The 57,671-nt window shown below is 43.8% G+C and carries 50 protein-coding genes and 2 pseudogenes (1 of these 52 running past the window's edge); 46 read left to right on the top strand and 6 right to left on the bottom strand.

Annotated elements, in window-relative coordinates; translation table 11 throughout:
• Together AC0YNZ_RS28070 and AC0YNZ_RS28065 are read right to left on the bottom strand one after the other, a co-directional pair.
• On the bottom strand, positions 1–546 hold the start of the coding sequence (locus tag AC0YNZ_RS28070) for an FtsZ/tubulin family protein (RefSeq protein WP_475829736.1). 780 nt of this gene lie to the left of the window's left edge; only the first 546 of its 1,326 coding nucleotides appear in the window; the start codon lies at positions 544–546; its stop codon lies beyond the left edge, outside the window.
• A 7-nt stretch (positions 547–553) separates the two neighbouring features.
• A complete protein-coding gene (locus AC0YNZ_RS28065) occupies positions 554–925 on the bottom strand; it encodes a hypothetical protein (protein WP_475829735.1) in 372 nt (123 codons plus the stop codon).
• A gap of 408 nt (positions 926–1,333) precedes the next feature.
• Between AC0YNZ_RS28065 and AC0YNZ_RS28060 the strand changes: the two genes are divergently transcribed.
• A complete protein-coding gene (locus AC0YNZ_RS28060; protein ID WP_475829734.1) occupies positions 1,334–2,002 on the top strand; it encodes a hypothetical protein in 669 nt (222 codons plus the stop codon).
• A 745-nt stretch (positions 2,003–2,747) separates the two neighbouring features.
• On the opposite strand, the gene AC0YNZ_RS28055 is transcribed toward AC0YNZ_RS28060, so the two are convergent.
• Positions 2,748–3,530 (bottom strand): abortive infection system antitoxin AbiGi family protein, encoded by a 783-nt coding sequence (locus AC0YNZ_RS28055; protein WP_475829733.1) that lies wholly within the window; start codon positions 3,528–3,530, stop codon positions 2,748–2,750.
• Positions 3,531–4,132: 602 nt separating this feature from the next.
• On the opposite strand from AC0YNZ_RS28055, the gene AC0YNZ_RS28050 reads away from it, so the two are divergent.
• From AC0YNZ_RS28050 to AC0YNZ_RS28000, 11 genes are all read left to right on the top strand, one after another.
• Positions 4,133–5,674, top strand: a complete 1,542-nt coding sequence (locus AC0YNZ_RS28050; protein ID WP_475829732.1) for an RCC1 domain-containing protein — start codon at positions 4,133–4,135, stop codon at positions 5,672–5,674.
• A 347-nt stretch (positions 5,675–6,021) separates the two neighbouring features.
• Positions 6,022–9,285: a fibronectin type III domain-containing protein gene (locus AC0YNZ_RS28045; RefSeq protein WP_475829731.1), complete on the top strand. Its 3,264-nt coding sequence runs from the start codon at positions 6,022–6,024 to the stop codon at positions 9,283–9,285.
• Positions 9,286–10,172: 887 nt separating this feature from the next.
• A complete protein-coding gene (locus AC0YNZ_RS28040; RefSeq protein ID WP_181426385.1) occupies positions 10,173–10,346 on the top strand; it encodes a hypothetical protein in 174 nt (57 codons plus the stop codon).
• Positions 10,321–10,479, top strand: a complete 159-nt coding sequence (locus tag AC0YNZ_RS28035) for a Spo0E family sporulation regulatory protein-aspartic acid phosphatase (protein WP_475829730.1) — start codon at positions 10,321–10,323, stop codon at positions 10,477–10,479. Before AC0YNZ_RS28040 ends, AC0YNZ_RS28035 begins: the two co-directional genes overlap by 26 nt.
• Positions 10,476–10,757 (top strand): hypothetical protein, encoded by a 282-nt coding sequence (locus AC0YNZ_RS28030; protein ID WP_475829729.1) that lies wholly within the window; start codon positions 10,476–10,478, stop codon positions 10,755–10,757. The genes AC0YNZ_RS28035 and AC0YNZ_RS28030 overlap by 4 nt, the downstream gene beginning before the upstream one ends.
• 95 nt (positions 10,758–10,852) lie before the next feature.
• The gene (locus AC0YNZ_RS28025) at positions 10,853–11,686 is read left to right on the top strand and encodes an ArdC family protein (protein WP_475829728.1); all 834 of its coding nucleotides are present in this window, start codon (positions 10,853–10,855) and stop codon (positions 11,684–11,686) included.
• 122 nt (positions 11,687–11,808) lie between these two features.
• Complete coding sequence (locus tag AC0YNZ_RS28020; protein WP_475829727.1) at positions 11,809–12,204, top strand: hypothetical protein; 396 nt, start codon at positions 11,809–11,811, stop codon at positions 12,202–12,204.
• Positions 12,205–12,419: 215 nt separating this feature from the next.
• Complete coding sequence (locus AC0YNZ_RS28015; RefSeq protein WP_475829726.1) at positions 12,420–13,007, top strand: hypothetical protein; 588 nt, start codon at positions 12,420–12,422, stop codon at positions 13,005–13,007.
• Positions 13,008–13,064: 57 nt separating this feature from the next.
• Entirely contained in the window at positions 13,065–13,265 is a 201-nt protein-coding gene (locus AC0YNZ_RS28010) for a hypothetical protein (protein WP_110774020.1), read from the top strand.
• 6 nt (positions 13,266–13,271) lie between these two features.
• Positions 13,272–13,769 carry a hypothetical protein gene (locus tag AC0YNZ_RS28005; RefSeq protein ID WP_475829725.1) on the top strand — a complete coding sequence of 166 codons (498 nt, stop codon included), beginning with the start codon at positions 13,272–13,274 and terminating at the stop codon, positions 13,767–13,769.
• 63 nt (positions 13,770–13,832) lie between these two features.
• A complete protein-coding gene (locus AC0YNZ_RS28000) occupies positions 13,833–14,372 on the top strand; it encodes a hypothetical protein (protein ID WP_475829724.1) in 540 nt (179 codons plus the stop codon).
• Between the two features lie 391 nt (positions 14,373–14,763).
• Here AC0YNZ_RS28000 and AC0YNZ_RS27995 read toward each other — a convergent pair whose 3' ends face one another.
• Positions 14,764–15,615 (bottom strand): ATP-dependent DNA ligase, encoded by an 852-nt coding sequence (locus AC0YNZ_RS27995; protein WP_475829723.1) that lies wholly within the window; start codon positions 15,613–15,615, stop codon positions 14,764–14,766.
• A gap of 483 nt (positions 15,616–16,098) precedes the next feature.
• On the opposite strand from AC0YNZ_RS27995, the gene AC0YNZ_RS27990 reads away from it, so the two are divergent.
• The 6 genes from AC0YNZ_RS27990 (at position 16,099) to AC0YNZ_RS27965 (ending at position 20,597) form a co-directional block, all read left to right on the top strand.
• Complete coding sequence (locus AC0YNZ_RS27990; RefSeq protein WP_475829722.1) at positions 16,099–16,638, top strand: hypothetical protein; 540 nt, start codon at positions 16,099–16,101, stop codon at positions 16,636–16,638.
• Between the two features lie 17 nt (positions 16,639–16,655).
• Positions 16,656–16,919, top strand: coding sequence for a hypothetical protein (locus tag AC0YNZ_RS27985; protein WP_110774025.1), 264 nt, complete (start codon positions 16,656–16,658; stop codon positions 16,917–16,919).
• 684 nt (positions 16,920–17,603) lie between these two features.
• Entirely contained in the window at positions 17,604–18,239 is a 636-nt protein-coding gene (locus AC0YNZ_RS27980) for an HAD-IA family hydrolase (RefSeq protein WP_475829721.1), read from the top strand.
• A gap of 89 nt (positions 18,240–18,328) precedes the next feature.
• Positions 18,329–19,618: a sensor histidine kinase gene (locus tag AC0YNZ_RS27975; RefSeq protein WP_475829720.1), complete on the top strand. Its 1,290-nt coding sequence runs from the start codon at positions 18,329–18,331 to the stop codon at positions 19,616–19,618.
• 4 nt (positions 19,619–19,622) lie between these two features.
• On the top strand, positions 19,623–20,243 hold the full coding sequence (locus AC0YNZ_RS27970; protein ID WP_475829719.1) for a response regulator: 621 nt from the start codon (positions 19,623–19,625) through the stop codon (positions 20,241–20,243).
• Positions 20,244–20,396: 153 nt separating this feature from the next.
• Entirely contained in the window at positions 20,397–20,597 is a 201-nt protein-coding gene (locus AC0YNZ_RS27965; protein WP_475829754.1) for a helix-turn-helix domain-containing protein, read from the top strand.
• A 5-nt stretch (positions 20,598–20,602) separates the two neighbouring features.
• On the opposite strand, the gene AC0YNZ_RS27960 is transcribed toward AC0YNZ_RS27965, so the two are convergent.
• Complete coding sequence (locus tag AC0YNZ_RS27960; RefSeq protein WP_475829718.1) at positions 20,603–20,926, bottom strand: helix-turn-helix domain-containing protein; 324 nt, start codon at positions 20,924–20,926, stop codon at positions 20,603–20,605.
• Positions 20,927–21,157: 231 nt separating this feature from the next.
• Here AC0YNZ_RS27960 and AC0YNZ_RS27955 point away from each other — a divergent pair, with 231 nt between their 5' ends.
• From AC0YNZ_RS27955 to AC0YNZ_RS27820, 28 genes and pseudogenes are all read left to right on the top strand, one after another.
• Positions 21,158–21,382 carry a hypothetical protein gene (locus tag AC0YNZ_RS27955; protein ID WP_475829717.1) on the top strand — a complete coding sequence of 75 codons (225 nt, stop codon included), beginning with the start codon at positions 21,158–21,160 and terminating at the stop codon, positions 21,380–21,382.
• Positions 21,383–21,420: 38 nt separating this feature from the next.
• A complete protein-coding gene (locus AC0YNZ_RS27950) occupies positions 21,421–22,023 on the top strand; it encodes a hypothetical protein (protein WP_475829716.1) in 603 nt (200 codons plus the stop codon).
• Positions 22,024–22,743: 720 nt separating this feature from the next.
• On the top strand, positions 22,744–24,576 hold the full coding sequence (ltrA, locus tag AC0YNZ_RS27945) for a group II intron reverse transcriptase/maturase (RefSeq protein WP_475829715.1): 1,833 nt from the start codon (positions 22,744–22,746) through the stop codon (positions 24,574–24,576).
• Between the two features lie 128 nt (positions 24,577–24,704).
• Positions 24,705–25,925 (top strand): annotated as a pseudogene (locus AC0YNZ_RS27940) (VirD4-like conjugal transfer protein, CD1115 family); the annotation flags it as partial.
• 156 nt (positions 25,926–26,081) lie between these two features.
• Positions 26,082–26,426, top strand: a complete 345-nt coding sequence (locus AC0YNZ_RS27935) for a hypothetical protein (RefSeq protein WP_220039073.1) — start codon at positions 26,082–26,084, stop codon at positions 26,424–26,426.
• A 76-nt stretch (positions 26,427–26,502) separates the two neighbouring features.
• Positions 26,503–27,384: a conjugal transfer protein TrbL family protein gene (locus AC0YNZ_RS27930; RefSeq protein WP_475829714.1), complete on the top strand. Its 882-nt coding sequence runs from the start codon at positions 26,503–26,505 to the stop codon at positions 27,382–27,384.
• Positions 27,385–27,391: 7 nt separating this feature from the next.
• The gene (locus AC0YNZ_RS27925; RefSeq protein ID WP_475829713.1) at positions 27,392–27,700 is read left to right on the top strand and encodes a PrgI family protein; all 309 of its coding nucleotides are present in this window, start codon (positions 27,392–27,394) and stop codon (positions 27,698–27,700) included.
• On the top strand, positions 27,701–28,360 hold the full coding sequence (locus AC0YNZ_RS27920) for a TraC-like domain-containing protein (RefSeq protein ID WP_475829712.1): 660 nt from the start codon (positions 27,701–27,703) through the stop codon (positions 28,358–28,360).
• Positions 28,361–28,362: 2 nt separating this feature from the next.
• Positions 28,363–30,240, top strand: a complete 1,878-nt coding sequence (locus AC0YNZ_RS27915; protein WP_475829711.1) for a VirB4 family type IV secretion system protein — start codon at positions 28,363–28,365, stop codon at positions 30,238–30,240.
• Between the two features lie 2 nt (positions 30,241–30,242).
• Complete coding sequence (locus AC0YNZ_RS27910) at positions 30,243–31,214, top strand: M23 family metallopeptidase (RefSeq protein WP_475829710.1); 972 nt, start codon at positions 30,243–30,245, stop codon at positions 31,212–31,214.
• Positions 31,215–31,617: 403 nt separating this feature from the next.
• The gene (locus AC0YNZ_RS27905; RefSeq protein ID WP_475829709.1) at positions 31,618–32,679 is read left to right on the top strand and encodes a hypothetical protein; all 1,062 of its coding nucleotides are present in this window, start codon (positions 31,618–31,620) and stop codon (positions 32,677–32,679) included.
• Between the two features lie 2 nt (positions 32,680–32,681).
• Complete coding sequence (locus AC0YNZ_RS27900; RefSeq protein ID WP_475829708.1) at positions 32,682–33,134, top strand: hypothetical protein; 453 nt, start codon at positions 32,682–32,684, stop codon at positions 33,132–33,134.
• A gap of 229 nt (positions 33,135–33,363) precedes the next feature.
• Positions 33,364–34,248: a helix-turn-helix domain-containing protein gene (locus tag AC0YNZ_RS27895; protein WP_475829707.1), complete on the top strand. Its 885-nt coding sequence runs from the start codon at positions 33,364–33,366 to the stop codon at positions 34,246–34,248.
• A gap of 38 nt (positions 34,249–34,286) precedes the next feature.
• Positions 34,287–35,120, top strand: a pseudogene (locus tag AC0YNZ_RS27890) (aminoglycoside 3'-phosphotransferase).
• A gap of 145 nt (positions 35,121–35,265) precedes the next feature.
• On the top strand, positions 35,266–37,164 hold the full coding sequence (locus AC0YNZ_RS27885; protein ID WP_475829706.1) for a stalk domain-containing protein: 1,899 nt from the start codon (positions 35,266–35,268) through the stop codon (positions 37,162–37,164).
• A gap of 770 nt (positions 37,165–37,934) precedes the next feature.
• Positions 37,935–38,660 carry a uracil-DNA glycosylase gene (locus tag AC0YNZ_RS27880; RefSeq protein ID WP_475829705.1) on the top strand — a complete coding sequence of 242 codons (726 nt, stop codon included), beginning with the start codon at positions 37,935–37,937 and terminating at the stop codon, positions 38,658–38,660.
• A 613-nt stretch (positions 38,661–39,273) separates the two neighbouring features.
• On the top strand, positions 39,274–40,515 hold the full coding sequence (locus AC0YNZ_RS27875; RefSeq protein WP_475829704.1) for a DUF6946 family protein: 1,242 nt from the start codon (positions 39,274–39,276) through the stop codon (positions 40,513–40,515).
• 344 nt (positions 40,516–40,859) lie between these two features.
• Positions 40,860–41,168 carry a hypothetical protein gene (locus AC0YNZ_RS27870; protein ID WP_475829703.1) on the top strand — a complete coding sequence of 103 codons (309 nt, stop codon included), beginning with the start codon at positions 40,860–40,862 and terminating at the stop codon, positions 41,166–41,168.
• Between the two features lie 275 nt (positions 41,169–41,443).
• Positions 41,444–42,007: a site-specific integrase gene (locus tag AC0YNZ_RS27865; protein WP_475829753.1), complete on the top strand. Its 564-nt coding sequence runs from the start codon at positions 41,444–41,446 to the stop codon at positions 42,005–42,007.
• A gap of 168 nt (positions 42,008–42,175) precedes the next feature.
• The gene (locus AC0YNZ_RS27860; RefSeq protein ID WP_475829702.1) at positions 42,176–44,296 is read left to right on the top strand and encodes a class I SAM-dependent DNA methyltransferase; all 2,121 of its coding nucleotides are present in this window, start codon (positions 42,176–42,178) and stop codon (positions 44,294–44,296) included.
• Positions 44,293–45,573 carry a restriction endonuclease subunit S gene (locus tag AC0YNZ_RS27855; protein WP_475829701.1) on the top strand — a complete coding sequence of 427 codons (1,281 nt, stop codon included), beginning with the start codon at positions 44,293–44,295 and terminating at the stop codon, positions 45,571–45,573. Before AC0YNZ_RS27860 ends, AC0YNZ_RS27855 begins: the two co-directional genes overlap by 4 nt.
• Entirely contained in the window at positions 45,570–48,782 is a 3,213-nt protein-coding gene (locus tag AC0YNZ_RS27850) for a type I restriction endonuclease subunit R (protein WP_475829700.1), read from the top strand. Before AC0YNZ_RS27855 ends, AC0YNZ_RS27850 begins: the two co-directional genes overlap by 4 nt.
• Positions 48,783–49,172: 390 nt before the next feature.
• Positions 49,173–50,090 (top strand): DUF4365 domain-containing protein, encoded by a 918-nt coding sequence (locus tag AC0YNZ_RS27845; protein WP_475829699.1) that lies wholly within the window; start codon positions 49,173–49,175, stop codon positions 50,088–50,090.
• A gap of 423 nt (positions 50,091–50,513) precedes the next feature.
• Positions 50,514–51,065, top strand: coding sequence for a recombinase family protein (locus tag AC0YNZ_RS27840; RefSeq protein ID WP_475829698.1), 552 nt, complete (start codon positions 50,514–50,516; stop codon positions 51,063–51,065).
• 448 nt (positions 51,066–51,513) lie between these two features.
• Positions 51,514–53,220, top strand: a complete 1,707-nt coding sequence (locus tag AC0YNZ_RS27835) for a zinc metalloprotease (RefSeq protein ID WP_475829697.1) — start codon at positions 51,514–51,516, stop codon at positions 53,218–53,220.
• Between the two features lie 179 nt (positions 53,221–53,399).
• Entirely contained in the window at positions 53,400–53,693 is a 294-nt protein-coding gene (locus AC0YNZ_RS27830) for a hypothetical protein (RefSeq protein ID WP_475829696.1), read from the top strand.
• A gap of 345 nt (positions 53,694–54,038) precedes the next feature.
• Positions 54,039–54,371, top strand: coding sequence for a hypothetical protein (locus tag AC0YNZ_RS27825; protein WP_475829695.1), 333 nt, complete (start codon positions 54,039–54,041; stop codon positions 54,369–54,371).
• Between the two features lie 2 nt (positions 54,372–54,373).
• Entirely contained in the window at positions 54,374–55,543 is a 1,170-nt protein-coding gene (locus tag AC0YNZ_RS27820; RefSeq protein ID WP_475829694.1) for a replication initiator protein A, read from the top strand.
• 1,915 nt (positions 55,544–57,458) lie between these two features.
• On the opposite strand, the gene AC0YNZ_RS27815 is transcribed toward AC0YNZ_RS27820, so the two are convergent.
• On the bottom strand, positions 57,459–57,671 hold a 213-nt coding region (locus AC0YNZ_RS27815; protein ID WP_475829693.1), incomplete at its 5' end, for a hypothetical protein.

Below are 57,671 nucleotides of genomic sequence, written 5' to 3'. Positions count from 1 at the left end.
GAGCTTAGGCACGAGTTCCGCCATTGCATTGTATGCATTTAGGCTTTCTACTTCGTCTGGCCGCGGCAATGCCGTAATGGCGGCAACCGGCTTGCCCAAATAATCCGCTACCGCATCGCACAATACATTGATACTGCCGGCGCCAGTGCCGCCCCCCATTGCACTGACCACATAGATCATTTTGCAGCTGGCCATCACATTTGAGATGGCATCGAAGATGGCAGCGCCGTTTTTCGTAAAGGCTTCCTTGCCAACCTCCGGATTTTTGCCTACGCCATTTTCATATCCCTTAAGGGCAAATTGCAGATGGCCGGGGATGTTCCGCAGGCTCCGCATATCACCGAGGTTGCTGTTGACGATCATGCATGGATAAATCGGTTCTCCGTCTTTTGGCGATCGAATGCCTGCAAAAGCATCGACAATCTTGGATCCGCCTTGACCAATACCGATAAAGCCAAATGGAATGCTTGCAGTAGCGTTTTTTTGCGTGACAAAACCTTCTAACGGCCAAATACCGTCAATCGATTTTACGGATTTTTCATTCATGTTCTTCTTACACCTCTTCTTCCATGAATTTAGAAACAATTTTCGTGCCTTTTAAAATCAGAGGATCTGCCTCAAACATTTGGGCCAAAATCCCTTTCGCGACTTCCCCATGCTGGGTGAGAAAGTACCGATTTGCTGTGCCATCTACCCAACTGTCAATAAACATGGCCCCTTCAAGCTTCGCGAGTGCTTCATTGATTTTGTGCCTGTATTTCTGTGTTTTGGTTTCATTTCCTTCAATCGCATGGAATCGCTGAGCGATTTCCGTTTTGGAGATATCCTTCTCCGTCATGATCAGATAAAAGATATCAAGCACGCTTTCACGAAAGATCTTTTTACATATCGCTTCAATTTCGATAACGGGTGTATGGGACGACATCGATATGGCAAACCCCCTCTCTCTATGACAAAATCGCACATAATATCACATTGAATGATGTAATGTTAACTACTGTTACACTAAGTAACACATATGTAGTGTAACATAGGCGGATTCCGTCCGGCAAGAAATTTTATCCATCTATAGATTGAGGATATATACTATAAAACCATTGATTTCATATCGAGAATATATTGAGTTTAGAGTATATATTGACGATAAATACTTGAAAACAAAGGCTTTTTGAATACTTTTATATTTAATAGTGAATACTTTTGCTATAATAGTTTTATTGATAGGGAGTCGATAATTCGTCGACTTTAGAGAATATATCGCCAATAGAAGATAAATGGATATCCTCAATATATTGACCAGAGCGAATATCTTCGCATGAAAGGGGCATTCACGTTGGAATTCGAGGGACATAAGCAATTAAACGATTTTTCGGAGGCTGCCGGCCGGCATCATACCACGATCAATAACTGGTTTAACTTTTTGGAACAACGGCGAATTCATTATGTGAATCGAACCATTGGACCGAAGAAAGAACGAATCTTTGATGTGCTCGATTATCGGATCGCAAAGTACATAGCCGCTAAACGTGAGGATAAATGGAGTATGGATGCGATATATGATCAACTGCCGAAAGAAGAGACGATCGAACTTCGCCCGTTTCCGCCCGATTTTGAAGGGGAAACCAATAACCAATTGGCTTTACTGGAACAGCTGCGTTATAAATTCAGCGAGGAGATCCGCCAGGAACTAAGCCTCGCCTTGGACCAAATCAAATCTGATTTGACTACTTTGCTTCCGCCCCCTGAAGATCCTGCCGTCGAACGCGATCGGTACGTGACTCGATGGCTCACCGAACAGAGAATAGAAGGACGACTAGAAGAGGAAGCGATTGAGGCATGGAACAATTTGCCTGTATCTGAACGAACAAGAAAGAGAGGATTATTGGGACGTGAAGAAGATCCTATAAAACGGCAAGATTTTATTCGGCAGTATGTTAGAAAACATAAACCAGTGAGGTTTATGGCTGAGTATGGTTTAGAAGGAAATGAAGATAAACAATAGACGCCACGCGAATAGACGAGCATCTAAACGGCGAAAGATTGAACGGGAGCTGTAGAACAAATAACGGGGGGGCGATTATGATGTACCTCTGGTGTTCTCAATGTGAACGCGTACATTTAAAGAGCAGATGGACGCATAACGGAATCTTAAAAAACGGACAATGCCCGAAAGGTAATGATTAGCGATAAGGCATCGACTGCCAATAGATCGGCTTGTCGCATTTGATGCACATGTATACGGTAAAGTGGTGACTGGCATGTAGTGCCTTATTGAATGTGAGGTGCTTTCCCTTCATCGCGGCCCTACATTGGCATATGCCGTCGTTGTATAGGTCGTTTTTTTTGATTGGTTCGGTCATTTCGTCCCTCGATTGTTTTCTGCCATTATAAAATAAAGAAGAACTCCTATGTAAGAGCTCTTCTACAATCATCTTTGCCGGCACTCCGCCGTTATTTCTTTGCTGGAGGCTGCTGGATCTCTCGGATCTGCTGTTCATGCACGGCTCGCTGACGCTCGATCTGATGGTTTACTAGGTTAGCCTATAACAAAACGAAAAAGCCGCCCGGATGCTTTCCGAGGCGGCTCTCTTGTACGCGTGCTTCGCGATTTCCTATATAATACCATATGAAGGCCCGAGCTGTCTATTCCCCATTAAGCTTCGCTTGAGGATGGACTGCTTTATTTTTTTGTGATAATCTTTTCTCCAGTTTTCAATTTTGAGGTCTCATTTATACAAAAGCAAGGCTTAGTCCGTATATGCAATCTGTCCGCTATAACTCGGTATATGTTCTCTTAACTGTTTTGCATAACTTTTAGGGATCAGTATTCGACTAATATCACTGATATCAAACTGCAAATTTCCTACTAAACGCCATTCTCTTTCCATGTAATAGTTATCCAGATCATCATCTGTTTTGGAAGCGTCGAAGGGCTTGATAAAGGCAAATATATGCTTTATTAAGAATTGGTTCACTTCTTTTAATGTAGCTAATTTTTTTGATATCTCTTCTCGCTGCACACCTTCTCTATATTCCTCTTCTCTTAAAAAATTCCTGATATCAATCCAACAATTAAAATATTTCTTTATATTTTCTTTGTATAATTCATCTCTGGAAATAGTCTTATACGGAGAAGGCCTTGTTGTCCAATTACCGTTTGGTACGATCTTGGAAATATCCAGTATTGTATCATTTGCATTTTGAACAACATAAAGTACTGGATTTGCTCCTTTCTCAACAAGGAATTGTTTATTAAAGGACAAGCCAAAGTTGCTGTATTTTCCCATATGGAGATGTAAGTCATGTATCGGAATATCTGCGTAACAGGTTATGCTAGGGGTGACAATATCCTCTAAATTTGATGCTTGAAAATTGATATTTATATTACCAGAGATAGTAGGACTAAAAGGGTCATGAAGAATCCATCCATCATTAATAATCTTTATCAGAAGGTCAAATCTTTGCCCATCGTGTAGATGGCGTCCTACAAAATGTGTAAGTTCATTTGAAACATAATTTTGAATTGGCATCTTAATACTACACCCCCATATATAATCACCAGATACAAATTTATTCTATTAAAGAAGGCCAGTTTCCTCCATTTCACCATTTTTTGTTAAGTTTCCAGTTAAGCCTAAAGATATCCTTGCAGATTAACACGGAATAGAATGCCTCATAGCGCTCTTTCGTTGGGGGTTATCGATCTTAGCAGATAGCGTTATTGATTCGCTATGCTCTTGAATTCCTGTGCCATACTTGATTTTGACGCGCTATTCAAATGGTTTTCCTTAATCAAAGGCTTTCTTGAATTGACGTAGCGCAGTAGAATGAAGCGGCACAGATCGAGATGAAAAGATTGTTGTTCAAGGAATGAAGTATTAGACAGGAGTTGTTGATCACATGCGGCTTTTCGAATTACAATCTCGTCAGAATTCGTAAAATAAGTATTAGATGATCTGACTTTACTTTATGTAACATTTAGTAAATTCAAGTAAAACAATGAAAAAGTCATGAATCTCAACAATGGAGTTATGATATTTTTGGTAGTTTTGGTTTAATAGTGCATTGGGCAGATCCATAGATTCCGGTGATATGGTAGATTTAAGGTAAAAAATGGTTGGAGTGAAGATGGATGAAACGACGGTTTATGCTTTTAGTTTGTGCCTTTCTGATGCTGACGCTTCTTGTACCCATTCAGACAACTGCCGCGGACTCCAGTTCCGCGGTGGCAGCAGCGAGTTCGACATCAGGTGTAACGATGGTTGCAGGAGAAATCATCCATACTCTCGCTCTCCAAAATGACGGGACGGTCTGGGCATGGGGATCAAATACCGAAGGCCAGCTGGGCGACGGGACCAGAAATAAGCAATTGACTCCCGTTCAGGTGCAGGGTCTCAATTCGGTAGTCGACATTGATGCAGGGTCGTACCATAGTTTAGCAGCTAAAAACGACGGGACGGTCTGGACGTGGGGATCGAATGACAACAGTCAACTGGGTGACGGGACCAAAATCGATCGATTGACGCCCATTCAGGTACAGGGTCTCAGTTCGGTAGTCGCCGTAGATGCGGGAACACACCATAATTTGGCATTAAAGAGCGACGGGACGGTCTGGGCGTGGGGTTTGAATTATCACGGCCAACTGGGCGACGGGACCAACAATGAGCGATTGACTCCCGTTCAGGTGCAAGGTCTCGATTCGGTGACCGCCATAGATGCGAGCCGTGGGCGTAGTTTGGCAATTAAAAACGACGGGACGGTCTGGACGTGGGGATGGGATGAGAGCATGGGCGATGGATACCCCGAAATTGATCGGTCGACTCCTGTTCAGGTACAAAATCTCAGTTCGGTAGTCGCTGTAGATATGGGCTCTTATCATAATTTGGCATTAAAGAGCGACGGAACCGTATGGGCGTGGGGAAACAATGAATATGGCCAACTGGGCGAAGGAACGGTAAAGATTCGTAATACTCCCGTTCAAGTGCAGGGTCTCGATTCGGTAGTTGCTATTTCAGCAGGCCTTTGGCATAGTTTGGCGGTCAAAAGCGATGGGACTGCTTGGGCATGGGGATCGAATGATTACGGCCAACTGGGCGATGGAACGCATACGGACCGATCCACTCCTGTTCAAGTACAGGGTCTCAGTTCGGTGGCCGCCGTCTCATCGGGCCATTGGCATAGTCTCGCCGTCGAAAACGACGGAACCGTATGGGCGTGGGGAAGTAATTGGACGGGCCAACTCGGCGATGGAACTACAAAAGATCGTTTGACTCCCATTCAAATTCAAACGAAATCTGACTTCCAGCTTTCCGATTCCAAAACTTTTTCAGACGGTCGGTACAATTATGAGTATTCGTTATATTACGGGTACATTTCGTCTCCAGGCCAAGTATTGAGTGGATTTTGGAGCCCCCCTAAAGGCTATCATGGGGTCGTTAATGTCTCCATGGGTTCTCCGTATGGAGAAAATTATGACCTTAGTCTGGAGACCGTGGGCGAGGGTAACCGATTGCTGGAAGATACGACGTTACTTACAAATGGTACCGAGTACAGTGCTACCGAGGTGCCCGGAGGTTACAGAGCGGAGTGGAGAGTTAAGGGACATACGGGCAATGATTATAGTCGGGATAAAAAGGTTTTCGTCTATGTGAGCATCAAATATGATAATCACTGAAGATATTGCTATGTTTTCGGAAACTTAATGGTCGGCCGCGGGGTCTCCCCGTGGCCTTCTTTGCACCCGCGATTTGTTGATAAGGCCGGACGCAGATCCTAGGCCTCCAGAAGCCTTTCCTTCATGAGGTCCCTCCCCCTCTCATTAAATGCCTCTTCACATCTCTAAATGACCGATTGTTGACTGAACAACCAGATTTCCGTCCATATTGAGTTCATTCAATGCGAAATATACCAATGTTTGTGTTGATATTTTTGGTAGATTTGTTTTGTAATAGTGCAATGAGCACGTTCATAGATTTTGGTAATATGGTAGATTTAAGGTAAAAAATAATGGAGTGAAGATGGATGAGACGATGGTTTATGCTTTTAGTTTGTGCCTTTCTGTTGCTGACGATGCTTGTACCCTTTCAGGCAACTGCCGCGGACTCCGGTTCCGCGGTGGTAGCAGAGAATTCGATGGTTGATCCCTCTGCAACACTAATTCCGGTAGATAGTGTGGAAGGAACGATCGTGGATTTCGATGATACCCGAACCCTCTACAATGGCACCGACAATAAGTTGCGGATCAAGAACCGCACGGACGGGACGGAAACCATCATCGATAATCCTCCCAATTATGGTTTGGGCATGCCGCTGCTGACACCTACAGGTGCAATGATGAGAGCTTTTTGTGGCAAAGACTGTGCTCGGTATTTCCTGTGGAATTCCGGTCAATTGAAGGATACGGGCATTTGGGCATCGACGGATTTTTTTACACAAACCAACGGAAAATATGCTTTCTCTGGCTATACAGGAGATCTGATCGATACCGAAACCGGGGAGATTCGCAATTTCGGAAGAGTGGGCAATGTCGCGCTGGCTGCGGACGGCAGCTTTGTCGCAGCTAATAACGAGGGACTCACCCTGTTTCAGCCCGATGGTACAAGCAGGCAGCTAATCAAAACCAGCCTCGAATATCCATCGCTCGTGTCTGATGGAAAGACCGTGCTGCTGAACACTAATAGCCGCGATATATTGAAATATGCTGACGGTTCTCTCACGGAGATCAGTAAATCTATTTCCGATCATGATATTATAAGTCCGCATTCTGATTTCGAGATCAATCAGGGGTGGATCGCCTACACGAAGCCCACACCGAGCGGACGCAGACAAATTTTCTTGGAATCTCCGCAGGGAACCGTGACTCAAGTGACATATTTCAATGGAAATCCGAAAATCCGCGCTTTGAACGAACACGGGACTTTGGCAATCACGTATAATAGCGACCTGTATATGTACCATCCTGGAGATCAGGAACCGAAAAAACTCATATCCGATAGTACCAGTACCAACATCTCTTATCACAACGGTGCATGGTACCAAGCGGTCGAGGGTACTCTGTTCCGTCTAAACGATGCACCCGGGGATACTACCGCGCCTCAGTGGCCTGCTGCAGGAGAAATTAAAGTGGACATCTACGTTGATGATTTCAACAAACCGCAGCATACGAAGCTTGCTTTATCTGTAAATGTCCAGTCCAAATATGAGATTCAGAAAGTTACGGCGAAGGTGGACGATCGGGAGGTTGATCTCGAGCTTGAAGACTGTGGTGCGGGCTGTACATGGTGGAATGCGGATTTCCCCTTGGACGGGCTGCAGCAGGGTGTAAAGAGTGTGACCGTTACTGCTTTTGATTATGCGGGCCGGACCGGTAAAATGACGAAGAACTTCCTCTACGATGCTCCTCCGGAAGTACAAATCACCGGCGTATCGAAACTTCATGTCGTGCAGAACGGCAAATTCCGGGCCCTCGTAAGCACAAAGGACGAGCTATCCATTCCGATTATCCGTGTATCGCTCTCAACTGCCGATCGAGTAATCGAGACGTTTGAAGCTAAAGGTTCCCTGGACCATGAATTCGGCCTCACTGCCTATAAGGATCAGATTGTTACCTACCGGGTACAAGTATATGATTGGGCTAACGGATATTATCGCAATTTGCGCTTTTCCTCGGAATATCATTTGTACGTTGATCCCTCTTCAACACTAATTCCGGTAGATAGCGTGGAAGGAACGATCGTGGATTTCGACGACACCCGAACCCTCTACTATGACACCGACTACAAGATCAAGAACCGCACGGATGGGACGGAAACCATCATCTATAATCCTCCCAATTATGGTCTGGGCAAGTCGCTGCTGACACCTACAGGTGCACTGATGAGAGCTTTTTGTGGCAAAGACTGTGCTCGGTATTTCCTGTGGAATTCCGGTCAGCTGAAGGATACGGGCATTTGGGCATCGACGGATTTTTTTGCACAAACCAACGGAAAATATGCTTTCTCTTACTATACAGGAGATCTGATCGATACCGAAACCGGGAAGACCCGTAATTTCGGAAGAGTGGGCAATGTCGCACTGGCTGCAAACGGCAGCTTTGTCGCAGCTAATAACGAGGGAATCACCCTGTTTCAGCCCGATGGCACAAGCAGGCAGTTAATCAAAACCAGCCTCGAATATCCATCGCTCGTGTCTGATGGAAAGACCGTGCTGCTGAGCATTAATAGCCGCGATATATTTAAATATGCGGACGGTTCTCTCACGGAGATCAGTAAATCTATTTCCGATGATGATATTACGAGTCCGCATTCTGATTTCGAGATCAATCAGGGGTGGATTGCCTACACGAAGCCCACACCGAGCGGACGCAGACAAATTTTCTTGGAATCTCCACAGGGAACTGTGACCCAAGTGACATATTTCAATGGAAATCCGAAAATCCGCGCTTTGAACGAACTCGGGACTTTGGCAATCACGTATAATAGCGCCCTGTATATGTACCATCCTGGAGATCAGGAACCGAAAAAACTCATATCCAATAGTACCAACATCTCTTATCACAACGGCGCATGGTACCAAGCGGTCGAGGGCACTCTGTTCCGTCTAAACGATGCACCCGGGGACACTACCGCACCTAAGTGGCCTGCTGGTGATGTGCTGACGGTTACCGATGTGACCTATAACAGCGTACGGCTGAATTGGCAGCCGGCCACGGATGATACGGGAGTAGACAAATACTTGGTGTACCAAGACAATACGCTGCAGGCTACCCTGAACGGGGATGTGAACAGCTATGAAGTGAAGGGGCTGTCTCCAAAGTCATCGTACCTCTTCTCACTGGTCGCCGTCGATGCCGCCGGCAACCAAAGTGTGAAACAAGAAGTGACGTTCACTACTGCTGCATATGCGACTCCTTTTCAGCTTTCGGATTCCAAAACTTATTCATACGGTGGATCCAATTATGAGTTTTTGTTATATTACGGGTACATTTCGTCCTCAGGACAAGAGTTGAGTGGATCATGGAGCCCCCCTGAAGGTTTTCATGGAGTCGTTAAGGTCTCCATGGCCTCGCCGTATGGGGAAGATTATGACCTTAGTCTGGAGACCGTGGGCGAGGGTAACCGATTGCCGGAAGATACGACGTTACTTACAAATGGTACCGAGTACAGTGCTACCGAGGTGCCCGGAGGTTACAGAGCGGAGTGGAGAGTTAAGGGACATACAGGCAATGATTATAGTCGGGATAAGAAAGTTTTCGTCTATGTGAGCATCAAATATGACAATCACTGAAAGATATTACTGTGTTTACGGAAACTTAATGGCCGGGCCGCGGGGTCTCCCCGACTCTTGACTTAAAGGGAAATTGACGGAGCGACAACGCGATGAAGCTATGTGCAGAATAGAATCAATGACTGAACAGCCCTTTTAAAGGGCTGTTTTTTATGCTTAAGCATGGATCTGGCTTGAGCCAGCCTAGTCTTAAAAGGGATTTTGGATTCTAATCCCCCGGTTAACCGTCCCTAAATCCCAAGCGACCCCGGAAATAGCATCCGGGTTCCATTGGGATTCTTAACGGGACTCGCTGGAAGCAATACCTTTGGGGTAGTGCTCAAACATCATGGTTTTCTCCGTTTCCGCTGACGCTCCATCTCCGCAAACGATCATGTTCTACGAAGCAGATCGGAACCATGATTCCACTGCGCTTCACTCCATTCCATCATCGTTCCTAAAAGCATTCGAGGGTAGACCCTGGAAGCAAGACTTTGTAAGTAGCTCGAAGAAGAATAGGCCCGTTTCGCAGACTCTCTCGCATGCAGCCTTACCATATTCCGCTTTCCAAAGAAGACATTCGTGTACCGCAGCCATCTCGTCGCATGGGAGCATAGAGAACCTCACAGCGCAAGGCGAAAAAAGGTTTTTGAGTAAAACGCTCAAAAACCTTTTTGTCGTCCCTTCGGGCAGCCTTGCCCTGCGAGAACCTATATGCTCTTAAATCTGCGACGGCTACGGTACACGAATGTTCTGTTCTTTGAAAACTACATACGGCAAGGCAAGGCAGCAAGCAAGAAAACTGCTCACAAACCTAAAGATTTTCGCTCCGCGGGGACCGGCAAACAGGTTCCGAATATTAGGGGTTCAAGGTCAAAAAGCAAGCATGAAAGGGGGTGAAAAGGAACATGATTCATCGAGAGTTTGACACGCTTTATCCGCGCCGGGAAACGGGGTTTGAATCTTCTTATGATTTCGTTGATCTTGATTTTCCGGACGATGATTGGGACGTTTTCGAAATGGAGAACGACGAGCAGGGAAAGGAGGTGGAAACGGATGGACGAGCTTCTAAATCGGGTTGAGGAAGCACGAAACCAAATGTACCAACTTGCCGAGCGGTACGGCTTAACTGCTCCCCAAGTGGTGGAACAGTCGCAAAAGTTGGACGGTTTGCTAAATACCTATTATCTGATGAAGGCGAGGAAAAGCGCATGACGCATTTATTTATCGGTAAATTTCCATTGGGACAAGTGGTAGCGACAACCGGAGTCATGAGAGCGATAAGCGAGAAAGACCGCATTTCAGCCCTTACACGGCACGTAGGCGGCGATTGGGGCGAGGTTTGTACCGAGGATTGGGCACACAACAACGAAGCGTTAGAAAAGGGTTTTCGGCTTCTTTCTACTTACACAAGCGCGGACGGCGTGAAGTTTTGGATTATCACAGAAGCCGACCGCAGCGTTTCGACTTTTCTTTTACCAGAAGAATATTAAAAGGCCCATTTGCTTTACGAGAGCAAACGGACCGGGGCGAAGAAATTGCTGTACCCCTTCGCCCCTCCATTATATCACATAAGGGAGCGGAAAAAATGAGCGAAAAAATTTATGACATGATAACGAATCGAATGATTCAGCTACTAGAAAGCGGCGTTGTGCCTTGGCGCAGACCTTGGCGAGTAGGAGCGGCGGTGAACTGGAAGACCCAGAAGCCATACAGGGGCATTAATACGCTTCTGCTGGAGCCCGGAGAATACGCGAGCTTTAAACAGGTGACCGAAGCCGGGGGCAAGGTAAAGAAAGGCGAGAAAGGGCAATTCGTGGTTTTCTGGACATGGTTAGAGAAAGAAGACGAGAAGACCAAAAAAATGACTAAAATTCCGTTTCTTCGTTTCTACACGGTTTTTGATATTAAGAAACAATGCGAGGGCTTACAGAGCAAGCGGAATGATCAAACCTTTGAGCATGACCCCATTGACGAAGCGGAGCAGATTTGTAAGGGATACAGGGAAGCACCACCCGTACGGTTTACATCAGGGCAGGCGTTTTATGTCCCCTCACAGGATTACATCAGCGTCCCGCCGCTGTGCGACTACGAGAAACCCGAGGAATATTACAGTGTCTTATTTCACGAAATGATGCACAGCACAGGCCATACAAGGCGGTTAAATCGCTCGGGCATAACAGAGATTGCCGCATTTGGTGATGAAAGCTACAGCAAAGAAGAATTAGTCGCGGAGATCGGCGCGGCCATGCTGTGCGGCGTAGCTGGAATAGACAATAGCACGATGGAGAACAGCGCCGCCTATATCGGCAGTTGGTTGCGGAAGTTGAAGGACGATAAAAAATTGATTGTGCAAGCCGCAGGTCAAGCACAAAAGGCCGCTGATTATATACTGGGCATTACTTTCGAGGAAACCGAGTAACCGCGAGGAAGCGCAGCCCCCATCCGGGGCCCCTTCCCCGTTGGGGGCGGTTCCCCCTCAAAACCATATCTTAAAAACGTCCTAGAAAGCTTGCAAGCCGGCTAGAAAAGGAGTGTAAACAAATGGAAGGAAAGCAACTCCAAAAACAAGCGGCAAAGGCACTTGGAAAACGGCTCGATCAAATGATGACCGAAGCGGAGCAGGGAAAGCTTGAATGGTATGTAGATCGAGAAAACGAGCGTGAATACGCATGGAAGTTTCGGAATCCGGCGGATGGAGCGGTAACGGAAATGGTGTACGGTTTTCAGTCTAAAACGGTAACGGTTTGCGGCTGTCCTACAGTTGAACAGTGGGAAGCTGCTTGGAATAACTATATTTTTCGCTTGAAGCGATTGGAAGAACTGAAGGGAATCGGGCGGTATGGGTACCAGCTCCGCATGCCGGAAATAGCGCTCGTTCATGCCATTAAACGGCTGCGGGAGATTGACTCGGATTTTTGCGAAAGGAACCGCATCTAAAAAGGATACGCCGGCCGCCCCAAATCGGGGGCGGGGCAATTAGAAGAACCCAAGGATAAAACCGAAAAAGATGGAGGAACGATCATGCAAACGTTGAAAACATGTGCGGTTTTGTTTGGTGGCGCTGGCAGAAGTAGGGTTCTCGCTCAGCTGGGATCCGGTTTGGGTGGCACCAAATGAGAAACGAGAGCCAGATGTACAAGGAGGGGAGACCGATGAAAAGTGAGCAGCTTACGCTGTTTCCTGAACTTGATTCGTTGCCAAAAAGGCGGGGAAAGCAAAAGAATGAGCCAGCTTCGCTGAAGCACATCGGTCGTCGTATGAGGGTCAAGATTGTTAAGGCGCGCCGGAGGCGAAATCCGGCGCCCCTTACATCCATACAAAAACCGACCGCTGTGGGTTCTCCGGAGGAAATTACGCTTCAAGTGATCCTATTTCAGCAATTCAGCTTATTTGATGAAAAGATAGCCGAGCGGATCCAAAATGGTTTCGACATTCCTTTGATCGCCTATAAACCAGACAAATTCACAATGAAAGAAGATGCCGCATATCCTTGTTTTCGGCTGATTTTACAGACCGACGAAGGGTACCGGATGGGTGCCGTACATCACAAATACCGCGAAACCAGTATGATCGATCACGTTTTGAACCGGAAATCGATGTGGAGCATGGCTCAGGATCGATGGACGTGGCGGTCGTTTGAGGATGCGGATCGGGTTGTGCGCTGGCTGAATCTGAACTGCCGGGACGATGATCATGAATGCATTTGGGCGAATGGTCCATATGCATGCAGGGCGTCCTGAAAATGTATGGTGCTGGATCTATGATCGTGGCATTTTCAAATGAAAGGTGAGAGAGCGATGGAGAAATATGATCAACAACGGAAAAACGCTTTGATCAAGACACTTCGAAAAGCAAAGGAACAAGCGGAGACGGTACTTTTATACTTGACCGTCAACAACCGCGATCCGGAAGACATCGCGGCAGCCGGCCTTGTACTCGAACATCTCGAAATTGCGCTCGGCATCTACAGTGAAGCGCATGTTCACCAGGGAGGGTGATATGGAATGGAACAACTCGATTTGATCACGATCATCGAGGCAGAAGAACGGGAAAAGAGAATGAACGAACGGAGAGAAAAGCTTCAGCAGGAAGTAAAACGGATAAACGCAGCAATCGGCATGGATGAATTTGAACAAATCAAAGCGAATCTGGCGCAAGTGATCCATCCCGATTCTCTTCCTTGGAAAGCTTGGAGTGCGTTTTCGGAGTATGAGACTTGTAACGTTCGTGCTGTCATACCTCCAAATGCCATTACGCAAGGCGAGTATGTCCGGCGGTTTCCCAAGGCTTCTTACGATGATCCGGTGGGAAAAACGTATATGGATTTATGGGCGGCATACAACTGGTGCATCTGGCATTACGAACCTCACGGAGTTGACTGGTGCGGCGCTTTTCGGATTTTAGAGAACAGGCGTGATCGCGGGGAGCCGGTTTGGATGAGAATTATGCGGGTACACGGAATAGTCAGGTTCCTGCCAGAATGTATTGTTGAGATAGCGTAGTAAAATAACACACCCGCCGGTCTTTCCGGCGGGTGGAAAATCAAAACAGAGAGGGAGACGCACATGCAAACATGCCCTTATTGCGGTTTAGCGCTTGTTTTTGATGCAAAACACTATTACTGCACATTTTGTCAGATGACGGTAGCTTCGGCTGACGTTCAAAGCAACGGAAGACGTAAGCCTTTGCTGGCCGATCCGTTTGTTTGCGCTGATTATGCGGAGCTCTCCACACCCGAACTGATGGAAAAATCCACGTATTTTTTGGTGGTTCTGCTGCGACAAGTTCGCCAGGAAAGGAAGGACAATTACAACTATGTACGGCTTTTTAATAAGGTGATAGCCGACGGTGCAAAAGATTATCTGGAAGCAGCACAAGAATCGGGGAAATCGTATGAATGGTGGACACGAAAAGCTTGGGTGATTGAAAACATTTTGCGGGATCGGATGGCGACGTTTCCGGTACGTGTGACGGACTATTATTTGAGCGGTTTGATCGATCATATCCAGACATATAATCAAAAGCCCATGTTTCTGATCTCAGGAAGGGGGACCGCCAACAAAACGCGAGTTCCGAAATATCTAATCAAAGCAAGTAAGGAATGAATTAAAACAATTGTCTAGGAAATTCCAAGGAGGGCGAGGGCTTATGGCGCGATTGACGCGGTGCAGTATATGTGGATGTCCGGTTTCAAGTGATGCAAGGGTTTGCTTGAACTGCGGATTCAGAAGGAAGAAGAAACGTCATCTTGTTATGTGGCTGATCCTTTTCTTCATCGTTCTTGATGTGGTGATTGGTATGATTTTCATTGGCAGCATGGGACTTCTTCATTTGCTGAGATTGTAATCAAGCAGGGAGAGTGGGGAGATCTTTAGATAAAAGGTATGTATACACAAAAATGACCTGCCGGTATTTTCATCCCGTAGGCCAGTTATCCGTGGATGCTATCGATTTTTGATGCCATTATACTATGGCACCATTTCCGTTACCGTCTCGTTACACCACAAAATCAATAAATTCCGGCGAGCGCATCAAGCCACTCTTATACCAATTACGGAAGCGAACCTTCGCGCGGATCTGAGGCTGGATGTAGACAAAATTCTTATCCTCGCTCGTAACGATCGTCTTCACGACGGCATAGAACGCCTTCCGATGTTCTGGCGGCACGGCCAGCTCGATGATGCCTGCTGGGCGGCCATTATAGTTCGCTAACCAGCCAAATTCAGATTTCCGGTAACCGGTCAGCTTGACCTCGGCATAGGTGTAATTTATCATCTTCAGCCAGGCGTCGCTGCGTCGGCCGACATATTTACTGTCCTTCAGCTTGGCGACTATCCCCTCAAGTCCGCGCTGCTCAATAATATTAAACAACGCGGTTCCTCGGCCTCCAACATGCAGGACTCGTTTATAGTAATCGTTCTCGACGAAAATATGATCAAGAATTGCCTTCCGTTCTATAAGCGGCAACCCGCGGACGTCTTTTCCATCAACGCTCAGCACATCAAAGACGAAAAAGCGGATGGGGAGCTGCAGCACGCCTTGCTGGATTTTCGGGCCCTTCATATGAAACCTCTTCATCGTTGTCTCGAAGCAAATATCGCCCGTTTCCGGAACCATGTAAGCAAGCTCGCCGTCAAGGACTACGTCTCCACAGCTGACTGGTACGTTATGCAATTCCGGGTATTGCCGTGTCACGTCGTTCTCGTGTCGGGTAAACAACCGGACATTACCGCCCGAACGCACAAGCAGCAACCGGTGGCCATCGATCTTTGGCTCAAATATATAACGCTCATCGTCGAACGGTTTTTCTCTTTTCTGAAGCAGCATGGCTGCCGGTACGGTAATCATATCGTTTTCCCTCCCATGCATAAACCGATTGTACCACCGGCACAATCGTCGGAACACAGGGAATTGAAGGGGTATTATTCCGTTAATGTAATAAAGGTCAGATCAATAGTGGCTGCCTTATTGTGTTGTTGTTAAGCTAACGTTAGCTTAATCATCCTACCTGTATTGCGTATTTTCATCTCGGCAATAAAATAAAGAACCGTCGTAAACTCTTTATTTTTGCTTACTCTTTTTTCTCTTTTTTAACGGTAGTCCAACCTCTTTCGCATAAGAAATGGCATCCTTAGCGAAATTCTTTTTTTCTTGAGTAGTCCACTTTTCATACGATTTAGCAAATATCATAATGATGCACCCTTTCTAAGAACAGAGATTATGTCCCTAGTATGGACAAACATTCAGCATAATATACCCCTTCCATCACATAAATTAATATAGGAACGAAGGAACTGCGTTCCTGAGCTAATGCTGGGGGAGGTTGCGGTTTTGGAGAAGAACAGAGGAGGGGCCGAGCGTAAGCGGAAGACCAGATCGGACAAGAAAGTAGCTGTTGCTCCAAACATAAGAGATGAGTATCGAGTATGGATACATCGAATTGCACGACGATTAGAGTTACCTGAAGGTGAAGTAGGAACTCAGCTGGTTATTGCAGCTCTGGAAGATGAGAAATGTATTTTATTTTTTAGAACGTACTTTCGCCGCGCTTATCACATTCGGGAAAATCACGTTATGTACCCCTTATTTAAGCCGGCTAACATATATGATTTTCTGGATATGGATACTGATCGACAAGGGCGGTTTAAGCTGAAATTTTCTCAGTCCATGGCCGAACAATTAACCGAATTTCAAATTGCATTAGGTATTTCATTTTTTGCACATGCAGTAAAAGCTTTGCTGGAATATGCACTTAAAGAGGAGGTCATTTTACAGAAGGTTGCACCGGGTATTAAAGTTTCAGACTATCGAAAAACTTTGCCATCAGGGCAAGTTAATTCAAATCCAAACGTATGGAGTATTTTCAAGTAAAGGGAAGGGGTATGGAGATGAGCTTAATTCGAGATTTCTTAGATCCTTATTTGAAATACCGATCGTTGGTAATTGGATTAAAGCGAAACGATTTTCAGAAATTGCAAATGATAGCTGATGATTTGAATGATCAGGTACAAGGTGAATATGAATTCACGCCCGAAATCATTGCTTCAAGAGTCATGAAGACTTTTATCGATCAGGCGTATGCAGATAGCACGAGGCGGATCGTGAAAGCGATACTTCCCGAAGCAAGCGCTGCAGCTTTACGACGCAAATAAATCCATAATGAGGGGTAGTACCAGCGAAGCTGATACCACCCCTTTTAGGCTCGCTCGCGGTTGACTCGTCCACCTCGCGTATTTAATGGATTCATTTTATATCATTCTTTGGAGCTGTTTGGATCCCCCAGTTCGTTCAGTCGGGCTGGCCAAGCGAACGACCGTCTCTAAGCCGGGCAAGATCGTCCCGTCTAAGACCCGGTAGGTTCCATTGGCCAGCTTTTCCTCCTTTGCGTTCCGAAGCCTTCAGAAAAAAATAGCCTCAGTACCAAACCACCTAGGGGTAGAGACAGCAAAACGCGAAAAACGTACGTTAACAATTGTGTTGCATCCTGATTCGATCATAACGTGCTATTTTGTGTTGCATTACAGCATCAAAACGTATGCAAATAGGCTCTGTTACACTACACAATTGATCTTGTGCTGCATTCTTAGCGTGCGGCAAAATGCTTATTTTACGGGCATTCCTGGCTTAACGTACGAAATCCGTGTTTTGTTGGCGGGACCCCCGTTGGAGAATTAGTTCATCTCGCAGATTAAACGGATTACTTTTTTTGATACTAGTTGTCATAATAAGACAAAAATAGGGGTCTAAGTACCGTTGACTCCGTATTCTTTGTAGAATATTTTGTTTATAAGGAGACGTCTATCTAAAAAAGAGATACATCAAGGGGAGGTGTGAAGATGAACAGAGTAGTTATTTTTGATTTTGACGGAACCATTGTTGATTCGGGTAGGCTGGTGTTCGATCTTTTTAATGAGTTTTCTGAAAAATATAACTATAAGAAGGTTCCAGAACATGAAGCGGATCTTATTCGTTCACTTTCTGTTAAGGAACGTTTCAAGAGGCTCAAGGTTCCTGTCTTAAAGGTCCCTTTGCTCACGATGGATGTCGTGAAGAAGTATGAAGAAGCCATTCCTGGACTAAAAGCGATTGACGAGATCAAGTGTATCTTACAAGAACTAAAAAAGTCGGGATTGAGCTTGGTAATCATCTCCGCAAACTCCAAAGAAAATATAAAGCAATTTTTACGATTGAACCAGATGGAGTATTTTGACGATATCATAACGGCAAACCGTTTTTTTGGGAGGCATTTGTCCATCAATAGCTATTTGAAAGGGGCGAAAATAGCGAAAGAGAACGTTATCTTTGTAGGTGATGAGCACCGGGATATTGTGGCTAGTAAAAAAAGTCAGATCAAAATCATCTCGGTAACCTGGGGATACGATTTAGAAACACTTCTTCAGCAGTCTGATCCTGATTTTATTGCACGGAAACCAACCGATATCGTGAACATGATTCTTGGACCTCGTACATGATTGCGCTATTCTTGGTTAGTATTATATTTGCAATTATTTGTTATCGGTACGATCCTAAATCTCATTCCATTCGGTGGGGCGTATTCCTATTGAGTTGCGCTGCACTTACTGGTTTGTCTCGATCTATCATCGAATCGATAATTCCAACTTTGAATCAACAGAATATGAACTTCCCATGGCTCAACACATTTCTTTTGTATGTCAGGGTTATTACTGGATTTATAGCGGTTTACTTTTTCCCTTGGGGCGTTATCATGCACGCGATTACTTACAGTGGAAAGTTTAGTCTAAGAACAGTCAAGATTCTAACTTATGTTTTATTATTCCCTATCCCTTTTATGCTAAAGACAACCGTGTATTTTCCCGATATAAAACCGGATTTTAAATCGATGTTATTTTGGGCGGTTCCTTATATTATTTTTGCTTGCTTATTGCACATGTACTCTTACGTTACTGAGAAGGACCCGGATAAAAAGCTTCATCGTTTCACGACCTTATCAATTATGTTACCTGTGGTGCTGTCGGCTCTGATTCTTAACTATATCGTAAGAGCATTCGATCATACTCATCAATACTGGAGATACATGATTGTATTTTTTATGATCGCGTTTTTCGCTTTTTTATGGCAGGCATTTAAAAAGGGAACAGGCTCCCTTAACGGAATTAAGCTTCGGTATGAGAGGGAAGCTCGTCAAAATGCAATGAAGGCTATTACTTCCGGAACAACGTTATTAAACCACACGATAAAGAACCAAATTTATAAAATCAATTCCAGTCTGCAAATCATGAAACCGTATAGTACCGAATTGGATCCAACTTGTACAGAAGCTATCGACATCATTGAACGCAGTTCCGGTCATCTGATGGAAATGGTTGACCGTATTCAAAGTCAGACACAAGAAATTATTATTGTAAACAGCAGGCAGAATTTAAATCAACTACTTGATGAAAGTATGGAGCTTATCCTTCCAGTACTGGATGAAAGAAACATTGTCGTAGAGAAAGTATACTTGGCCGGCGACGGCAATGTTCAGCTATTTTGTGATGGTCCACAAACGAAAGAAGTTTTTTTGAACGTGTTAAAAAATGCAATCGAAGCGATGGAGTCTGGAGGGATAATTCGTGTAGCTACGTCCTATGGACGATGTGATGAAGTAATTGTTTCAATTGCTGATAATGGATGTGGTATATCCTCAGATAACTTAAAACATATTACTGACCCGTTCTTTACTACAAAGCGGAATAAGGGCACGAATTTTGGGTTGGGTTTATTTTATTGTTATGACGTTATGATTAAGAGCGGCGGTAATATGGAAATCGAGAGCGAGCTTAATAAGGGAACAACCGTTAAATTAACGTTTCCTATTAAAGGAGGATGATTTCATGGATAAAATCAGGGTGTTGCTGGTTGAAGATGATCCTGATTGGAAAAAAATCATCGCGACTTTACTTGCAAGAGAAGAAGACATGATCCTCGTAGGATTAGCAACTACGAAAGAAGAAACGCTTACCCTTGCAAAAGCAATCGATGTTGACGTATTTCTTGTAGACATTAACTTGACGTTTAACAATTTGGATGGCATAAATACTGCTTTAGATTTAAAACAAAATTATAACTCCAAAATTATAATGCTTACCTCGATGTCAGATGAAGCAGTCATACAAAAGTCATTCGCAGCCGGTGCAGTGAATTACATACTTAAGAAAAATGTTACTGACATACCCGAAATTATTCGTGCAACTTGTGATGAAACCAATCCGATTGAGACATTAACGAAAGATTACCGCCGATTAAAAAAAGAGGAGCAACTTAAAGTATTGACTCCTGCCGAAAGAGAGATATATGACCTTGTTGAACAAGGGTATACAAGGAATGAAATCGAAAAAACATTAGTCAAAACAGATAATACATTAAGTACACAGATCAAGAGTATACTCAAAAAATTAGGTGCTTCGAATTTAAAAGCAGCTATCGATAAAGTGAAGTCAAAGGGCATAATCTGATTTTTGTCAAGGGTGATCTTTTATACCCCCCTTAAACACTAAGGGGTGATAAAAGATCACCCTTATCTGATTTAGTGTTAGCTCGTACAATATGACTACATCAGGTAATTACTATTCCCTAAAGAATAGGTTCGGGAAGGAGGGTGCAGATATATATCAGATAAAATCAAGGACCTGAGGCTTTCAAAAGGATGGTCCCAGAATATGTTATCTCAAAAATCGGGCGTGTCCCAATCGACCATTTGTAAACTTGAGACAGGTAAACAGAAATGGGGAGGTTGTTACAAAAGTTTAAAAAAAATTGCAACGGCCTTCAATGTTTCGATGGAGTATTTAGATGAGGACAAACAGTGAATCTTTTATCCCTTGCTCACAAATTTCCTTAGAAACGTCATCAAAATTTTTTGTTCAGATTCCGTTAGTTGATTGTAGATATGAATAAATTCATACGCGTCAGGAGGATGATCCTTCTCCTTCTGGATATCCGAGAAAAAGGATGGGAGATCTGTATCCAACTCTTCGAGTATTGACCCAAGCATGTTTACATCAGGGATAGAGTGACCGTTTTCAAATTGGCTCAGATAAGACTGAGAAAGGTTAACTCGATTGGCAAGCTCTTGGCCTGATAGTTTTCTTGACTTGCGTAGGGCTTTTAGTTTTTCACCATCAAAGTACTTTTTCATTAAAGAGCCTCCACACATTAATGTATTTATATCAATAATCGCACAAAACCTAAAACGATTCATCATTTACCGCAATATATAATAAAATCGATGTTGACTTTTACCGTTAATAGAGATAATATCAAATTGTAAGGCAAATGATGGTTAGATTGGATTCTTAGCCCTTACTTTCTTTGTTTATCTGTGATGTGACAAATGTCTAGTTGTAAGATCGTGTAAGGGAGGGGTGAGATGCCAAAAGCAGTCAAAAGTTATGTAAAACCGCACGGAGAATTCACAGTCGTGGACATTTCTGTCCGGGGACGGCTTTCTCCAACAGCCATTGCACTCTGGAATACCTACGATAACAAATCACGGCTCGTCCATGAAGCGCTGGAGCAATACGCTGTTTTCGGGAAGAAAGTTATCGAAGACTTGGCGGAAATCAAGAAATCGCTAAGGAGATGGGAAAAGTGAGCAGGAGTCATAATCTTGACGGCGGTGGGTGATAACCGATGAAATGGATTACAATCGTCATCTTACTTCTCTTCGACGCTCTTGTTGTACCGTCAATCGTCAGGCTGCCGGAGATTTTCTTGACGATAAAGCCCGCCTCCAAGGTGCCTAGGCTTTGGCTGGAGAAATTTTCACTGACCGACTCATGGACGCTACTGTTAGCTGATCCGCAATCGCAAAAGCTGTTTCTGGTGCTTCAAGGGTTTCTGCTGCTCCTGATCTTCATGATCGTCTTGCAAGGTGGTAAGAAAAGTAGCATCGTTGGCGTCGGTGGACCGCCCGCAGCTGGTAACGGCCATTATGGCTCTAGTCGGTTTCAGACGATGAAGGAGCTGGGCAAGACAACCAATCATTGGCCATTCGGAACGATGGAACAGAAGGTGAAAGGAACCATGGTTCCCATTAAAGGCGGGATTGTCTTGGGCGCAAGTTTAGCCAAGAAGTTCGCTTGGACAATCACCGAAGACCTGCACACGCTGATTATCGGGATTACTCGATCCGGAAAAACGCGAAGGACGGTACTGCCTACCATTTGGCAGCTGGCCCATGCCGGAGAAAGCATGATCCTGTCGGACCCGAAATCGGGCGCGACACGTTCCTAAGTGAAAAGCTTAGGTGCTGTCGAACATTTAGTTCAACAGTAAACTGTTATTCCAAGAAGTCAAATGATAGGGTAACGCCTTGAAGGGCTTCCTCTAATCTCCGACATGCGGTGAGATTAGCAAGAATCAAACCGTATGAAGCTCGGTGAAGTCGGCTGAGAGCTACCGTAAGTCGAAAGACACGAAAGCTGTCCAGCGGTGGATGGTGTAGCCTATAAGCCGGGAGTCTATAAAACACTTATGGTTAGGATGCGCAATGAATCGGTAGCGAGCTCTGATAGCGCAGACGAATCTCTGATTGTACGGGTCTATATCGGGAGTAAGTCGAAAGGCTTTCTGACACAAATAGTGTCGCTACTGTGGGTGAGTAAAACTCTGATTTATGAAAACCCATATATTGTTATAGGCAATATCAAAGTAGCAGGCTCATAGGGGAAACCTAAAAGTGTATGCAAAGATAGGAATAACGGAACGTGGTAAGCTGTCAACACGGAAGGCTTGCTTCTTATGAAGTGGTCCTAGGGAAAGCACTAATGAGATTAGTTAGATGTATAACCTAGGTTTATGACAGTGAAAGTGGTGGCACAGTACCGTTGAAGCGTGTAATGAACGTGGAGGGATAGCCACTAGTCGATTGAAGACTGACAGTTACCAACGGTTAGCATGGTTTCGAGTAAGACTAAAAGATGTAGCTCCTCCCTGAAATGGAGGCTACAACCCATGTTAAAGAAAACCAAGTTGAGACATAGCGAATACTACGACATGCAGTTAAAGTATGACGAGCTTTATTCCAGAAGTCTTAACGGTAACAATTTCTATAAGTTAATGGACATTATCGGTTCAGAAGAGAATATTAGATTGGCGTATCGCAACATCAAAACCAATAAGGGTAGTAAAACTGCTGGAACTGACAAATTAACCATTAAAGACATTTGGCATCTAAACGATTCGAAAATTATACATGAAGTCAGAAAAAGGCTCAAAAGATATCGACCACAAGCCGTCAGAAGAGTGTACATCCCGAAAGAAGGAAGTACAAAGATGCGACCATTAGGAATCCCTACCATCTGGGACAGACTTGTTCAACAATGCATCCTACAAATACTCGAACCCATTTGTGAAGCCAAATTCCATAACCATAGTTATGGATTCAGGCCAAATAGAAGCACGCACCATGCACTAAGTCGGATGGTTAGCCTTATGAATGTCGCGCGCCACTACTATTGCGTTGATATCGATATCAAAGGCTTCTTTGACAACGTGAACCATGGAAAGCTTCTCAAGCAAATGTGGGCATTGGGGATCAGGGATAAATCTCTGTTATGTGTCGTATCTAAAATCCTGAAATCAGAAATTGAAGGTGAAGGTATCCCATCGAAGGGCACACCGCAAGGTGGAATCATCTCCCCGTTACTATCTAACATTGTATTGAACGAGTTAGACTGGTGGGTCAGCAATCAATGGGAAACCTATATACCACACAATTTCTCCGTTAAACATAAGGGGTTCCTGGAATATGCCAGGAAATACACGAATATGAAAGATGGTTATATTGTTCGATATGCCGATGACTTTAAAATCATGTGTAGAAACTACCAGGATGCCAAACGGTTTTATCACGCAACAATTGACTTTCTTAAATCCAGACTAGGATTAGAAATCAATGAAGAAAAGTCTAACGTGGTTAATCTCAAAAAGAATTCATCCACCTTTCTTGGATTCAAGGTCAAGCTTGTACAACAGGGAAAATCGAGATATGGATATGTTGCCAAAACCAGTATGACGGAAAAGGCTATCCATAAATCAAAAAGGCTCTTGAAAGAAAGGGTTAAGGAAATTCAAAAAGAGCTCACTCCAGAAAGTGTACTACGATTCAACACGACTCTTATTGGAATTCAAAATTATTATAAATACGCCGCTACAATCTACATGGATCTTACAGAGGTAAGCTACACTCTTCTCAAAACTATGAAAGCCAGACTTAAAAATCACATTAGGGTTGTAAGGTTCGGTGAAACATCACTTGATTTTAAGAAAAGAGCAAAAGGGATTAAGAACCATACCAAGATATTAACCATACAAAATACACCTATTCTCCCGATCACAGGCATACATCATAAGAATCCATGGAATTTCTCTCAAGATACCTGTAACTACACTGTAATAGGGCGAGCCAAAATACATAGCAACCTTAGAGCGATACCAAAAGATGTTCTGACTCAAGTCATGGCAACGTACTCCAAGAATAAAAGCATCGAGTACAATGACAATAGAATATCTAAGTATGTCGCTCAATATGGGAAATGCTTTGTAACTGGTGAAATAATTGGTGTGGATCGTGTGCATTGTCATCACTTAACCCCTTTGAAACTCGGAGGCACTGATAAATACAGTAATCTTGTCATCGTTGATTGGTTCATACATAAGCTCATTCATATGACCAATTTGAAAAAGATTACTCAGATCATTCGGTCTTTCAATCTTAAAAGCAAACAAATTGCCAAACTGAACTTTCTCCGAACAAAAGCTGGCAACGAACCGATAGCAATATAGGTTAACTTATATGTCAGTTGAAAACGATGGAACGCCGTATGCTGGGAAACCAGCACGTACGGTGTGAGATGGGGGAAAAGATGGAGATAACATCTAAATCTTACCTATCATCATAGCTCTTTGACCTAACGAGCGATTACTTGAAGAAAATGGGCTACAAGATCGTTTACTTAGACTTTCGTAAGCCGGGCCGCGGTAACCGCTGGAATCCGATGGCGCAAGTGGTATCTGCCATCGAAAAAGAGGATATGGCTGAGGCAATCCAGCAGGCATGGAGTATTGCGAATATGTTCGTGTATTCGAAACCCGGGGCCGAAAAAGGAGAGCCGATCTGGCGCAATGGCGCGGAGTCTGTTATTGCGGCACTAATCCTAGCGGTTACGATGGAAGCTCCCGATTCAAAGCAAAAACACATGACTAGCGTTTACAAGATGCTTGCCGAGTTAGGTGAGCCAGTTAAGACTCCAGACGGCGAGGAATATGTACCCATCAACGAATATTTCAAATCCCTACCACGGGACCATCCGGCCCGTGACGCATTAGCCACAGCACGACTTGCACCCGAGAAAATGCGGGGAAGCTTCTTCTCAGATGTTTCAGCACTCCTTAGACTCTTCTCCGATCCATCTATCGCCTATTTAACCGGACAACAAGACCATGATCTCCATCAATCAGGCGTTGAAAAGACAGCAACGTTTCTCATCATACCAGACGAAGACAAAACCAGGCATTCCCTTGCGGCACTCTATGCGGATCAATCCTACCGCGCCCTTGTCGAACTGGCCAATCAAAACAAAGGCAGGCTGCCCGTCCGTGTAAATTATCTTTTGGATGAATTCGGAAACATGCCGGCCATTAAAGATTTTGATGCAAAGCTCACCGTTTCCGGTGGCCGAGGCATCCGCTGGCATTTGATTGTGCAGGCTTTCCAGCAGCTTAAAAGCATCTATCCCACAACATCGGATACGATCCGGGGGAACTGTCATACGCTCATTTACTTACTTACTCAAGACACCGAAACGGCCAAGGACATTAGTCTGAAATGTGGTAAATACACGATCCAAACGCAAAATACCTCTACAACGGTTCGAAGCAACGATACATCCAGCGGTACTTCAACGGGCCTTACAGGCAGAGAGCTTCTGACGATAGATGAAATACTGCGCTGGCCGGAAGACTTCTCACTCGTCCTTCGAGCAAGACAGTTTCCAGCTAAAGTACCTTTGCCGGATTTATCCTACTGGCCAGCTAATCAAGAGTTTATTCCAACTGGAGGTGAAGAACCACGATCAATTGAGCGCGTACCGATCCATGTTCCTGCTGTTGCTGCTCCCAAAGCTGCTGGATGAAAGGAGGCTTGATACAGCAAAATACCAAGTTTGCGCATGTTAATACTTAGATAATGTAAAAAAAAACTCCCCCCAAAGATGAGAGGGAGAAACAAAAAATCATTCGACATGTTCAGTGTATCAAAACCAAATCCAAATGTTAAGGAGTGTTTATAGATGAAATTATTCAAAAAAATCGTATCGAAGATCAATAAAGGTGTCGTAGCCAAGATTTCTGTATTGTCGTTCGCCATGATGATGGTGGCTGCTCCGGCCTTCGCCGCCCCTAATATCGTTACTGGTGCATCGAACCTGATGAAAGATGCGCTGACGTGGGTGCTGATTCTAGTACCGGTAGCAGCAGCGCTGATGATCGGATTCCACGGCTGGATGAAATCAATGGCTGACGATCCAAACGCCATTAGTGACCGGAACAAGAAGATGAAGAACGTCGCGATTGGTGCAGCCATCGCCGAGTGCACAAGTGGACTTGTAACGGTCTTTCTGGGCTACTTTGCCTAATCAAACAAAAGGGCAGTGCTCTGGCACTGCCCTTTTGTTACCCCGATAGAACTTCAATTGTTGGCGGTGATAAAGAGTGAACATAGATGAAAAAATGGGAGAACTTTTACTAAATGCGCTCACCTATGCTATCAGAATAGTTACAAAGGAGGCTATCGATTGGTTCATTTCGCTCCTTGCTACTATTCAAGCATATACGAATGTTTTTTTCGATTTGGCTGTTGTCGATTCAGGAATAGCCTACGCCCAACTATTAGCAGGTACCATTTTGATTGTGAAAGTCGCGTATGAAGCATTTATGACGTATATCATGCGGCTTGACGGGGACCCGAACGCCGATCCGGGCGGTCTACTGCTTCGTACAGCTAGAGCTGCTGCTGTCATTGGCTCTGTGCCGTGGATCATCACATGGATTATGGAGTTTGGAACCGCCTTATCCCATGACGTGGCGAGTTTGTCTGGTTTTAACGTGAAAGACGGTGCACAAGAAATTAAATCGATCTTTGAGTCACTTGTAGAAATCGGCAAATATGAATTGTTCTACTGTCTATTAATTATAGTTGCTCTTGTTTTTTTAATCATCGTCGTCCTCCAGACCGTTGTTCGTGCGGCGCAACTGGCGATGACTGCGGTGAGCGGTTCCTTCATGGCCCTTGGCCTTACAAACCCAGATAGTCAAATGTTTCAGTCGTGGTGGAGAGAACTGGTGAGCATATCCTTATCGCACGGTATCCAGTTATTTATGCTAAAAGTTAGCTTCTACGCGTTGATGTTTAAAACAGATGGGTTTGTCATGGGCAACTTGCTTATGTTTTGTGCAGCCATATGGGTCGCTTATACGTCACCAACCGTCTTGAAACAGTATATGTACTCTTCCGGAGTCGGGCGGGCTGCAACAGGGGCTACACGATCAGTCACGCGCATGGTAATGAGTAGAGCTTTTATTCGGGGGAGGTAAGTGGGCCGTGGCCAATTTTATCGTACCGAAAAATGTGAAAAGCCGATTTGAATTTTTCCCTAGTTTCGGCTGGAAAGAACTTATCTTCCTGCTGCTTGGTACCGTAACGGGCCTCCTGATATCCGGGATCATCTTTATAGCGAGTCATCACTTAGCTGCTTTTCTGGCCATACCGATTGGTGCGGCTCTCGGTTTTTTAATCGGAAAACCAGACCCGCGAACGGGAAAGAACCTCTTAACTTTAATGAAGGACTTTAAAGATTTTCAGACAAGACCCAAACGGTACCACTTTCGATACGGGGAGGGGCGAAAGTAGATGCTTAAATGGCCCTTTAATAAAAGCACATCACAGGGCGGATCATCGGCTGCGGCAAAGGGCTCGCCCTCTACACAAGGCTGGTTCCCGATTAAAGATATCAGCAACGGTTTTATACACCGCAGAGACGGCCAGCTCGTCGCTGCCGTGAAGGTAGCGCCCGTCAACATCTTTTTGCTCACGGAAACCGAACGGGAGCGGAAGATCAAGCTGCTCGAAGAAGTGCTTAACGGCATTGATTACCGCTATCAGATCGTTTCTATCGCCCGGCCCATCGATTTAGATACGTATATTAATCGCCTTGGGGAGATGAAGAACGAAGAGACTAACCGAATCAAGATACGATTGTTAACGGGGTATATGAAGCATGCCGCCGCGATGGCCACAAGCGGAGAGGCGCTGATTCGGGAGTTTTATATGCTGCTTGTGCAGCCACAGAGCAACCTAAAGAAGCCCAAGCTGGACGAACAAATTCTGTACCGGCGGGCGCAGGAGCTGGCCACCAATCTCAGCAGCTCCGATCTGCTCAGTTATGTTTGTTCCGATGAGGAACTGCGTGATTTGGAATTTGTGTTCTTTCATTCAAGTCATGCCGCCCATGAACGGGCACCGCTCACCAATTTCAGTCTTCCGACAACCTACAGACCACAGGAGGTGTAAAGGTGGAGAAAACCATTGCTTTGCCACAGGTCGCAAACCCGGCCATTCCGGATGCAAGGGCGAAGAAGCTGCCCGCCATTGTCGCGCCAGCCTTCTCGGGTCTGCTGGATCTCATCAGTCCGGATGTCCTCCAGTTTAACAATAAATCGATTCAGAATGGAGAGCTGCTGCAACGTGTGATGGTGATTACCGATTATCCGCAGCGTGTGGGAAATGCCTGGTTATCGCGGATTGCAACGATGCCTGGTGTTGTCGTTTCGATCCACTCGGTCCCCACCGATCCGTACGACCTGATTGAACAGATCAAACGAACCATGAATGAACTTCACAGCAAAATCAATAACGGAGGGAACCCCGTACTGATGCAACGGACCGAGCAGCAGTATGAGGATGCGAAACATTTGCTCAAAAAGATCGACAACGAGCAGCAAAAGGTTTTTATTCTGACGGTTGTGCTGCTCATCAGCGCGGATGATATCGACGTACTCAACCAACGCACAAAGCAGATCGAATCCGCCCTCGCTGTATCGGGCATGCGTGGACGCACTCCGATTTTCCAACAAGAACAGGGGCTTCGGTCCGCTGGACCATGGGGCATTCTGGAAAGCCAGATCGAAACCCTCGGATCGCGGAATATGCCAGTAGAGACAATCGCAGCTTCCTATCCCTTTGTTTACTCTGGTCTAAATGATGGAAAAGGCATTTTGATAGGAACAGATAAGTCCGGGGGGATCGTTGTCGTTGATTTTTGGATGCGGGATTCCAGCCGTACCAATTCCAATATGATTGTTATGGGTCGCCCGGGTGTAGGAAAATCCACTGTCGTCAAAAAAATATTGGTCAGTGAGTTTGCACAGGGAACGAAAATTATTATTTTGGATCCAGAGCGCGAATATCGGGACCTGTGTAAAAACCTCAATGGGGATTGGATTGACTGTGGAGGTGGTATCAGGGGACGAATTAACCCCTTACAGGTTCGTCCAGTGCCGATGGATGATGAAGAAGACGGGAGCGATACCATGTATGCGCACCTGAGCAACCGGGGACCGCTTGCTCTACACTTTCAGACGCTACGTACGTTCTTCCGGCTTTATTTCAAAGATATGTCTCAGCTTGAAGAGAGCTACCTCGAAATCGCACTGGAAGAGGTCTACAAAGGGAAAGGCATCACATGGGAAACCGATCCGGCTATGATTCCAAATGAAGGCTGGCCTATCATACCGGAGCTGTACGAATACATGCTGCAGGAATCTGAAAAATCACAGACAGCACCAGAGTGGAAGCTACTGGCGATGCGACTGCGCTCAGCGGCTGTGGGAGCAGATCAAGCGCTGTGGAGCGGATATACAACGATCAAAGCGGATTCGGATTTTATTGTACTGGACATTCATCATTTGCTGGAGGCCGACGACAATGTACGGCGGGCGCAGTTTTTTAACGTTCTCGGATGGGCTTGGGGCAAAATTGCAGAGGATCGCCTGCAACAGGTTCTTCTCGGTGTGGATGAAGCGTACTTGCTGGTCGATCCTGAAACGCCGCAGTCCCTCAAGTTTCTTCGGAACACAAGCAAGCGTATCCGGAAGTATGAGGGTGGACTCATGGTCATCACGCACAACATGGTCGATTTTATGGACCCCTCCATCCAAAAGTATGGGCAGGCGCTTATCGACAATCCGGTTTACAAGCTTATCATGGGACAGGGTGACAAAGACATTGAGGCGCTTTCCAAGCTCATGAGCCTCAGTGAAAAGGAAATCCAGACGCTAACGGAAGGAAAGCGAGGGGAAGCCCTCTTTGTGGCCGGGAACCGCAGGCTGCATCTCAAAATTGACGTTTCACATTTTGAACTAGAACTGTTCGGTAAGGCCGGAGGCAGGTAGTCATGCCGACATGGATTGTTGCTCTTATTCCAAAAGATAAGCTGGCCAAGGTTCTGATTTATGCCATTGTCTTTTTTCTCACGGTATTTCTATTGCTGTTTACAGCTCCCTTGCTCATCTTCTTGCACATTCCGCTGGCAGATGCAGAGCAGGGACACATCACATATTACAAGAGTGCGGCCGGGCGCGTACAGACGGACTATGGGGTTTCCGTCTCTTGGCAAGAGGTGATGGCCATCGACGCGGTTTTGTTAGGCCAGGATTTCAGCAAATCAAGCAACAGCCGTGCCTACCGAAGCGCAAAATACTTTGTGCGGGAAGAGAAAAAACGGGTCGAGAAAACGTGTACGAGAACCGTAACCGAAACCGATAAGCAAGGGAAGCCTATCGCCAAAGAAGAGCAGTACGATTGCTCGTATTACAAAACAGTGTATTATGAACGTTCCTTACACGAGGTCATCGGTCTTTTGGTTGAGAAGGGATTGTTAACCGAAACGCAGCGGGAGGATGTTTTGCGGTATACCATGCTAGATTGGGCTTCTGTTATGGATGACGGGCAAACAGGCCCGATAGAGCCCATACCTCCCGGAGAGTTCTTGTGGCCCGTTCCTGGCATTTATAGATTGACGTCGACTTTTGGTTTGCGTGTCCATCCTGTGACTGGCGAACATAGTTTCCATAACGGAATCGATATTGGCGCTCCAAAAGGGCATGATGTGCTTGCTGCTAAATCCGGCGTTGTGACCTTGGCGGAAGAGGACTGGGATACTGCTGGTAATGCCATCATTATTCAACACGGGAGCGAGGAAACCCGGTACTATCATTTGAGCGCCTTTGACGTTACGGCTGGCATGTACGTGACAGCCGGTGAAAAGATCGGGGAAGTCGGAAGCACAGGACGAAGTACAGGGCCGCATCTGCATTTCGAGATACGAATAAATGGAAACTTGGTTAATCCGATGCAGTTTTATTAAAAGGGGGAGAAACATGATTAACATGCTTTTTATTATAGTACCTCTCACCATGTTCATATGGTGGATTGGGGTATTCCTCTATGCGTTTCTTGGTCCTTTAGACAATGAGTGGGCTGGGAGAAGATGGTACCTGAGAAGTTTTTGGTTTTCAGAAGTATCTCTTTTAATTAGCGCCTTCTATTGGTTCTCTTTTAATAAAAATCTATTTCTATTGTTGTTATTGCTTTCGGCAATTTTTCCTACTGCTTTATTCTTCACTATCCTGTACGACCATTTACGGTGGAGATGGCGGTAGAACGCTGGAACGAGGCGAAGCGTTTCTTGTGGATCAAAGTTCGGGCGAAATGGTGATACGCTTCTGCGCTTTTGAACATTATGTTTCAAAAAAAGGAAGGTGAGACGCATGTTAGGCATTATTGCGAGCCCGGCCTATGCACAGGCCATCCAAGCAGCGACAGATGAAGAACCTATTCTTTTTGAGCGAGTAGGCGAGTTCAGAACTGACGAATTTTTGGAGTTTTGTAAGGGGGCCAGTCAAATTTCCCTCCGCTACTTCATTGTTGATGTCGCCTGCACAACAAAAGAAGCCCTCATTCGCGGTGTCCGAGTCTTCCGGCTCCGGAGCAATGCCCGAATCATCGTGCTGGCATCTGGCAGGAAACCGGGTGATCCGGTGATATCTACGCTGGTCAATCTGGGTGTGTGGGACATTCTTACGCCTGAAATGGATCGGAAAGAAGAGTCAGGGGCTGAAGTATCCGAGGCGATTCAAAAGCAAATGAAGCTTTTCTACAACTATGGGAATGCTTCACGGTGGCATTATCTGAACGATGATTCCATATTCCGGGAAGAGAAACAAGCCAAGGACCGCCGATCCGGGATGAAGATACTCGCGATTGCAGGCGTGATCATGGCCGTCATGAGTATTCCGATTGCGTATATGCTATTAAACAATAAGGGAGCAGAGCAGCCTGTTATACAGCCCATTCCGGCTGTTGCGCCTGCTCTGCAGCCTGAGCAGCTGGGGGAAATGGTGCTTGATCTGACACCCATCACGACTCCCGTTTGCCCGACATGCAGCATCTTCGAGATCGAAGGAGGAAATACCGACCCGGAGCAGCAGATTCACGGCAAAATTCAAGGCGGTACGTTTTATATGGAGCCATCGGCTTTCCGTACCTTTGGGGTTATGAAGTCGCTAAACCTCGACCCGGATTCCGCCAACAAAGTTGAGCTGGCCATCAAAGCCGGCCAGCACGGCAAAGAGGTTCAGGTTTACGCAAATGGTGATTCGCCCAGCATCAAGATCGAAGGGAACAGCCTTACTCTGAAGCCTGCCGTCATCGAAGAAATGCAGAAAGGCTGGATACCCATTCGTGTCGTCTTGGAAAATGCAGGATATGAACTGTTGTATGACGAAACCAATCATACTGTGCAATTAAAACCGATGAGAGGTGGAGGATGAGTGTGAAAACGTGGCTTGTGGCTTGTGGCCTTGTGCTAGCTTTGGTTGTAAGTGGCTGCGGAAACAAAGAAGAAGGTCCACCCATGTCGGCAGAAAAAACCGAGACGCCACTTGATGTTTTAACGGCTTCTCGTATCGAAGGGAAGGAGAAAATAACTTCTAAGACAGAAGTCATAAAGAGAGTAGTTCAAGGATTGATCTCAAAAGATGCATCCCTGATTGAGAGCGTAGTTGCAAACGACATTGATACGCTTGACCCACAACATTACATTAACACTTTCGGTCAACTTTTTGAGAATCGCGATCTAAAGGATTTTACATTCACAGAACAAATGGATGGCGGACTAGAAATGGTTCATGTTACAAGTGCAGATGGCCAGATCGAATTTAACTTTGGTGTTACGAAGATTGACGATTGGTTTTTCTTGAACGGAGGTGTACCAGCTGTTAAATAAGTGCCATTAAATATTCATCTAGTAGATTAATAGATTTGGCCTAAATAAACCTTAACAAAACGAAAAGAACGCTGTATTGTCTTTGGCCGGACATAGCGTTCTTTCGTTAAATACATATGGGGGCAGTCTGCCCTATTCAGCTATAGGTACTTTGTGTACCTCATTTTATCATGGTCAGAGCTGAATGGGCAAGGGCAGACTTCTCCCTAGTTATAGGAGGAGTTTTTTTATGCATGATACAGTGATTCAATTTAGAGGAACCATTTATGAGGAGGGTTATGGCCTCCTTGCTCAACGAGTCATGAGAGACAAAAACCTCAACCCTATAGCGAAGGCAATATACGCTTATCTATGTTCCTTTGCTGGATCGGGCAAAGATGGAAAAAGAACTGCATTCCCCGGTGTGTCTCTTATGAGAGAGGAACTGGCGATCAAGTCAGAGGATACTTTTTATAAGTATCGCAAGGAATTGGTCGAGGCCGGCTATATATCCATTGAAAAGACCAGGGCGGAAGGCAATAAGTTCGACAATAACATTTATTACATAGAAGCAGTGCCAGAACGCAAAATAGTTGATTCAGAGCCGTACCCTAAATTTTCGGGTACGGAAAAACCATACCCTAAAATTTCGAGCACGGAGATTCCGAGCACGGAAAAACAGGGTACTAACAGTATTAGTTCTAACAGTATCAGTTCTAAAAAAGTATTTGATTATTTGGGCGCTTCGGCAGAAACCGCCGCAACTATTGAAAATACCCCTTCGATGAATCATTCTGAAGAAGAAAAACCGGACCCGATCTTTGAAGCATTATTAAAACATGCGCCGGCAACCTGTTACATCTACGACAATCTGACAGTAAGCCAAAGTGAAATTGAAGAAATCTATACGATGCTAATTAACCAGTTCCCACAGCAGCTCGATCCGGAAGTCGTGAGTATCGCTTGTGATCTGTTCTTCTCCCGTACGTGTGAGATTATACCCTCTGCTGGAGTTGTTATGAAAATCGAGATGAAAAACCCGGTAGGCTATTTCAAATACTGTTATACGGATGCAATCAAGCAGTATAAGGCCAGAAATAACAGCCGACAAACGAGAAAAAGAAAATTGAGTTAAAATAGGGGTCCAGCCAACTTTTTAACGAACTGATCAAAATGAGAAGGGGGGGCAGCGGAATGCTGGATATCGGATTGCTTCCGCAATCGATTCGTCGTTATGCGGAAGGAAGCGACGTCTCGGCACTGAAGTTAAAGCGCCGCTCATCCGTCTACCACATTGCAGGTTCAGACGGCGCATACTGTTTAAAAATCGCGCATGCGCGCGAACGATTACAGCGGGAAGCGGACATGCTACGGTTTCTCGCGGGGGACAGACTTGCGCCGCAGCCAATTTGCTTCGAGTCAGACGGAGAGCGAGAGTATCTGATCATGGAAGCCGTCCCCGGACATGACGCAGCGGATAACCGTTATTTGGAGGATCCAGCCAAGCTTTGCGAAACGTTTGCGGAAAGCTTGACCCGGCTGCACAGCCTGAAGACGGCGGATTGCCCGACCGAGAATGGACTGGAGGATATGGTCCGAAGGGCGGAAGATAACTTCCGAAACGGTCGCTGCGACCGTTCGTTGCTTCGATATCTCGAATGCGCCGATCCGGCCGCCGCATTCGACTAGTTGACAGCGATTGTTCGTCACGTGGGTTGGGACAGGGAAGTCATAATTCACGGCGATTATTGTCTGCCGAACGTCATGATTCATGACTGGCGGCTATCGGGTTTCATCGATGTGGGCTATGGCGGCGTCGGCAATCCGCATTACGACTTGTTCTGGGGAATGTGGTCACTTCAGTTTAACCTGGGGGACATGCGGTGGACACATCGGTTTCTTGATGCATACGGCCGGCATCTGATCGACCCTAACCAGCAACGTCTTTGTGGGTTGGTATCAGCTTTTAACGGGTTTCGCGGACAAGATTACTACACTGCGGAATAATAATGTGATTCAACTAAAAAGCGAAGAGAAGGGGAAGACATTTTATGAAAAAGCCAGCCCCGGTAGCTTCCAACATTTCTTAAATGAAAAAAACGAAAAAATCTTTATTATTAATATTATGGGAAATGGTTAAGGAGTGATCGGAGTGATAACTCGCAAGTTAGCGATAGCAATTACATATCTGATTGTATTATTCTTATTGAATTTAATAGCAGTTCCAAATGTTCATGCATACTGGTCTTCTTCAAATGGAGATCTGCATCATTCGCGATTTCAAGTTTTTGATTTTATTCCTCCACTTGACATCAGATGGTCATCTCGATTAGATGTAGGACAACAAGTGCCGGTTATCGATGGAAATACCCTTTACATTACTCCTGAGTTAGCTCCAAGGAAGTTACAAGCAGTTGATGTTGTGACCGGAAAACTAAAGTGGGAAATGGATTTTAACGACGGCGGTCAAGGTGATGGGATCTATTATGATCGATACTTTTCGTCGAGCCCGGCTGTGAAAAATGGAATTATATATGCAGGCAGCAGCGAACGTTTTTATGCCGTTAAGGATTTGGGGGACAAGCCGCAAATTCTTTGGTCCGTGCCTTTAAAGTTGGATAATATGTCCGCTGTAATTTTAAATAACACCATTTATGTTGTGGATCGAAAATCCGATCTTATTGCCCTTGATCTTCAAACAGGCAAAAAAAAATGGGGGACAAGCGTTGCATTAGCCATTAAACCTGTAGTATTGGCGGAGGACAGGATTTTTGCGGCTGGCGTAACTGTGCTTCGGGCCTACACCGATAAAGGATCCGCTTATTCTACTGTCTGGTCCAAAAAACTTGGCGATTCCGGCGAACTCATTCAACCCGTTTATCGAAACGGGATTGTCTATACGGGAATTGGAAATACGCTTTATGCCTTACATGCCGGGAATGGTAATCTTCTATGGAAAAAAACGATACCGTCAACTGTAGAGCTGGCCCCCGCACTTGGAAAAAGCGATATCATCTTTAATCTCAAAGATCAAACAACAATTGCTGTGGATTTAAAAACAGGAAGCATGAAATGGAAAACAAATGTGAAAGCTGTCGGAGCGCCGCTTGTATTAAACAATCTGGTCTATATCGCAAGTAATGGCGAAACAGGTACATCCGGAATCGTACACACTCTTGATGCATCTAATGGAAAAGTAGTCGATTCGTTAATGGTAAGCGGTAATAGCGACTCAAGAGTCTCTTTAATGTCCACGAATGATTTCATTATTTATTCAAATAAAGATTACACTTTTGGTTTACTTCCCAGATCCAAAAACATTCAAATTTTTATGGAAGGCACTAAGCAAGAATATGACCGTTTGCCTAAAGTCGTACAGGGCAGAACTTTAGTGCCGATGAGGGCGATTTTCGAATCATTAGGAGCAAACGTCGTTTGGGATGGGGCGTCTAAGTCGGTAACGGCTACAAAAGACGATCAGACTATGAAACTTACGATTAACCGGTTGGATGCGATCATCAACCAACGCATCGTTACTATGGATATTAGCCCCCGCATGATAGAAGGTTCGACTTATGTCCCTTTAAGATTTATAAGCGAGAGCTTCGATTCGACCGTGATTTGGGACGGTACGAATAAATATATTAAAATTTATTTTTACAGAGAGTTTGGGGCTCAAAAACTTGTCATTAACGGGGAATCCATCCCTAACGGAATATCTCTAAAGAAGGATTACAGTGGTTTGATGCTGGATGCAAAACCTTTATTCTCGTATTTACAAGGGCAAATTCAAGTCGATAAACCGATCGGGCGGGCAACCGTGGATTTTCCTGATGGAACGAGATTGACCTTTACTAATGAGTATCCAAATAATCGTACTGTATCGGTCAATAATCAAGAAATACCTTATGTTGGACCTCATTTTTATGCATCTGATGAATTATCGAGGGAAGGGCATTTCCAATTGAATCTTGATTTCTTTACCAAAGCCTATGGATGGGATATTCATTGGGATAGGGAAAGTGAGACTGTAAATATTACCACAGATTAATCCATATAGACGGATTACGGGTGGAGTGAGTGGATTCATTGGCGAGTTGGAATCGCTGAAGGCGAGTCTTCGATGTTGCTGCCCAAATGGAGGCCGAACAAGAAGACTGACCTTGAGCAGTCCAGCGAAGGTTGATACGACCGCAAAGTAGAGGTGCTTTTCGGTGGTGGGTAAGCATCAATTGATGTTCATACACTTCTATGGTTATGGAGTCGTGCAGGATTTCCGGCATTTCTGTAAGAGATTTGCTTAACGGGAAACGATAGTTTAATTAGCCGCCTTTGACTAGGCGGTTTTTTGTTGGTTGAAACGATAACGAAGTTTACAAAATGCACAAAGTGTTAAATTGGATCCACATCCTAAAATAAAGACCAGCGAAGCTTCTATAAAGTGCCATCTTGTAAATGCTGGAGAAGAATGCCACTATAAGGCCCAGGAGAGCGATTAGTGATTTGATCGCACCTTCCTATCTTTACGCAATTCTGAATGGGGTAATAAAATACCTGCACATCGTACGAGCGTGGAGAGGGAGGAAGCGAGCAATGCACTCACCACAGTTGTAGCAGGCGGGCGACTTTTTACCTTCACGCTGCAGGATATTCTAATGTCGATGGGGCCGCCTGTCGAATGAGGAATTGTAAGAAATCGAGAGATTGACCTATAAACATTCTAAGAATTTCCTAAGCAATGGATAGGAAAAACGGTCTAATTTGGCAATCGCTCACCAGAAATTGGTGCGCTATAATGGTTTCAAGAGAGGGGCGTAATAGATGCTTGAGCGCAAAGTAATCAAAGTAATTCCTACCGTGCAACGGAAAATATTTAAAGGTGAAGGTTACTCTGAAGATGGAGATGCATCGTTTCACCCCGTGGTGGATGAGGAAGAAGTATTTGACCAGAAGGCTCGCACACTGGTTAAACGCTTGGCCACAAATAGGGACTTCCTTAATGCCGGCAATTTCTATGCCGATTCGGACATGAAGCAGTTGAATCTGATCAAATATTTCAATGCACTGTTCTGGCTTAAGCCGGAATGGATGTTTATCGGGGAGGCTCCCGGGATCCACGGCTGTGTCAAAACAGGCATACCCTTTACGTCGGAGAAACTCATTCATGAAGGGCATCTTGATCGACATTTTCGGGGGACACGTTTTGTCGTGGAAGGAAAAAAAGGCGAAGCTTCAGCAACAGTCGTCTGGGGTGAAGTAAGCCGGTTGTCTAAGCCGCCTATTATGTGGAATGCGTTTCCGCTTCATCCACGGGGTAAAGACGGAGGTAACAGGACGCCTTCGGTAGCCGAACTTCAGTGGGGCTTAGAAGTGCTTCAATCGGTGCTTGAACTCTTCTCGGACGTAATGATTATCACGGTAGGAAGGAAGGCCGAAGCCGCTTGCAAGAGGCTTCAGGTAAAGACAGAAGGTCACTTATTCCATCCGTCTCATCATGCAAAAGAATTTCGTGAACAGTTTAATGATCTTTTCTTAAATAGATCGTAAAGTCGGTTAACGGCTGTGACGTGGAAAGGTTGAGCACAGAGCGGGATGCAAGTTATAAAGAATGTAAAGCTTGCGGCGAGGTGTTGCACATGAAAGGATAGATTGTCCGAATTGTGGTTCACTGGAACTGATATTGATCAAGGCAGCGGTTTTATTTGCACCGCATTCGCAAGTAAGTATTATTTGCTTGATGAAAATTGAATTTAATAAGTAGGATTAGTTTAATGGAAAATGGATTATTTGGAAATGTAATTAATAGTTACAGTAACACAAGCTTAATTCTTGAATCCTAGTATTATTTATTGGCGCCCACTCGGCGCTATTCTTTTGCCCAAAAGCAGGGTTATAACGCTCCTTGTTGAATATTTGGACTAAAGATGGATTAGTCGGCGGTGGATAACACATGATTGTTAAATACTTCGGGATCAAAATTAATTGTCGTGGTAAGCGCATCATCCATGGAGAGTCAAGTATCATTTACAAGGTTGAAAATTTTGGTGGTTTTCAGGCTTCTATTAACTAATTGCCGAACGAGGGTTCGCTGACATAAAGTTGTCAAAGCAATACATAACAATGATTGGAACGGGCTCGAATACAGAACGGAGTGTAAAGCATGATTATTACAAATCAGGCCGGACAGACCATTCACTCACTTGATGAGTGGCTTCAATATGCTCCCCCAGCCAAAGGTGAGAATCACTGGAAAGATGGACGAAGCGCTAAGGAACTTGCAAAAGCTTGGATGACCAATAATGGGCCGAAAATGCCCTCCGATCTATCTGATCTGTTATTGTCATTGCCTGATACCCTGAGCTTTCAACCTGAATGGGCTGTACCAGAGTATGAAACGAAGCTGGATGAGTTCAGAGGTACCGGCCGCAATCACGATATGATTATCGTAGGTGATGTGAACGGGAAGAAAACGGTAATCTCGGTGGAAGCAAAAGTAGATGAATCATTTGGAGATATTGTGAATGATTATGTTGCTAGAAGCGTAAAAGCCAACCCGCGTTCTAAAATTCCTGATCGCATCAAGCAACTCTCTAAAGCGATATTCGGAACAAAGGATGTCGGATCACTAAGGTATCAGCTTATCCACGCGGTTGCAGGAACGCTGATAGAGGCTAAGAATCAGAAAGCAGCACAAGCTATATTTATCATCCATGAGTTTGTTCCATTCGGAAAATCCTCCAAGAAGGCAAAGCAAAATGAAGAGGCATTCCAGTCATTCGTTATGAAGCTAACTGGAAATCCTATTAATACAAGACAACTTATCGGACCACTCTATATTCCAGGAGGAGAGTTTGTTCCTAAGGATATACCGCTCTACATAGGCAAGATTGAAACAGTTATTGGGATGAATCAGTGGCAAGTTAGTGTAGCAGCGGAAGCGATAACAGCGGCGTTGTTTGCAAGAGCAGGATATGACGTTTCTGTACAGTATGGCGCAAATCAACCTGAATACGATTTGATGATAGCTAAAGGTGATAAGATGCTCAAGGTATCAGTTAAAGGTAGTCAAGATGGCGGTTGGGGGCTAACTCAATCGTATATGTCTGATGCAAACTACTACGCAGCGGCGGACGCCTGGTGCAAAAAACATAAGCCGCGCACGATAGTATGTCTCGTTCAGTTCAAGAATGTGTCAATAGACAAGATGCCAAGAGTGTTTCTTGCTACTCCTCTGGATATTGCCGAGCATCTAAAGAAGAGCGCAAATGGTAGAGGCGAGACCATTCTATATGAGTATAAACAATGGACTGATAGGGCATTCGGCGCTGGAACCATAGATAAGATTCCTGATGAGTGGGAATTTTCCGAATCCAGAATTGCAGAAATGATCATGGATGCTTAAGCAGGAGGAGTGATCACTGTTATGGAAAATAATACCTCGACAATTAACGTAAACAGGGATATCTTGATTGGGAAGTTAGGGTTAAGGCAGTACAGAAACACCATTGTTTATACAAAGTATGAAGTCTTTGGTCTTTGCAATAACCCAATCATCACAGAATTCATATAGCTGGTTTGATCTAAGAAAGGTGAACCTTGATAGATATGATAGCACGAAAGTAAGGGGATAGAAGATGAATCTACAGGAATAGTTCGGTGACTAGATCAGTTGGGGAGAGTTATCATACCGTTACTGGTTTCATTGAGGGGCTAACTGTAATGCATTTGTGGGGATGGAGGGGTAGTATGAGAGAGTTCACGAAGGAAAGCGAAGCAGTCGATTACTTAGAATGGCGCAAGACAAATCCTTCAGGATTTGTGCTGAATATCAATACCTGGAGCACCAATGCCTCTTCAACCAAAAACGTTATTCATGATGCTGGCGGATGTTCAACGCTAGACCAGTCCCGGATGGAGAACAGGGATCGACACATTACAGACCAACATCCAAAGATATGTTCAACGGACATTCAGGATCTGATCGACGAGATGGAATCCAAGAGGCTGCCGTATAAGTTCTGTGGAATCTGCATGAAGAAAAGGGGCTACCAGTAGGTACCCCCATTAGAATTTAGCCATGATTCTGAGCATCTCAAAACCTTTTTTTCTGTTTAGGTGGAGTATTAGCTGTCATAGATGGCAACACCGATTAAAAATTAAATCAACAAATTGAACAAAAGGTTAAGTACGGAAAACGCGTGCAGAGTAGCTGAAAAGTGGCTTCTAGCAATGCGTTTTGTTTATTTTCGGTTCCATTAAAAACTTGTACTTAACATTTTGATTCTATTGTATAATTTAGTTAAACATTTCGGGTGGGAGGAGTGTTACCGCTGAGACCATCTCAAGGTGCAAATACCGTTCAACCAATCCGTGACCTGGAGAAGATCCGTCAGATAAAAGAACTGCTCATACATCGATCTTACCGGGATTATTTTTTGTTTTTTATGGGGATCAATTCGGGTCTTAGGATCAGTGACATTTTGCCGCTGCGTGTGTGGGATGTGAAGTCGGCCACGCATCTCAAGGTGCGAGAGAAAAAGACCGGAAACACCCGGCGCATTTTGATGACGGATGCACTCAAAAATGGAATCGAAAAGTATTGCCATTCGATGGCCGACTCGGATTATTTGTTTCCTTCACGGAATGGGGATAAGCCGATTAGCCGCGTGCAAGCCTGGAATATTATTAATGCTGCTGCGCGGGATGCCGGCATTCAGGACTCGATTGGGACACATAGCATGAGAAAGACGTTTGGGTATCACTTTTATCAAAAATACAAGGATCTGGCGATACTCCAACAAATCTTTGGACATTCATCCCAATCCGTGACCATGCGTTACATTGGAATTACAGACGACATGATTGACCAAGCTATGCAAGACTTCTCTTTGTAAAAAAAAGTAGTATTTACAGAGTTTGTAATAAGACCGTTAAGCATGTGGTACATATTTATCTTTAAGTTACTTTTAAGATTAGCCGCGGGGAAAACAGGGTTTTAGATTTGGTTTGTTGAAATAATTAATCACATAGGTATGTTGACCTACATTGGAGGTAATACAGAAATGGCACAACTCGAAAATATAGAAGCAATTGAAAAGAGACTTTGGGGCGCGGCTGATACTTTGCGCTCTAACTCCAACTACGCTAGCAACGAATATTTCATGCCTGTCATGGGCCTAATCTTTCTGAGACATGCTTACAGCCGATTTCTTAGCGTTAGAGATAAAATTATCGTCACTTTACCCACACGTGGAGGGAAGACGCGTGATTTGACTAAGGAAGATTTTTCTCAGAAGGGATCCATCTTTTTAAGGAAAGAAGCACAATTTGATTATCTTGTCTCACTTACGGACGGAGATGACCGAGCAGCGGCTATCATTGAAGCGATGGATTCAATTGAGAAGGATTATAAAACACTTAGTGGTGTACTTCCCAAAGCAGAGTATCAGGAACTTGACAATGAAGTTCTAGGACAGCTATTGCGTACTCTGAATCCAGAAGAATTAAAACGTGCATCCGGCGATATTTTTGGGCGTATTTATGAGTATTTTCTAACTCAGTTTGCAGATCAAAAGGCCCATGATGGCGGTGAATTCTTCACACCGGTATCTTTAGTTTCATTTCTTGCTAACGTGTTGGAACCAGAAAGTGGTGTGGTACTTGATCCAGCCTGTGGTTCTGGTGGGATGTTTGTACAAAGCGCTCATTTCTTAGAACGACTTCATGCAAACCCAACAGAGCGACTTACATTTTACGGTTTAGAAAAGAATCCTACCACCATCCGTTTGGCAAAAATGAATTTGGCCGTTCACGGACTTGAAGGAGATATCCAAAAGGCCATATCTTACTATGAGGATCCACATCAACTTGTGGGAAAGGCTGATTTTGTAATGGCTAATCCCCCATTTAATGTTGATGAAGTTGATGCGGAAAAAGTAAAGTCTGACTCTCGTCTACCTTTCGGATTACCGGGAGTAAATAAAAACGATAAAGTCTCTAACGGCAACTACCTTTGGATTAGCTATTTTTACAGCTACCTAAATGAAACTGGTCGTGCTGGGTTTGTTATGTCTTCTCAGGCTTCAAGTGCAAGTAGGGATGAGGCTTCGGTGAGACGGAAACTTATAGAAACAGGTTCGGTAGACATAATGGTCGCTATTCGGTCGAACTTCTTCTATACCCGGGCAGTCCCATGCGAGTTATGGTTTTTAAACCGAGCTAAGCCAGAAGAATTCAAAGATAAGGTACTTATGATCGATGCACGAAATATTTACAGAAAAGTAACAAGGAAAATATTTGATTTTAGCCCAGAGCAACTCCAAAATCTTCTCTCGATAATATGGCTCTATCGTGGTCAGAGGGAGCGCTTCATTGATCTAATGAAACAGTATATAGAGGCTACACTTTTTAACACTCGGGAGTGCTTTTCACAGAAATATGTAGATGGTGAGGAAGTTCACTTGCTTTCCAACTATACGAGCAAGTTTGAAGATATGAAAAAGGTTACTCTACCTTTCCTTAAAAGCTTATCCGCTGATTCTCCAGCATTGGAAATTTTGAATGGGCTAGCTTCAGGAGTTGAAACTTTTTCACATGATGTAGATGCTCTTCAATCACTGTTAAAAACAGAAGATGCATATTGGGAGAGTCAAAAACAAGCGGCAGATATTACTGTACTAAATGAAGTAATAGAGAGGCTTTTTTCAATAGTAGAAATCAGCCGTAATCTTCTAAAGCAGGCTGATCGGATTTACAAACAAGAGATTCGTTTAGTTGATATATGTGAAAATGAACTACAAGCAAAAGATAGCGGTCTCTGGGTTAGTCGTGAAATCTCAAAAGTCCGTAAAATAACAGATTCTGCTAGACAAGTGGCTGTTGATCAATTAAAGCTGATCCGATACTTCCACAAACAAGCAACATGGCTTATAGAGCGTTTCCCCGATGGTCAATTACGCAACATAGAGGGGCTAGTCAAACTAGTCAATAGATCGGAAATTGAAGCAAATGATTGGAGTTTGACTCCGGGGCGTTATGTCGGTATAACACCGGATGAAGATGATGAGGAATTTGATTTTGAAGAAACCTTACGTGAAATTCATGTTGAATTAAATGGCCTAAATGAGGAGGCAGCTGAGTTAGCCAAAAAGATTATGAGGAATTTCGAGGAGTTAGGGATATGACAACGATGCTTACACTTGGATCAATTATTGAAAAATATGGTGGTCTGATTCAAACTGGACCATTCGGTTCCCAACTCCATCAATCTGATTATTCAGAAGAAGGTATACCGGTAGTAATGCCAAAAGACATTAAGGATGGACGCATTGAGGAGATCACCATAGCTAGAATTCCAGAAGAAAAAGCATCTCAACTTTCACGTCATAAACTGAAGCGGGGATCAATAGTTTTTCCACGTAGAGGAGATATAAGTAAATGTGCATTCATTAATGAAGCCCAAGAAGGCTTTCTCTGTGGTACTGGTTGTATAAAGATTGAGTTACCGGAAGATATAATTCACCCTAAATTTCTCTTTTACTATTTAGGATTACGTCAGGTAGTAGAGTGGCTTGAGCGTAATGCTGTTGGAACTACTATGTTAAATTTGAATACGTCTATAATTGGTGGTATTCAGTTACCAGAAATGAGTTTAGCTCGACAAAAGAAAATCGCTTCAATTCTTGAGGGTTATGACGAGTTAATCGGTAATAACCTAAAACGAATAGAACTTTTAGAACAGACTGCATGTCTCCTTTTTAAGGAATGGTTCGTATACCACCGTTTTCCTGGATACCAACATGTTCAAGACAATAATGGTATTCCAGAGGAATGGGGCAAAAATAAAATTGAAGATTTATTAGAGTATCAAATTGGAGGTGGATGGGGTCAGGACGAACCTATAGATAATGAAACCAGTCCCGCATATGTAATACGAGGTACAGATATGCCTGGTATTACTTCAGGGAGTTTTGAAAACGTTGGGCTCCGGTATCATAAGGATAGTGCGTTAAAGTCACGGCTCCTAGATGTTGGAGACATTATTTTTGAAGTTTCCGGGGGGAGTGCTACACAGCCTGTAGGTAGAGCATTGCGGATTTCCCAAAAGGTATTTGAACACTATAAGACATCCTTAATTTGTGCTAGTTTCTGCAAACTCCTTAGGCCAAAATCAAAATATCTTTCAGCTTTTTTATACTATCATCTTAAGCAAATTAGGGAAAGTGGAGAGTTGCAAGTGTTCCAAAAACAAAGTGCAAGTGCCCTTCAAAATTTTAATTTCGCAGCTTTTTTAGAACATCACCGAGTAATGGTACCGAACCAAACATTGCTAGAACAGTTCTTTAGACAAGTTGAAGCTATTGAGGAACAAGCGGTAACACTTGCATTTCAAATATATAAGATCAAACAAGCACGAGACCTCTTAATTCCACGATTACTGAAGGGGGGAATATCTGTATGAGTATCTTCAACGAAGATACTCTCGTCCAACAGACAACCTCAGATTATTTGCATGATGAACTTGGGTGGGAGTCAGTCTACGCCTATAATTCTGAAACCTTTGGACCCAACGGTACTTTAGGCCGCGGGTCTGACAGGGAAGTTATTTTGACATGTTATCTGCGTTCCAAGCTAAAGGAATTTAATCAGGGTTTACCAGAAGCGGCCTATGATGATGCAGTTCGGCAGATTGTTGAATACAACACTAGCCAGACCACGCTTGTTACAAATCGTGAAAAGCACAATCTCCTAAGAGATGGTGTTTCAGTTACTTATCGAAATGATAAAGGCGAACTAAAAAAGGACAGGTTACGCGTCTTTAATTTTAATGAACCAGCGAAAAATCATTTCCTTTGTGTACGTGAGTTATGGGTTCGGGGGGAAATATACCGACGCCGTGCAGATATCGTAGGATTCATTAATGGAATCCCTCTCGTATTTATGGAGTTGAAGACTATTAGCAGAGATATTCGACATGCTTATGAAGAAAATCTTGCTGATTATAAGGATACAATTCCGCATCTGTTTCACCACAATGCATTTATTATTTTGGCGAATGGGCATGATGCTAAAATTGGTTCTCTTACCAGCCGGTTCGACCATTTCTATGACTGGAAACGTCTCGAAGAAGAAGAACCCGGCGTTGTAAACATGGAGACATTACTTAAAGGTCTTTGTAATAAGCGAGACCTAATAGACCTCTTTGAAAATTTCATCTTGTTTGATGAGTCTAAGGGGTCTACTGTTAAAATCTTGGCACAGAACCACCAATTTCTTGGGGTTAATCGAGCTGTCGAAGCAGTGAAAAATCGAGAGGAGCTAAATGGCAAATTAGGGGTGTTTTGGCATACCCAAGGGTCCGGTAAAAGCTACTCAATGGTCTTTTTCACACGAAAGGTTCATCGCAAACTAGGCGGTAATTTCACCTTCGTAATAACAACCGACCGGGAGGACCTTGACTCTCAGATTTATAAAACTTTTGCAGGTTGTGCTCTAGCGGACAACGATCGTGATCCATGTCGACCATCCAAAGGAGAAAAACTGAAGGAAATGCTTGGTCAGCACAAAGCATATATATTTACTTTAATTCAGAAGTTTAACCAAGATGTCGATCCAGAGGTGGGTTATTCCCAACGGGATGACATTATTGTAATCAGTGATGAGGCGCATCGCACGCAGTATGGTCGACTTGCACTCAATATGCGGAATGCTCTTCCTAACGCAAGTTATATCGGTTTTACAGGTACACCGCTCTTCAAGAATGACGAGATCACTCGTCAAGTCTTTGGTGACTATATTTCAACTTATGATTTCCAACGTGCTGTCGAGGATAAGGCCACTGTACCTCTTTATTACGATGCTCGTGGTGACAAGCTAGGGATAGCTACAACTGAGCTTAATGAAAAAATCGCTCAAAAACTCGAAGAGCTAGAAACTGAAAATATTGATGTCGAATTAAGACTCGAGAAAGAGCTTAGGCGAGACTACCACATCATTACTGCTGAAAAGCGTTTAGATCAAGTGGCACGTGACTTTGTGCACCACTATTCAACAGCATGGGAAACAGGCAAATCGATGCTAGTATGTATTGACAAGATTACCTGTGTTCGAATGTATAATTTAATCCAGAAGTATTGGCAAGAACGTATTGCAAAACTCCAATTAGAAGTCAGCAAAGTACCAGATCAGCAAGAGGAAATATATCGAATCCGACAAATCGATTGGATGAAAGAAACGCAAATGGCGGTTGTCGTTAGTGAGGAACAAGGTGAAGTAGCAAAATTTCAAAAATGGGGTCTGGATATAATCCCTCACCGCAAATTGATTAAGGATGGGTTTGAAAATTCTGAGGGTGAGCGGATTGACATTGAATCTGCATTTAAGAAAGAAGATCATCCTTTTCGTGTTGCTATTGTATGTGCTATGTGGCTGACAGGCTTTGATGTACCAAGTCTCTCGACACTATACCTGGATAAACCATTGAAGGCGCATACCCTTATGCAGACTATAGCCCGAGCAAATAGGATAAATGAGGGCAAGAATAATGGAATGATTGTCGATTATTGTGGCGTATTGAAAAGTCTTCGTGCTGCTTTGGCTACGTATGCTGGGCAAGGGGACTCTGGTCGCACGGGGGGAGAAAGTGACATTGATCCAGCAAAACCTGCCGATGTAGAACTCCTGGCTGATCTTGCTGAATCAATCTCCTTTGTTCGTTCTTTCCTTGAAGAACGAAATGCTCCACTCGGCGATATAATTGAAAAAACAGGTTTTGGCCGAAATGCAGCTATCCTCGCTTCAAAGGAAGCGGCGAATGAAAATGATGAAACCCGGAAGCGTTTTGAAGTTATGTGTCGAGAGGTATTTAAGAAGTTCAAATCTTGCCTGAACATTCGAGCAGTAAATGATTATCGTAAAGAAAACGATGCTATAAATATTATTTACAGAAGCCTAATGAAGGATCGCGAACAGGCAGATATTTCAGATATTATCCAACAACTTCACGAGGTTGTGGATGGTGCAATAACTACAGCCACAATAGCTCGCGAAGAGTCAACACCATATAACATCGCACAAATTGATTTTGATCGGCTTCGTAAAGAATTTGAGAGGAGTCCTGCAAAAAAAACAACAGTTCAAAACCTAAAGCAAGTGATAGAGCAGCGCTTAAGACGTTTACTGTCTCAAAACTTAGATCGTACCGACTTCCAAAGACATTACGAAAAAATCGTATCCGACTATAACAAGGAAAAGGACCGGGTTACGATTGAAAAGACTTTTGAAGTTCTTCTAAAGTTTGTAGAGGATCTTGGAAAAGAGGAAAGTCGGGCTATGCGCGAAGGGCTTGATGAAGAAGGACTGGCACTTTTTGACCTTCTAAAAAAATCGGAATTATCCTCAGAAGAAATCAAAAAAATTAAGAAGGTTGCAGTTGAGCTTCTTAATACGCTTAAAGCGGAAAAATTAAGAATAGATCGTTGGCGGGATAAAGAAGCTACGCGAGATGCAGTTCGAACAACAATACATGATTTTCTATGGAGCGAAGACACTGGATTGCCGGTCGACAGCTTTAGTGAAGAGGATGTTAAGATGAAAGCAGATGTAATTTTTCAGCATGTATTCAGAGTTTATCCTAAGTTACCTTCTCCGATATATGGCAGCGCATCTTAATTTAATTATTAACGTGAAAGTAAAAAAAGCCATTCGACTAATGCCTTTTTTTACTTGAATGTACCGGCGAGCAGTTCCAAATAAAAAAGGGGAATTAATAATTAATGCTATATGATGAAGCCTACGGAGGGGATTAGTCTAATAAATCAATTGAGAAAAGAATTAAATCTAAATTAAGTAAATACAAATGGTCAGGACCAATATTTGTTGCAATCTGTAAAAGTGTAGATTTTGGGGTCGATTGGGATGATGTAGCTGAAATAATGTTTCGAATGGAGTAACACTCAGGGAAGGATTAATAAAGATAAGTAAGAGCAAAGATTCTTTGGAGCGCAACTCAAAAACAGTTTAATTGGAGTAAAGAATAAAAAATTGTTTGAGGTGAGGACTTTGGTTAATCAGAATTATTTTGATTATTTTTTTATAGATGACGATACAGAATTGCCAGTAGACAATAGAGAGATAGATAAAAAGGCAATGCATGAGGTAGAAGGTAAAGTTAATTTTGAATTTGAATGGCTTTTTAGAGCCCAAAATGATCAAGATGATTACGGAATAGATGGATTTATAGAATTGAAATATGGAAATAAAGTTACTGGTAAAATGATAGCAGCACAAGTAAAAGGTTCTGACGGAAATTTTAGAGAGGAAGTCGAGAAACCAGATCATTTTGTCTATTACGGAAAACTGAAGCATTACTATTACTGGGTAGGCCATTCTTTGTCAGTTATATTAATACTACATAATGTGGAGTGTGGGGAAACATACTGGGTCCACATAAAAAGGGAGGATGTAATAGGGACTCCAAAGGCCTGGAAGATTTACGTGCCTAAATCCCAAAAATTCAACCAAGAAGCAAAATATCAAATATCATTATTAGCTAAGAGTGAATTAGAGCAAAGAATTGAACCGTTGTATAGTTATAGAGAGATAATTGCGTTTTTAGTAAAAGAGGAATACAGTGCCAAAGCTATTTTGCATGATGAAGCAAAAGGTGCACATTTAAATGGAGCATTTATAAATATTAATGTTTATCATGAGGATGGAAGTGAAGTTTACGAAGATTCCGTTTGGGTAGAATATCCAGAACCATTGGAAAATGTAAATGATGCAATCCCACTAGAATATATTATGAAGGGGTTAATATCTGCATTAGGTGATTGGACTACAGTCGTTAATACGGATGAGGGAATATGCCTACATTTAAATGAATTAGGTAAGTCATTTTTAAAAGTAATTAGATACGCTAGACCTCAACTACATTTTTTTGCTGATCAACCCCATATAGAGGCTAAACCTAATCTTTAAAAATTCGTCATTAGCCCCGATACGGTGAAACGTACCATAAATAGAAGCATGTTTTTCTGAAAGGTTATTATAGGGCTTGTTTAACTTATTAGAATTGATTATTCATATTTACATATCTGTAAGCTGAATGTTGTATTCCATAATGGGACTCTTAAATTTAAAGGATCTGTATCAAGGCTAAAACATCATTATCTAGACTTTTACGAAAAAGCCCAACACCAAATTATCAATATGGTTTTGGGTTTTCTCTATTCGAATTGCAATGATCCATCTGTGTCTATATAACGATCGTTTTTTAGACTTTTTAAACACCAGCATAAAATCCCCCAAACTTATCATTGTTTTAGTCTATTAAATCGTCTATTATTCAAGGTATATTAAATATGATAATCAAAGGTTTAATAGACAAAAGGGGATTGATAAATGGCTAAAATTGGATATGCACGTGTTTCGACTTCCGATCAGTCCATGGATTTACAAATCGATTCTTTGAAGGCTTCCGGATGTGAGCGTATTTTCGAGGAAAAGGTCTCCGGAAAGAAAAGTGATCGACCTGAGTTAGCTCGCTGCCTGGAGTACTTGCGTTCCGGGGATACATTAGTCATTTGGAAATTGGATCGCCTTGGTCGGACGACTAAGCAGTTAATCGAGCTTTCGCATGATCTTAAAGAAAGAGGAATCAGTCTGCAGATCATCACTCTGGGAGTAGATACTAGCACACCGGCGGGAAAGCTTTTTTTCGCTATTATGGCTGGTTTAGCTGAAATGGAGGCAGAGACAATTCGAGAAAGAACCCAGGCCGGCTTACAGGCCGCTCGGGCTCGAGGTAGAAAAGGAGGAAGACCGCCATTGGATAAGAGCAAAGTTGAAATGGCGTTGCTTCTGTATGATAGTCGGAAATATACCATTAAAGAAATAACTGAGCAGACCGGAGTATCTAAAGCAAAGTTATATCAAGTTCTCAATGTCAGGTAATGGAAAGTTTCATTATGACAGGCAGACGCAGTGGGATTAAGATAACGGGGACGATGTTCAATAATGAAAGGGTTGCTTCGGCAGCCCTTTTTTTCTAGTGAAGTCCTATAATAAAACTAAAGCATTACTTGATATACAAATATCGTACAACTCGATACACTGAAAACAACAATTTGGAGGTTCGATTATGATTAAGCTGCAATTTTTCTTAATCGTGATACTTTTGTATTTCGAATGGGATTGGTCTACGCTCGTCACTCCTGGATGGAGAGAGGTAAAGCTGATTTAGCTGGGATCTATCGAAAACGCCGGTGAACGAAGGGTTTCACCGGCATCCCGAAAAAGGAAAAATTCCTTTTTTTACTATGGAAAAATTCTACAGAAAAATAACTATAGACACTGTATACTTAAGGTATGCTTTATATAATTTGAACTGGAGGTGTCAGCAATGTGCAGTAGCCCCCCATCCAGAACAAATCACTCATCCGACTCAATCATGTGCACCCTCAAAGAACTACCTTCCGAACTTCAGTTAGAAGCGGCAGCGAAGGCGATCGAGATTAACCCGGAGAACGCGCCGAAAGCCCACGAAATCGAACTTTTGTCAAAGCAGGAGCGAACCCCCCTCAAAATGGCCTTACTGACGTCGAAATACTGGCCTAGCGGGGTGGTGAACCTGCCTGTAGGATTCATCGGGAATCCATCAGCTGAATTGAAAGGGCGTATTATTACACACATGAATGCATGGAGTATGACCGGAAACGTCCATTTTACGGTATCTTCTGACGAACCATTGGTCCGTATCAGCTTCGAAAAAGGCGGATATTGGTCCTATCTCGGGACCGATATTCTGAGGATCGAACCTGACAAGGCCACAATGAATCTTGAAGGATTCAGTATGGATACGCCGGATTCTGTATTCCGACGGGTCGTTTGCCACGAAACTGGTCATACACTTGGTTTTCCGCACGAGCATCTCCGTGAAGAGATTGTGAGCCTCATTGACCCGGTGAAGGCAATCGCATATTTCAAAGAAACTTACAATTGGCAGGAAGAGAAGACAAGACAGCAAGTACTTACGCCTCTCAAAACAAAAGATATTCGTAAAACGATGGCGGCGAACCCTAACTCCATAATGTGCTATTCTTTGCCAGCATCCATCATGACGAATGGCATTGCAATTCCAGGAGGAAGTGTCATTGACGCTTCGGACATGGAGTTCGTTTCGTTAGTGTATCCCAAGGAGGCTTTTCCTAAGGTCATGCATACCGTGCGTCATTCGGACGGAAGCTGGCAGTCCCCGGTTGATCTGTATGACAAACTCGGTTTTCAAGGGTCGATCATCTCTGTTGCAGGAGCGATTGGTGGAGTCGGTGATACTCAGTTTGCATACGTCACGCACTTTGGTCAATTGCGGCATTTGATTCGCCACTTAGATGGCAGTTGGTCGGAGTCGCTCAATCTTTCTGAGTTGTTTAATATTTCCGTAGGTGTTTCAGTAGTCGCAGCGGCGAGCGGGGCGAATGGAGCCACACAATTCATGTTTGCAACAATCGATGGTAATCTGTGGCATACTGTCCGTGATTCGACCGGGGATTGGAATCTTATCGATCTGAAGAAACAAGTTATTGTGCCTTGGAACGTGGTAGCACTCTGTGGAACTAATGGGGTCAACGGGTCCACACAATTTGTGTTAACTACAAATGATGGACACCTTTGGCACACAATTCGGGATGCTGACGGATCCTGGCAGCAATTAGGCGACCTTTCGGGTACGCTTGGATATTCCGGAGTTGTCACTACAATTGCGGGTGCTGCAGGTCCGAAGGGGGAAACAGTGTTTAAATTTGCTAGCAAAGACGCACGCCTATGGGATACCTGCCGTCTTCTAGATGGAACGTGGACTGGTTTACATCTGGGGATGCTGATGCAAATCATCGCAGTAGGTGCCTGCTCCGATGCTTACGGGCAAATTCAGTTCGTCTTTTCTAGAGAAAATGGGCAGGCATGGCATACCATTCGTTTTGCTGATGGGAGCTGGCAAACACCTGTTCCACTAAACTGGGTACTACCAATTAGCAGCCATGTGCCAGCTTTGGCAGGTGTGACTGGTGTCAACGGAGAGGCACACTTTATCTTTTCCACGTACGAGTAACAGGGATTGCGTTTGGAGAATTTCTCCTGAGGAATTATCCGGTATCGTTTACGCAACATCTGCAATCAAGGCCTGTAATGGGGTGATATTGCTATTTGGGACGCCCCCGGGAAGGTCCGGTTCTATGTTCGCCAGGGCAAGCGGGTCGATACAGAAGTTCAACTTGGGGCATGCAAGCGTTGGAATCCATCATGATGTCATTCCACTCTGTTTTGAGTCCTAATGCTTTTCTTGTTATAGAGGCATATAAACGAAAACATTTTACACATTTTCTTAATAACCTGTCTTGTAAGTTGTTTGAGAAAATATGGTATTACGCTGAAAAATCTTCGGACAGCATGATTCGTCCTCATTTCGAGAAAAGTGACAGTCTTCAGCAATCCTTTAGTCGTATCGAGGTCGGTAGCGGCATGTATAAGCTGGCGATTTATCGTAAACGCGATCTGCAAGAAGCACAACAGAAAGCAAGTTAATCAATCATTTCGGATCCTCAGACTATCACTTCGAGCCAGCTCTAGCAGCTGGTTTTTTTTATTTCCCTATCATCTCCCAGTTCGTTTAGTCGGGAAGCCCAAGCGACTCACCGGCTCTAAGTCGCTTCGCTCCTAGGGCGTTTATTCAATCGTCCACTTTTTTTGTTTCTTACCATGTGCATAATGTTTTCAGTCCAATAGAGTCCCCTCACCTTTGTTCCGGTGAGGGGACTTCACAAAACTTTGGCCGTATGATAAGTTATATTTAATCAGTTAACTGAACAGTTTTACTGAATAGATTTAAAGAAAAATTAAATTGAACAGTGTTCGAAAGGACTGATTCTAATGGGTGATGTTTATTCAGTATCGGGAAATAAAGGCGGTAAAACTGAACAGATTAATGATTCTGTAACACAGAACAGTAAAACTGAACAGGGTAATGATTTTGTTTTCCTAGCTAGAGACTTTTTAAGTGAATACGAAGAAATTGAAAAAAATCGAAAGCCCAAAGTTGAGGATACGCATACGAGGGATACATATTTGATTCGAAATGACTTACTTGCCCGTTTCAACAAGTTAGCAAAAAATCAAAAGAAAGGCTTTAAAATGAAGCTAATCAATTACGTTTTAGAAAAAGAACTGAACATGATTGAAAAGAATCAAATGGGCGGCGAATGACTATGAAAGAGCTATTCAAGGAAACTGAGGATCAGCTTGAACAATTGGCCAAAGAATTTGTGAAGATTCATGAACGACATACAGACCCCTTAAAAGCTGCCGCAATTAGACAAGAAACATTAGAAACTCTTAGCGCAACATTAAATCAACGTGTACAGGCTAAGGGACTTTTTATGTATGGCAACCAGCAAGGAGAAATGTTGAAAGCGCAATTGCAAGATGACCAATGTACTAGCTCAGATCGAGCATTTATACAAGCAAAGATAGATATTTTAGAACGCGCTTTACGAGTAAAATCTGTGGATTATCTAAAGGAGCTTGTACCCTTTAACACCAATATTGCTCAACATGCTCTATTTTCGGCCAAACCGAAAAATATGATTGGACAAGCTGGAATTACGGTTAAAGGAGTTCGATCTGTTCATATTAAAAGCAAAAACGGAGAAGTTCTTACAACGTATGATGCACGAATTATGGGGGCAATTCAATCACTATGGTTTAAGCAGAGTGGTGGTAAATCTGCCGTCGAACTGAAATATGCAGACATTCTAAACGAATTAGGGTTATCCGATGGTGCTAGTAATTATAAGCGCATCCAGGAATCGCTGATCCGATTGAAAGACATTGAAGTGACCCTTACACAATATCAGCGTTCACAAAATGCAGAGTATGAAGAAATTGCGCTCACTCGTCTTATCGATCAAATCGTGTTTCGTCGGAAAGTGAACACAATAGATCACTACCAGCGTATGTTTGAAATTCGGTTGCCGGAATGGTTAGTTCAAGCAAACCGGGACGGGAACCTATTTGACGTATCGCTCATTCTGATGAACGACCTAAAATCCTATTTAGCGCAGGGCATGTACTGGCTTATTTCTTCTTACACGGAAGAACATAAGGTAGAGCTGGAATTGTTCACACTAGCTGGACATTTTCACTTTATCGATGGAGGCCAGCCGATCATGCCAGTATACAAGATCGTTGAGCGAATTACACAGGCTTGCGAGGAACTAAAGCAAGTTGGTTTCATCGATTCCTACTCTTATTCCGGAAAAAAACAAGGCCTGGTTGACCGTTATTTATCGGTTATAAAAAATCCTGTCTTTTTGAATATACCGGTACGATCGCGAGAAGTACCTCCACCAGAGCAGATGGAGCTTTGGAGAGAATAAATGCATTAAGGTAATGGAGAGTGGCCACGCGCGATCGGCGCGGGCTGCTTTTATTTTTATACTGCTGTTACGTTTTGTATACGAATTAAGAACTGCAGCTGCGTGCGAGGTCGGGATATTGTATACGTATCATGCGCGTTGAACTTGGAGTATGACTAAACATCCGTTTTAGTACGGAAATGAAAATGAAACATCCGTTTTAGTACGGAAATTGGGCGAAAAAAAATTAAAATACTTGAATATGCGATAAGGTAACGTCTGAATATGTAGAATCATCCGTTTTAGTACGGAAAACGAGTTCAAAACATCCGTTTTAGTACGGAAACAAGGCTTAAAACATCCGTTTTAGTACGGAAAAAACAAAATGGTCCAGTTTGCCATATTTCAATAAAGTGTCGTATTATAGGTGATAGATTAAGAGATTTGTTGGAAGTTGTTTTCTACATAAAAAAGAAAAGCCCCACATAATTCGCTTAATGAATGTCACCGTCGCCAAACTGAGGCATTCATTAAACGTGCTTAGGAGTGAGAGCTTTTACTTAATTATTCGTATTCGTATAGAGATATTATACTCTAGCTGCGAAAAAAAAGTAAAGTCAAACTCTCTCTTTCCTATTGCCTTTTTAAGGTATGCGGTGCTGGAAGGAGAGGTTTTTTTGTTATGTCCTCACTGTGACTATCCTCTCTCTTCTTATTAAATTCCTAACTCGAAAGATAAAACCAAATATTAGCGTTCGGGGGCTATTTTTTAAAAATGGTCTGCGAAGGCTTAGTTTCCTATTGTCTTTTTTGGGATTCTGAGTCAGGGTGAGCCTTCGCCAGCTTGGTGGGATCAGGAGACCACGGTAAAAGACCTGCCCAATTCATGTGGCGTGCCGGAGGCTAGTGGGTTGGTGATTGTCGGGGGTTGTCACGTTTTGGTCGTGACCACTTGCGCCGGAAAGCCGGGCGTGCAGTGAAGCTTCATTCTCGTAGTCTGCCTACCTGACCGGGGGCAGACAATCCGGCAAAAAACGAAATGCAGCCCACGATATGACTCTATCGTGGGCTGCGACCGTTCCGAAAAGTACGTGGTAAAGACTCGAGAGAACCTTGCTGGAAACTGTTCAAGGGAGAGTAGACCACGGTTTGAGAAGTCGCCGAAAAAGCTGTGGTGGCGGGTTGGTCTATAGGAACCGTAACCAATCCGGGGGCATGACCTCCATAAGTAAGCGAGCTGTAGAAATACGGCGTGGCAGAAACAACTCCTGGGAGCCGTTCCCCAATGCGTGACGGCCGAACCATTCTGTTCATCTTATCCTCTGTAGGCTGTTTTTTTATCAGCCTATCGGGATAAGGTGAACTGTGTCCACCCCGCACGACCCATTGTTCACGAGATCAATTTCGCCGTCAAGCAAAAGTTTCTTTGAAATTCGAACTGACACAGTACACCGTAAAAACGCAGGGGCGGGTGAGGGGAGTATGGTTAAATCTTGCAAGGCGCAAGCATTGCTACCTTGTACTAAGAGCGTGTGGATAACGGTTTTCACTTAATGAGTTATACACAGAAGCAATAGAAAATGAAGTTGTAGATGTCCATCGCTGGAGAATGTATGTAGCCGCGAAGGGAGTCGAGGTTTGGGGGCAACGTGCTTTTCGTTGTCCCCACTCCGAGGTGAGCGAGAGGAACCGGAGTGAAACGAAGGCAATACAGGAATCCAACCGCCGGATTCGAAAATTCTAAGTAAGAACCTTCTCCCATTATCGGCCGGTATTGATAGGGACGCTTCAGGTATACGTCAAGGTGGTCAACTCTAAACAGTTCGATGGCATCAGATACGTCGCGGGCCTACGTTGACCTGGGATGTCAGTCAAATATCACATCCGTCGAGTAAAGTGAAATCCCCGCTGGCTTCGGCTGGCGGGGATTTTTGTGTTAGTTTAACGGTATAGCATCAATTACTACTATTATTGGTTTTCTTCTTAGCTCCTCAATATCTTTCTCGTAATCATAAGCCTCAAAATAATAACTAAGAAGATCATTTGGCTGGATTATGGTGGTATATACTTGTGCGACGTCGTCCGAAACCAGCTTCGGATTTCCATCCAGATAGCCTCCAGAAACCATGGCCCAGATTTTTAAACCTCC

The sequence above is a fragment of the Paenibacillus sp. J2L1-98 genome, assembly GCF_056269405.1.
Note: the sequence above shows the minus strand (reverse complement) of the source record. Positions and strands in the feature narration are given on the sequence as shown.

Coding starts and splice junctions, on each gene's coding strand:
- AC0YNZ_RS27970 (WP_475829719.1), top strand. CDS start 19,623: ATGGATAAAATCAGGGTGTTGCTGGTTGAAGATGATCCTGATTGGAAA.
- AC0YNZ_RS27875 (WP_475829704.1), top strand. CDS start 39,274: ATGATTATTACAAATCAGGCCGGACAGACCATTCACTCACTTGATGAG.
- AC0YNZ_RS27870 (WP_475829703.1), top strand. CDS start 40,860: ATGAGAGAGTTCACGAAGGAAAGCGAAGCAGTCGATTACTTAGAATGG.
- AC0YNZ_RS27850 (WP_475829700.1), top strand. CDS start 45,570: ATGAGTATCTTCAACGAAGATACTCTCGTCCAACAGACAACCTCAGAT.
- AC0YNZ_RS27920 (WP_475829712.1), top strand. CDS start 27,701: ATGCTTAAATGGCCCTTTAATAAAAGCACATCACAGGGCGGATCATCG.
- AC0YNZ_RS28000 (WP_475829724.1), top strand. CDS start 13,833: ATGCAAACATGCCCTTATTGCGGTTTAGCGCTTGTTTTTGATGCAAAA.
- AC0YNZ_RS27825 (WP_475829695.1), top strand. CDS start 54,039: ATGGGTGATGTTTATTCAGTATCGGGAAATAAAGGCGGTAAAACTGAA.
- AC0YNZ_RS28045 (WP_475829731.1), top strand. CDS start 6,022: ATGAGACGATGGTTTATGCTTTTAGTTTGTGCCTTTCTGTTGCTGACG.
- AC0YNZ_RS27895 (WP_475829707.1), top strand. CDS start 33,364: ATGCATGATACAGTGATTCAATTTAGAGGAACCATTTATGAGGAGGGT.
- AC0YNZ_RS27950 (WP_475829716.1), top strand. CDS start 21,421: ATGAAATGGATTACAATCGTCATCTTACTTCTCTTCGACGCTCTTGTT.
- AC0YNZ_RS28020 (WP_475829727.1), top strand. CDS start 11,809: ATGGAAGGAAAGCAACTCCAAAAACAAGCGGCAAAGGCACTTGGAAAA.
- AC0YNZ_RS27860 (WP_475829702.1), top strand. CDS start 42,176: ATGGCACAACTCGAAAATATAGAAGCAATTGAAAAGAGACTTTGGGGC.
- AC0YNZ_RS27935 (WP_220039073.1), top strand. CDS start 26,082: ATGAAATTATTCAAAAAAATCGTATCGAAGATCAATAAAGGTGTCGTA.
- AC0YNZ_RS27955 (WP_475829717.1), top strand. CDS start 21,158: ATGCCAAAAGCAGTCAAAAGTTATGTAAAACCGCACGGAGAATTCACA.
- AC0YNZ_RS27840 (WP_475829698.1), top strand. CDS start 50,514: ATGGCTAAAATTGGATATGCACGTGTTTCGACTTCCGATCAGTCCATG.
- AC0YNZ_RS27905 (WP_475829709.1), top strand. CDS start 31,618: ATGTTAGGCATTATTGCGAGCCCGGCCTATGCACAGGCCATCCAAGCA.
- AC0YNZ_RS28030 (WP_475829729.1), top strand. CDS start 10,476: ATGACGCATTTATTTATCGGTAAATTTCCATTGGGACAAGTGGTAGCG.
- AC0YNZ_RS27995 (WP_475829723.1), bottom strand. CDS start 15,615: ATGATTACCGTACCGGCAGCCATGCTGCTTCAGAAAAGAGAAAAACCG.
- AC0YNZ_RS28015 (WP_475829726.1), top strand. CDS start 12,420: ATGAAAAGTGAGCAGCTTACGCTGTTTCCTGAACTTGATTCGTTGCCA.
- AC0YNZ_RS27960 (WP_475829718.1), bottom strand. CDS start 20,926: ATGAAAAAGTACTTTGATGGTGAAAAACTAAAAGCCCTACGCAAGTCA.
- AC0YNZ_RS28040 (WP_181426385.1), top strand. CDS start 10,173: ATGATTCATCGAGAGTTTGACACGCTTTATCCGCGCCGGGAAACGGGG.
- AC0YNZ_RS28065 (WP_475829735.1), bottom strand. CDS start 925: ATGTCGTCCCATACACCCGTTATCGAAATTGAAGCGATATGTAAAAAG.
- AC0YNZ_RS28035 (WP_475829730.1), top strand. CDS start 10,321: ATGGACGAGCTTCTAAATCGGGTTGAGGAAGCACGAAACCAAATGTAC.
- AC0YNZ_RS27985 (WP_110774025.1), top strand. CDS start 16,656: ATGAGCTTAATTCGAGATTTCTTAGATCCTTATTTGAAATACCGATCG.
- AC0YNZ_RS28055 (WP_475829733.1), bottom strand. CDS start 3,530: ATGCCAATTCAAAATTATGTTTCAAATGAACTTACACATTTTGTAGGA.
- AC0YNZ_RS27880 (WP_475829705.1), top strand. CDS start 37,935: ATGCTTGAGCGCAAAGTAATCAAAGTAATTCCTACCGTGCAACGGAAA.
- ltrA (WP_475829715.1), top strand. CDS start 22,744: ATGTTAAAGAAAACCAAGTTGAGACATAGCGAATACTACGACATGCAG.
- AC0YNZ_RS27855 (WP_475829701.1), top strand. CDS start 44,293: ATGACAACGATGCTTACACTTGGATCAATTATTGAAAAATATGGTGGT.
- AC0YNZ_RS27980 (WP_475829721.1), top strand. CDS start 17,604: ATGAACAGAGTAGTTATTTTTGATTTTGACGGAACCATTGTTGATTCG.
- AC0YNZ_RS27820 (WP_475829694.1), top strand. CDS start 54,374: ATGAAAGAGCTATTCAAGGAAACTGAGGATCAGCTTGAACAATTGGCC.
- AC0YNZ_RS28005 (WP_475829725.1), top strand. CDS start 13,272: ATGGAACAACTCGATTTGATCACGATCATCGAGGCAGAAGAACGGGAA.
- AC0YNZ_RS28025 (WP_475829728.1), top strand. CDS start 10,853: ATGAGCGAAAAAATTTATGACATGATAACGAATCGAATGATTCAGCTA.
- AC0YNZ_RS27910 (WP_475829710.1), top strand. CDS start 30,243: ATGCCGACATGGATTGTTGCTCTTATTCCAAAAGATAAGCTGGCCAAG.
- AC0YNZ_RS27835 (WP_475829697.1), top strand. CDS start 51,514: ATGTGCAGTAGCCCCCCATCCAGAACAAATCACTCATCCGACTCAATC.
- AC0YNZ_RS28010 (WP_110774020.1), top strand. CDS start 13,065: ATGGAGAAATATGATCAACAACGGAAAAACGCTTTGATCAAGACACTT.
- AC0YNZ_RS28050 (WP_475829732.1), top strand. CDS start 4,133: ATGAAACGACGGTTTATGCTTTTAGTTTGTGCCTTTCTGATGCTGACG.